General features: G+C 39.9%; 47 protein-coding genes, 7 tRNA genes and 3 pseudogenes (1 of these 57 running past the window's edge). 40 read left to right on the top strand and 17 right to left on the bottom strand.

Annotation, left to right across the window (positions count from 1 at the left end; genetic code table 11):
* Positions 1 to 796: 796 nt before the first annotated feature.
* A complete protein-coding gene (locus H7N69_RS04845; RefSeq protein ID WP_000468328.1) occupies positions 797 to 1,027 on the bottom strand; it encodes a YdcH family protein in 231 nt (76 codons plus the stop codon).
* 118 nt (positions 1,028 to 1,145) lie between these two features.
* Here H7N69_RS04845 and alaS point away from each other — a divergent pair, with 118 nt between their 5' ends.
* From alaS to H7N69_RS04825, 4 genes and pseudogenes are all read left to right on the top strand, one after another.
* The gene (gene alaS / locus H7N69_RS04840) at positions 1,146 to 3,689 is read left to right on the top strand and encodes an alanine--tRNA ligase (protein WP_187884963.1); all 2,544 of its coding nucleotides are present in this window, start codon (positions 1,146 to 1,148) and stop codon (positions 3,687 to 3,689) included.
* A gap of 1 nt (position 3,690) precedes the next feature.
* Positions 3,691 to 4,263: a septum formation inhibitor Maf gene (gene maf, locus H7N69_RS04835; protein WP_187884962.1), complete on the top strand. Its 573-nt coding sequence runs from the start codon at positions 3,691 to 3,693 to the stop codon at positions 4,261 to 4,263.
* Between the two features lie 108 nt (positions 4,264 to 4,371).
* Positions 4,372 to 4,849, top strand: a pseudogene (locus H7N69_RS04830) (hypothetical protein).
* Positions 4,850 to 4,994: 145 nt separating this feature from the next.
* Positions 4,995 to 5,253 (top strand): annotated as a pseudogene (locus H7N69_RS04825) (hypothetical protein).
* A 79-nt stretch (positions 5,254 to 5,332) separates the two neighbouring features.
* On the opposite strand, the gene H7N69_RS04820 reads toward H7N69_RS04825, so the two are convergent.
* The 6 genes and pseudogenes from H7N69_RS04820 to H7N69_RS08160 all read right to left on the bottom strand — a co-directional run bounded on the left by H7N69_RS04820 (position 5,333) and on the right by H7N69_RS08160 (position 10,633).
* Positions 5,333 to 6,337 (bottom strand): formamidase, encoded by a 1,005-nt coding sequence (locus H7N69_RS04820; protein ID WP_000534776.1) that lies wholly within the window; start codon positions 6,335 to 6,337, stop codon positions 5,333 to 5,335.
* Positions 6,338 to 6,478: 141 nt separating this feature from the next.
* Positions 6,479 to 7,606, bottom strand: coding sequence for a glutamine-hydrolyzing carbamoyl-phosphate synthase small subunit (gene carA, locus H7N69_RS04815; RefSeq protein ID WP_187884961.1), 1,128 nt, complete (start codon positions 7,604 to 7,606; stop codon positions 6,479 to 6,481).
* A complete protein-coding gene (locus tag H7N69_RS04810; protein WP_001237418.1) occupies positions 7,606 to 8,157 on the bottom strand; it encodes a DUF507 family protein in 552 nt (183 codons plus the stop codon). Before H7N69_RS04810 ends, carA begins: the two co-directional genes overlap by 1 nt.
* A gap of 78 nt (positions 8,158 to 8,235) precedes the next feature.
* Positions 8,236 to 9,483 (bottom strand): glycosyltransferase family 39 protein, encoded by a 1,248-nt coding sequence (locus H7N69_RS04805; RefSeq protein ID WP_187884960.1) that lies wholly within the window; start codon positions 9,481 to 9,483, stop codon positions 8,236 to 8,238.
* A 3-nt stretch (positions 9,484 to 9,486) separates the two neighbouring features.
* On the bottom strand, positions 9,487 to 10,383 hold the full coding sequence (locus tag H7N69_RS04800) for a DMT family transporter (RefSeq protein ID WP_187884959.1): 897 nt from the start codon (positions 10,381 to 10,383) through the stop codon (positions 9,487 to 9,489).
* Between the two features lie 53 nt (positions 10,384 to 10,436).
* A pseudogene (locus H7N69_RS08160) lies at positions 10,437 to 10,633 on the bottom strand (hypothetical protein).
* 94 nt (positions 10,634 to 10,727) lie between these two features.
* Here H7N69_RS08160 and H7N69_RS04790 point away from each other — a divergent pair.
* Positions 10,728 to 11,189: a hypothetical protein gene (locus H7N69_RS04790; RefSeq protein ID WP_187884958.1), complete on the top strand. Its 462-nt coding sequence runs from the start codon at positions 10,728 to 10,730 to the stop codon at positions 11,187 to 11,189.
* 92 nt (positions 11,190 to 11,281) lie between these two features.
* Here H7N69_RS04790 and folP read toward each other — a convergent pair whose 3' ends face one another.
* From folP to H7N69_RS04760, 6 genes are all read right to left on the bottom strand, one after another.
* A complete protein-coding gene (gene folP / locus H7N69_RS04785; RefSeq protein ID WP_187884957.1) occupies positions 11,282 to 12,424 on the bottom strand; it encodes a dihydropteroate synthase in 1,143 nt (380 codons plus the stop codon).
* Complete coding sequence (locus H7N69_RS04780; protein WP_187884956.1) at positions 12,421 to 13,077, bottom strand: DNA polymerase III subunit delta'; 657 nt, start codon at positions 13,075 to 13,077, stop codon at positions 12,421 to 12,423. Before H7N69_RS04780 ends, folP begins: the two co-directional genes overlap by 4 nt.
* Complete coding sequence (locus H7N69_RS04775; protein WP_000788293.1) at positions 13,074 to 13,616, bottom strand: HobA family DNA replication regulator; 543 nt, start codon at positions 13,614 to 13,616, stop codon at positions 13,074 to 13,076. Before H7N69_RS04775 ends, H7N69_RS04780 begins: the two co-directional genes overlap by 4 nt.
* Entirely contained in the window at positions 13,613 to 14,830 is a 1,218-nt protein-coding gene (locus tag H7N69_RS04770; protein WP_187884955.1) for an aspartate kinase, read from the bottom strand. Before H7N69_RS04770 ends, H7N69_RS04775 begins: the two co-directional genes overlap by 4 nt.
* Positions 14,824 to 15,297 carry an RNA pyrophosphohydrolase gene (locus H7N69_RS04765; protein ID WP_187884954.1) on the bottom strand — a complete coding sequence of 158 codons (474 nt, stop codon included), beginning with the start codon at positions 15,295 to 15,297 and terminating at the stop codon, positions 14,824 to 14,826. Before H7N69_RS04765 ends, H7N69_RS04770 begins: the two co-directional genes overlap by 7 nt.
* Positions 15,298 to 15,457: 160 nt before the next feature.
* Positions 15,458 to 15,748, bottom strand: a complete 291-nt coding sequence (locus tag H7N69_RS04760) for a c-type cytochrome (RefSeq protein ID WP_187884953.1) — start codon at positions 15,746 to 15,748, stop codon at positions 15,458 to 15,460.
* Between the two features lie 95 nt (positions 15,749 to 15,843).
* On the opposite strand from H7N69_RS04760, the gene hemW reads away from it, so the two are divergent.
* Positions 15,844 to 16,881, top strand: coding sequence for a radical SAM family heme chaperone HemW (gene hemW, locus H7N69_RS04755; protein ID WP_187884952.1), 1,038 nt, complete (start codon positions 15,844 to 15,846; stop codon positions 16,879 to 16,881).
* A 63-nt stretch (positions 16,882 to 16,944) separates the two neighbouring features.
* Here hemW and crcB read toward each other — a convergent pair whose 3' ends face one another.
* Genes crcB through H7N69_RS04740 form a run of 3 tightly spaced genes read right to left on the bottom strand, consistent with a single transcriptional unit; the run spans position 16,945 to position 18,406 of the window.
* Positions 16,945 to 17,337 (bottom strand): fluoride efflux transporter CrcB, encoded by a 393-nt coding sequence (gene crcB / locus H7N69_RS04750; protein ID WP_001054935.1) that lies wholly within the window; start codon positions 17,335 to 17,337, stop codon positions 16,945 to 16,947.
* A 56-nt stretch (positions 17,338 to 17,393) separates the two neighbouring features.
* Positions 17,394 to 18,065, bottom strand: a complete 672-nt coding sequence (locus H7N69_RS04745; protein WP_187884951.1) for a uroporphyrinogen-III synthase — start codon at positions 18,063 to 18,065, stop codon at positions 17,394 to 17,396.
* A 2-nt stretch (positions 18,066 to 18,067) separates the two neighbouring features.
* On the bottom strand, positions 18,068 to 18,406 hold the full coding sequence (locus H7N69_RS04740; protein ID WP_120921751.1) for a rhodanese-like domain-containing protein: 339 nt from the start codon (positions 18,404 to 18,406) through the stop codon (positions 18,068 to 18,070).
* Between the two features lie 71 nt (positions 18,407 to 18,477).
* Here H7N69_RS04740 and H7N69_RS04735 point away from each other — a divergent pair, with 71 nt between their 5' ends.
* From H7N69_RS04735 to H7N69_RS04655, 17 genes are all read left to right on the top strand, one after another.
* On the top strand, positions 18,478 to 21,318 hold the full coding sequence (locus H7N69_RS04735) for an FAD-binding and (Fe-S)-binding domain-containing protein (RefSeq protein WP_187884950.1): 2,841 nt from the start codon (positions 18,478 to 18,480) through the stop codon (positions 21,316 to 21,318).
* A 39-nt stretch (positions 21,319 to 21,357) separates the two neighbouring features.
* Positions 21,358 to 22,062: a di-trans,poly-cis-decaprenylcistransferase gene (locus H7N69_RS04730; protein WP_000370680.1), complete on the top strand. Its 705-nt coding sequence runs from the start codon at positions 21,358 to 21,360 to the stop codon at positions 22,060 to 22,062.
* A complete protein-coding gene (locus H7N69_RS04725) occupies positions 22,056 to 22,742 on the top strand; it encodes an ABC transporter ATP-binding protein (protein ID WP_000959650.1) in 687 nt (228 codons plus the stop codon). Before H7N69_RS04730 ends, H7N69_RS04725 begins: the two co-directional genes overlap by 7 nt.
* A gap of 449 nt (positions 22,743 to 23,191) precedes the next feature.
* Positions 23,192 to 23,635: a hypothetical protein gene (locus H7N69_RS04720; RefSeq protein WP_033583607.1), complete on the top strand. Its 444-nt coding sequence runs from the start codon at positions 23,192 to 23,194 to the stop codon at positions 23,633 to 23,635.
* A 1-nt stretch (position 23,636) separates the two neighbouring features.
* A complete protein-coding gene (locus H7N69_RS04715) occupies positions 23,637 to 23,981 on the top strand; it encodes a hypothetical protein (RefSeq protein ID WP_187884949.1) in 345 nt (114 codons plus the stop codon).
* Positions 23,982 to 24,364: 383 nt separating this feature from the next.
* A complete protein-coding gene (purD, locus tag H7N69_RS04710) occupies positions 24,365 to 25,639 on the top strand; it encodes a phosphoribosylamine--glycine ligase (RefSeq protein ID WP_097722061.1) in 1,275 nt (424 codons plus the stop codon).
* Positions 25,640 to 25,687: 48 nt separating this feature from the next.
* The gene (locus H7N69_RS04705; protein ID WP_187858971.1) at positions 25,688 to 26,167 is read left to right on the top strand and encodes an RDD family protein; all 480 of its coding nucleotides are present in this window, start codon (positions 25,688 to 25,690) and stop codon (positions 26,165 to 26,167) included.
* 1 nt (position 26,168) lies between these two features.
* Positions 26,169 to 28,430: an LPS-assembly protein LptD gene (locus tag H7N69_RS04700; RefSeq protein ID WP_187884965.1), complete on the top strand. Its 2,262-nt coding sequence runs from the start codon at positions 26,169 to 26,171 to the stop codon at positions 28,428 to 28,430.
* A 13-nt stretch (positions 28,431 to 28,443) separates the two neighbouring features.
* Positions 28,444 to 29,148, top strand: coding sequence for a phosphoribosyltransferase (locus tag H7N69_RS04695; RefSeq protein ID WP_001869148.1), 705 nt, complete (start codon positions 28,444 to 28,446; stop codon positions 29,146 to 29,148).
* Positions 29,149 to 29,150: 2 nt separating this feature from the next.
* Complete coding sequence (locus H7N69_RS04690; RefSeq protein WP_187884948.1) at positions 29,151 to 31,217, top strand: polyribonucleotide nucleotidyltransferase; 2,067 nt, start codon at positions 29,151 to 29,153, stop codon at positions 31,215 to 31,217.
* Between the two features lie 132 nt (positions 31,218 to 31,349).
* On the top strand, positions 31,350 to 31,667 hold the full coding sequence (locus tag H7N69_RS04685) for a F0F1 ATP synthase subunit C (RefSeq protein ID WP_000669961.1): 318 nt from the start codon (positions 31,350 to 31,352) through the stop codon (positions 31,665 to 31,667).
* Between the two features lie 73 nt (positions 31,668 to 31,740).
* A tRNA-Leu gene (locus H7N69_RS04680) sits at positions 31,741 to 31,827 on the top strand.
* A 53-nt stretch (positions 31,828 to 31,880) separates the two neighbouring features.
* A tRNA-Leu gene (locus H7N69_RS04675) sits at positions 31,881 to 31,967 on the top strand.
* 298 nt (positions 31,968 to 32,265) lie between these two features.
* On the top strand, positions 32,266 to 32,781 hold the full coding sequence (gene cysE, locus H7N69_RS04670) for a serine O-acetyltransferase (protein ID WP_000886353.1): 516 nt from the start codon (positions 32,266 to 32,268) through the stop codon (positions 32,779 to 32,781).
* Positions 32,782 to 33,000: 219 nt separating this feature from the next.
* A complete protein-coding gene (locus tag H7N69_RS04665) occupies positions 33,001 to 33,180 on the top strand; it encodes an IceA2 protein (protein ID WP_000301839.1) in 180 nt (59 codons plus the stop codon).
* A 326-nt stretch (positions 33,181 to 33,506) separates the two neighbouring features.
* A complete protein-coding gene (locus H7N69_RS04660) occupies positions 33,507 to 34,496 on the top strand; it encodes a DNA adenine methylase (RefSeq protein ID WP_187884947.1) in 990 nt (329 codons plus the stop codon).
* A gap of 187 nt (positions 34,497 to 34,683) precedes the next feature.
* The gene (locus H7N69_RS04655; RefSeq protein ID WP_187884946.1) at positions 34,684 to 35,352 is read left to right on the top strand and encodes an HAD family hydrolase; all 669 of its coding nucleotides are present in this window, start codon (positions 34,684 to 34,686) and stop codon (positions 35,350 to 35,352) included.
* A 10-nt stretch (positions 35,353 to 35,362) separates the two neighbouring features.
* Here the strand turns inward: H7N69_RS04655 and H7N69_RS04650 are convergent, their stop codons facing one another.
* Positions 35,363 to 37,099: an ABC transporter ATP-binding protein/permease gene (locus H7N69_RS04650; protein WP_187884945.1), complete on the bottom strand. Its 1,737-nt coding sequence runs from the start codon at positions 37,097 to 37,099 to the stop codon at positions 35,363 to 35,365.
* A gap of 186 nt (positions 37,100 to 37,285) precedes the next feature.
* On the opposite strand from H7N69_RS04650, the gene H7N69_RS04645 reads away from it, so the two are divergent.
* The 17 genes from H7N69_RS04645 to fusA all read left to right on the top strand — a co-directional run.
* A tRNA-Thr gene (locus H7N69_RS04645) sits at positions 37,286 to 37,361 on the top strand.
* 27 nt (positions 37,362 to 37,388) lie between these two features.
* A tRNA-Tyr gene (locus H7N69_RS04640) sits at positions 37,389 to 37,473 on the top strand.
* 16 nt (positions 37,474 to 37,489) lie between these two features.
* Positions 37,490 to 37,566 (top strand) — tRNA-Gly (locus H7N69_RS04635).
* A gap of 29 nt (positions 37,567 to 37,595) precedes the next feature.
* Positions 37,596 to 37,670 (top strand) — tRNA-Thr (locus H7N69_RS04630).
* A gap of 126 nt (positions 37,671 to 37,796) precedes the next feature.
* Positions 37,797 to 38,996 carry an elongation factor Tu gene (gene tuf / locus H7N69_RS04625; RefSeq protein WP_001040574.1) on the top strand — a complete coding sequence of 400 codons (1,200 nt, stop codon included), beginning with the start codon at positions 37,797 to 37,799 and terminating at the stop codon, positions 38,994 to 38,996.
* 33 nt (positions 38,997 to 39,029) lie between these two features.
* Positions 39,030 to 39,188 carry a 50S ribosomal protein L33 gene (gene rpmG / locus H7N69_RS04620; RefSeq protein ID WP_000865159.1) on the top strand — a complete coding sequence of 53 codons (159 nt, stop codon included), beginning with the start codon at positions 39,030 to 39,032 and terminating at the stop codon, positions 39,186 to 39,188.
* 39 nt (positions 39,189 to 39,227) lie between these two features.
* Positions 39,228 to 39,303 (top strand) — tRNA-Trp (locus tag H7N69_RS04615).
* 142 nt (positions 39,304 to 39,445) lie between these two features.
* Positions 39,446 to 39,625, top strand: coding sequence for a preprotein translocase subunit SecE (gene secE, locus H7N69_RS04610; protein ID WP_000362122.1), 180 nt, complete (start codon positions 39,446 to 39,448; stop codon positions 39,623 to 39,625).
* A 29-nt stretch (positions 39,626 to 39,654) separates the two neighbouring features.
* Positions 39,655 to 40,182: a transcription termination/antitermination protein NusG gene (gene nusG, locus H7N69_RS04605; RefSeq protein ID WP_001846772.1), complete on the top strand. Its 528-nt coding sequence runs from the start codon at positions 39,655 to 39,657 to the stop codon at positions 40,180 to 40,182.
* A gap of 17 nt (positions 40,183 to 40,199) precedes the next feature.
* A complete protein-coding gene (gene rplK, locus H7N69_RS04600) occupies positions 40,200 to 40,625 on the top strand; it encodes a 50S ribosomal protein L11 (RefSeq protein WP_001085997.1) in 426 nt (141 codons plus the stop codon).
* A gap of 44 nt (positions 40,626 to 40,669) precedes the next feature.
* Positions 40,670 to 41,374, top strand: coding sequence for a 50S ribosomal protein L1 (gene rplA / locus H7N69_RS04595; protein WP_001085847.1), 705 nt, complete (start codon positions 40,670 to 40,672; stop codon positions 41,372 to 41,374).
* A 110-nt stretch (positions 41,375 to 41,484) separates the two neighbouring features.
* Positions 41,485 to 41,979, top strand: a complete 495-nt coding sequence (gene rplJ / locus H7N69_RS04590; protein WP_001171718.1) for a 50S ribosomal protein L10 — start codon at positions 41,485 to 41,487, stop codon at positions 41,977 to 41,979.
* A gap of 45 nt (positions 41,980 to 42,024) precedes the next feature.
* Complete coding sequence (gene rplL, locus H7N69_RS04585; protein ID WP_187884944.1) at positions 42,025 to 42,402, top strand: 50S ribosomal protein L7/L12; 378 nt, start codon at positions 42,025 to 42,027, stop codon at positions 42,400 to 42,402.
* 222 nt (positions 42,403 to 42,624) lie between these two features.
* Entirely contained in the window at positions 42,625 to 51,297 is an 8,673-nt protein-coding gene (locus H7N69_RS04580; RefSeq protein WP_187884943.1) for a DNA-directed RNA polymerase subunit beta/beta', read from the top strand.
* Positions 51,298 to 51,385: 88 nt separating this feature from the next.
* A complete protein-coding gene (gene rpsL, locus H7N69_RS04575; RefSeq protein WP_001142321.1) occupies positions 51,386 to 51,793 on the top strand; it encodes a 30S ribosomal protein S12 in 408 nt (135 codons plus the stop codon).
* 15 nt (positions 51,794 to 51,808) lie between these two features.
* Entirely contained in the window at positions 51,809 to 52,276 is a 468-nt protein-coding gene (gene rpsG, locus H7N69_RS04570) for a 30S ribosomal protein S7 (protein WP_001254355.1), read from the top strand.
* A gap of 11 nt (positions 52,277 to 52,287) precedes the next feature.
* Positions 52,288 to 53,164, top strand: partial view of an elongation factor G gene (gene fusA, locus H7N69_RS04565; protein WP_187884942.1) — the beginning only. 1,202 nt of this gene lie beyond the right edge of the window; only the first 877 of its 2,079 coding nucleotides appear in the window; its start codon is at positions 52,288 to 52,290; its stop codon lies beyond the right edge, outside the window.

The following is a 53,164-nucleotide window of genomic DNA, read 5'->3' as shown; positions in this document are numbered from 1 at the left end:
CTCTTTTTTTAAACTCTCTTTTTTTAAACTCTCTTTTTTTAAACTCTCTTTGTTTTAGGGGGGCTTTCTTTTTTGAACCTTTTGTTTTGAACCCTTTTTGTTTTGAACCCTTTTTGTTTTGAACTTTCTTTTTTTGAACTCCCTTTTTAAGGGAGAACCCTTTGTTTTTAAACCTTTTTCTTTAAATTTTTGAACTCTTTTTTTTTTTGAACTTTCTTTTTTTTGAACTTTCTTTTTTTTGAACTTTCTTTTTTTTGAACCCTTTCTTTTTTTAGACTCTCTCTTTTTTTGGGGATTTTGATGAAAAATCTTTTTTCTTTTGAACCCCCTCTCTTAAATCCTCTCTTTTTTGGGGGATTTGATGAAAAATCCTTTTTAGCGTTTTTATATTAGTTAGTGGGAAACTTGACGCTAATTCAAGCGGTAATCTCTAAAAAAGCGCTTCTTTATAATAGGGGGTTTAAGTTGGAGGTTAAAAGGGGGAGAATGGTTTCAAATACTTCCTATCTTTTTAATAAAACAAAACTCCCTTTAATAAAATAAAACTTTAATAAAATGATTTTTACAACAAAATGAGAGTCAAAACGATAAAACTAAAGTTTTAAAAACCCATTTTTTAAAAATGTAAAGAACATTAAAATATTAATAAAGCTTATGGTGGGAGTAAAGTTGAAAGCAACCTAACGCTTTAACCTAAAATCAAGGCATCAAGTCTAACTAATAAGTCTAACCAAACGATAAGCCAAAACGCCCTTTAAAAAGCGTTTTAGCGTGTTTTCACAAAGATGACTAAATCTTAAACATGATCGGATTTTTGCTTTTCTCTATATTCTATAATCATGCTGTGGATTTCATCTTTTAATTTTAATTTTTGTTTTTTCATGTGGCTGACTTCAGCGTCGCTAGCGTTTTGTTGCTCGGCGGTTTTGATGTCGTCATCAAGCTGGTTGTGTTTCTCAAAAATCTTATCAAAATGCGGATTATTCGCTTTTAACACGCTGATTTCGTCTCTAAATTCATGGAACATGGTTTTCTCCTTTATTTTGGATATTTAAAGTATAATAAACTATCTTTTTAAAAAAACAACTTAAAAGAGCTATAAAATAGCTTTAAAGCGCGCGATAAAACGACAAAAAGGAATACCCATGGACATTCGCAACGAATTTTTACAATTTTTTCAAAATAAAGGGCATGAGATTTACCCTAGCATGCCTTTAGTGCCTAATGATGCCACCTTGCTTTTTACCAATGCCGGCATGGTGCAGTTTAAAGATATTTTTACCGGTATAGTGCCGCGCCCTAGCGTTCCTAGAGCGGCAAGTTCGCAATTGTGCATGCGCGCAGGCGGCAAGCATAACGATTTAGAAAATGTCGGTTATACCGCAAGACACCACACGCTTTTTGAAATGCTAGGGAATTTCTCTTTTGGGGATTATTTCAAAGAAGAAGCGATCTTGTTTGCGTGGGAATTTGTAACCAAAAATTTAGGGTTTAAGCCTAAAGATTTATACATCAGCGTGCATGAAAAAGACGATGAAGCCGTTAAATTATGGGAAAAGTTTGTGCCTTTTGATAGGATTAAAAAAATGGGCGATAAAGATAATTTTTGGCAAATGGGCGATAGCGGGCCTTGCGGGCCTTGCAGTGAAATCTACATTGATCAAGGCGAAAAGCACTTTAAGGGGAGCGAGGATTATTTTGGGGGCGAGGGCGATAGGTTTTTAGAAATTTGGAATCTGGTGTTCATGCAATACGAACGCTCTAATGATGGCGTTTTATCCCCCTTGCCAAAGCCTAGCATTGATACAGGCATGGGATTAGAGAGGGTGCAAGCGCTATTAGAACATAAGCTCAATAATTTTGATTCTTCATTATTTGCGCCCTTAATGGAAGAAATCAGCGAGCTTACAGGCTTAGATTATGCGAGCGAGTTTCAGCCAAGCTTTAGGGTGGTGGCCGATCACGCCAGAGCGGTAGCGTTCTTGCTCGCTCAAGGGGTGCATTTCAATAAAGAAGGTCGTGGCTATGTTTTAAGGCGTATTTTAAGGCGAGCCTTAAGGCATGGGTATTTAATGGGCTTGAAAGAAGCGTTTTTATACAAAGTCGTGGGCGTGGTGTGCGAGCAATTTTCTAGCACGCATGCGTATTTGAAAGAGTCTAAAGAAATGGTGATGAAAGAGTGCTTTGAAGAAGAAGAGCGCTTTTTAGAGACTTTGGAATCTGGCATGGAATTGTTTAACTTGTCTTTAACGCATTTGAATGAAAATAAAATCTTTGATGGCAAGATCGCTTTCAAGCTTTATGACACTTTTGGTTTTCCTTTGGATTTAACAAACGACATGCTAAGAAGTCATGGGGCGTGCGTGGACATGCAAGGCTTTGAAAATTGCATGCAAGAGCAAGTGAAACGCTCTAAAGCTTCATGGAAAGGCAAACAAAACAACGCTGATTTTAGCGCTATTTTAAACGCTTATGCACCCAATGTTTTTGTGGGGTATGAAACGACAGAATGTTCTGCTAAAGTTTTAGGGTTTTTTGATAGCGGTTTTAAAGAAATAACCGATGCAAACCCTAACCAAGAAGTCTGGGTGTTGCTAGAAAAAACCCCTTTTTACGCTGAGGGTGGGGGGGCTATAGGCGATAGGGGCACGCTTTTTAAAGACAACGAAGAAGCGGCTATAGTGTCAGACACAAAAAACTTTTTTGGGCTTAATTTTTCGCTTCTTGAAATCAAAAAAGCGCTAAAAAAAGGCGATCAAGTGATCGCGCAAGTGAGCGATGAACGCTTAGAAATCGCTAAACACCATAGCGCGACGCATTTATTGCAAAGCGCTTTAAGAGAAGTTTTAGGCTCGCATGTGAGTCAAGCGGGGAGTTTAGTGGAATCCAAACGATTGCGCTTTGACTTTTCGCATGCTAAAGCGCTCAATGATGAAGAGTTAGAAAAAGTGGAAGATTTGGTTAATGCTCAAATTTTTAAACATTTGACAAGCCAAGTGGAGCATATGCCCTTAAACCAAGCCAAAGATAAGGGAGCGTTAGCGTTATTCAGTGAAAAATACGCTGAAAATGTGCGGGTGGTGAGCTTTAAAGAAGTGTCCATTGAATTGTGTGGGGGCATTCATGTGGAAAATACCGGGCTGATTGGGGGGTTTAGGATTGTAAAAGAAAGTGGGGTGAGTAGTGGGGTCAGACGCATTGAAGCGGTGTGCGGGAAAGCCTTTTACCAACTGGCTAAAGAAGAAAATAAAGAGCTTAAAAACGCTAAGACTTTATTGAAAAATAGCGATGTCATAGCCGGCATCAACAAGCTTAAAGAGAGCGTGAAAAACAGCCAAAAAGCCCCCGTTTCTATGGATTTACCGGTTGAAAAAATCCATGGCGTGAATTTGGTGGTGGGCATAGTGGAACAAGGCGACATTAAAGAAATGATTGACCGATTGAAAAGTAAGCATGAAAGATTGCTCGCTATGGTGTTTAAAAAAGAAAACGAGCGAATCACTCTCGCATGCGGGGTGAAAAACGCGCCCATAAAAGCGAACGCATGGGCTAATGAAGTGGCGCAAATTTTAGGAGGCAAAGGGGGCGGAAGAGATGATTTTGCGAGCGCTGGGGGCAAGGATATTGAAAATTTGCAAGCGGCGCTCAATTTAGCGAAAAATACCGCTCTTAAAGCTTTAGAGGGATAGCATGGAGCTTATTTTAGGCTCTCAATCCAGCGCTAGGGCGAATCTTTTAAAAGAGCATGGGATTAAGTTTGAACAAAAAGCGCTCTATTTTGATGAAGAAAGCCTAAAAACCACAGACCCTAGGGAGTTTGTTTATTGGGCGTGCAAGGGGAAATTAAAAAAAGCTAAAGAGTTGCTCACAAACCATTGCGCTATCGTGGTGGCTGATAGCGTGGTGAGCGTGGATAACCGCATGCAACGAAAAGCTAAAAACAAGCGAGAAGCCCTTGAATTTTTAAAACGCCAAAATGGTAATGAAATAGAGGTTTTAACCTGCTCTGCATTGATTTCTCCCAAACTAGAATGGCTGGATCTATCGGTTTTTAGAGCGCGTTTAAAGGCGTTTGATTTCAGCGAAATAGAAAAATATTTAGAGAGTGGTTTGTGGCAAGAAAGCGCGGGCTGTGTGCGGTTAGAGGACTTTCATAAGCCTTATATTAAAAGCTCAAGCAAGAATTTGAGCGTGGGGTTGGGGCTGAATGTGGAAGGCTTGTTAGGGGCGCTAAAATTAGGGGCTGAAATTGCATCGTTATAAACGCTATTGTTTTATAAACATTAAAACACTATCCACTGACTGATAAACCCCCTTGACAAACAAAAAAAACGATACACTCCAGCATTTGATGTTTAAAGGGTTTCTCGCATGGTGCATTTTATTTTTTCTGTTGTTGTGGTGCTTTTATGGTTGGTTGCGTGGGGCATATATCTCGTGTTTGGGAAGAACTTAAAAAGAGAGATGGAAGAGATAGAAAATTCTGATCCCAACCAAAACAATCCTTTCATTACTGCTGTTATGGGTATTGGAGGAGTGGCTATCAGTATTTTTTTCCCAGATAAGAAACCAATCGTTGATGGCGTCAAGCCGTTGGCTGAGAAAGGTTTGCAAGAGGCGTTTAGAAAAGACAAGCTCACAGAGAGGCAAAAAATTTTAATCTCTTTCTTAAGATTCATTTCGTTATGTTCCATTGTTGCTGCAGCAATGATAGGCTTGTGTCTTATTTGGAGTTTTAATGGGTGGTCTTTTTGGAAAGTAACGGGTTATTTTCTTCTTTATGTGTTTTTTTGCTCCGCTCCAACATTTCCAAGTATACCTAATTAATGGTATATTAGATGACCGATAATTGGTTCATGATAAAAAGCAATGTTTTTAGGCTTATCCCTAAAAGATAAATATTAAAACACCATTCACTAACTGATAAACCCCCTTGACAAACAAAAAAAACGATATAATACAACATTTGGTGTTTAAGGAGCTGTCATGGGGTCTTGGTTTCGTATTCTTTTATCAATCTTGGTGGTGGTTTTGGGATTAGCGCTTACTACCATGCTCATAAATTGGCATGTTTAGCGGGAATGATCTATTGTGGCTATGGCATTATTACAGATTTTAGCGCTCTATCAGTCGCAATGTGGTGGTTGGTCTTTATCAAAAATAACATGGTTTTGCATAGGTTATATCGCTTTATGGGGGCTTACGCTTATTATGGGTTTTCTTACATGCTCTGTGATAGAAGACTATTCGTAAAAATTGATTGAAAAAATTAAAATAGGGGGGAAACTAGAACCTTTTAAGGTAGGTTCTAGCAAAAATATAAGGTTAGGGGTTATTTCCCAAAACGCCCACCGGTGGTAGGGTAGCCATAAATAGAGCCGTCTTTGATTTTCATGTGATCTTCCCAAGGCAGTTTGTATTTGCCGGCCGCTAAGTCTTTGATGTAGGTTAAGCCTGCGTCATGTTCTCCGCCCGGTTTAGCCACATACCCTCTATGGCCTAGGTTGTAAATGTTGTTTTCTAAGCCCCAGCTTAAGCGAGCGTTGTCTGCCATTTTAGGATAGATTTCCCCGGTTACAATCTCCCAAGGGTTGCGGTGCCCTTGAACGAGAGTCGTGCCGTCAAAGTTACAGATTTGCCCTTCGCCAAAGTAGTAAAAGACATTATCATAGCCGGCTAAATTCACGCTCACGGTATACATCAAATTGTGCCATGCGTTGGAGCGGTTGGTCAAAATCCATTGATCATTGACTTGAGTGCTATAGCCTGAAATGCGGATATACACATTGCACCCTTTATAGGCCGCTTCTCTAGCGAGCTCTGGAATCATGCCGTCATGGCAAATGCACACGGCTAATTTTGATCCGCCCGGCCCCTCGCACACAGGCATTCCTAAATCCCCAGGATACCATGGTTCAATGGGATTCCATGGGAATAGCTTGCGGTATTTTAGAATGATTTTACCTTGCGGATCAATGATAATGGCGGTGTTGTAGGGGTTTTTGTTAGAATCAGGATTGCGTTCCATGATTGAAAAAACACCATAAACTTTCGCCTCTTTACACGCCTTAGCGTATAGCTCTGTCTCTTTACCCGGGACGTCTAATAAAAACTCTTCACTAAGCCACTTAGCGGTATTCAAGCCTTGCGTGCTGTATTCGGGGAAAATGATAAGCTCCACTCCCGGATACCCCGCTTTAGTCGCATGCAAGGTTCTGATAATGCTTTCAATGTTGTGATCAATGTCCTTACGGCTGTTGACGATTGGCACAGGAAACTGAATGGCTGCCACTAAAAACCCTTCAATAGGTTTGCCCATACTGCCGATACTTCCCATAATAACTCCTTCTAAAAGTTTTGTCGCAATAACAATAATAATTATTGCGAGAGAATGCTATTGCAAGAGAACTAATTTAGAGTAAATGCGAGATTTTTTGATAAAAAGATTTAAATCTATTTTTAAAGCGCTTTTCAACCTTTAAAAGCCCTCCAACAATCCCACAAATTCCTTAAAAATATAGTAGCTCTCTTTAGGGCCGGGGCTGCTTTCTGGGTGGTGCTGGACAGAGATGATGGGAGCGTTTTTATAACGCACGCCCTCAATGGTGTTGTCAAAAAGATTGCGGTGCGTGATAGTAGCGATTTCTTCAATTGCTTCAGGGACGCAATAGTTGTGGTTTTGCGCGGTGATTTCAACGGCGTTTGTTTCTAGGTTTTTAACGGGGTGGTTGCTCCCATGATGGCCAAATTTGAGCTTGTAAGTAGGGTAGCCTTGCGCGATAGAGAGCAATTGATGCCCTAAGCAAATGCCAAACATGGGGATTTTAGCTTCAATGAGTTGTTTGATTTCGCCAATTTCTTGCTGCAAACTCAAAGGATCGCCTGGCCCGTTAGAGAGGAAAATCCCGCTAATTTCTTTTTTTTCATAGGCTTTAATCAGCTCGCTAGCTTTAGTGTGGTGCGGGTAAATAAGGGCTTTTAACCCCACATTTTGAAGCTCGTTTAAAATGTTGCCCTTAGCCCCAAAATCTAAAACAGCGATAATTTTATGAGAGATTTTTTCATCAAAAGGCTTGTAATCTAGGGTTTTGAAATCAAAAGTAGCGCGTTGGTGCGTGATGATTTTTGGCGTAGAAACGCTAGACACTAGGGGGGAATGAGAAATTTTAGGGGCGTTTTTTAAAATTTCTTCAAGCTTGTTTTTGTCATGCTCGATCGTGGAAGCTACCATCATCAAGCACCCATGATGGCGTAAGGTTTTAATCAAACTCCTAGTATCAACGCCACAAATCCCTAAAACGCCGCGCTCTTTCAAATAAGTGCTCAAGCTAAAATCTGCCCTTGAGTTAGAAAAAAATTCGTTGTAATGGCGCGCTAAAACCCCTGTGCATGAAAAAAAGGATTCATCATCTTTAGAATTAGCACCCACAACCCCAATTTCAGGCATGCTAAAAACCACGAATTGCCCCTTATAGCTAGGGTCGCTGATGACTTCTTGATAGCCGCTCATAGAAGTGTTAAAAACAAGCTCGCCCACTTGCGTGCCGCTAGCCCCAAAACTTTGTGCTTGCAAAAAAAGCCCGTTTTCTAAATAGAGAGAGACCATTATAAAAAGCCCTTGCGCCTTAATTCTTCTTCATAGAGCCTTTCAAACACCAACTCGTATTCATCGCTCCCTACGGGGAGTTTGCGTTTGTAATGCTTGATTTTTTCATGCACTTCATTTTCAATGCTTTCATACGCTTTGGAATAGGTGTCAATGGATTTGTAAATCAAGTTTCTTATCAAATTCTCTGACACGCTAAACATGATCAAATCTTCATCTAAGATTTTATTCAAAATCTGGTGCGACAAATCGTTACACCTTTCTTCCCAAAACAAATGAAAGCCCTCTTTTTGAGCGATCTGTCTTTTAATCATCCAAAAAAGCTGTCTTTCATCCATCCGCATGAATTCTATCTCATCGGTGTTTTCTTCTAAAAGCTCTCTGGCTTGCTCGTCTATGGCGTTTTCTTTTTTAACGCTTTTTTCCAAAATCCCCTCTATCAATTCACACAATAATTCTCTAGGGGCTTTTAATTCTAATAGTTTTGAATGGATAAAGTCATTGGCAATCTTATGGCTTATATGGTTTATATGGGTTAGTTTGAGTCTCATGGTTTTTCTCGCGTATTTTATTTATTTTTAGAGTGTATTTTATCGTTTTTTAGATAAAACGCTTTTTAAAGAATTAATTTAATGGCGCACCAAACTATAGGATTGTAGAATTTTATCAGCGTAGATGATTGTAATATCAGGGCGTTTTTTAGAAATTTTAGCGTTAATCAGTCTTAACCTCCCCCCCTCTTTAATGCCATAGAATTGGAGCCTTAAAGCGAGTTGTTTATCGTTAGTGCGGATTTGATGGATACCCCTTAATTGCAAGGCTGTAGCGACTTCTTTGGCTAAAAAATGCCGATTCAATAATTTTTCATTAGCGCCAGAAATTTTACTCCCCCATAAAAAGAGCGTTTCAGTGAGCATTAAAAGATACAAACTAAAAACGCGCAAATAATACTGCCCCCTAAATTCCTTTAAACGCACCCTAAGGCTATTCAAAACGCTTTTAATGAACAAGGGTAAGCCGATTAACGCTAAGGGGGCGAAAGTTCTTAAATCTATCTCTTGGCGCATGCTCAAAAGCAAAGGGAAAAGCCAACCGCTCGCGCTCATAAAGGCTAGTAACGATGGCTTTTTATCCAAAAGGGCTTTATAGAGCGTATAAGGGTAGTAGAGGAAGAATAAGGGCGAATATAAAAGCATGAGTTCTAAGCATGTGTCTATGAAATACCCACTAGGCAAGCCTTTGTTGAAACTCCCGCTAAAAAGAGCGGTATTCACAATTAAAACCACCAAAGCAAAGATCGCGCTTTTAAAATAGCGTTTTCTTAAAGCGTAGGCAAAAACCCCTAGTAAAAGCGGGATAAACGCGCCGTCTAAAAACGCGCAAGCGCTAAGGGTTAAATAAGGGATTTTTTGGGTTTTGATATACAAATAGCTGACCAAAAGCCCAAGGCTTAACACCAGCACGCTTTTAGCCAATAAAATCGCAAAGAGATTCACTCCAGGCAATAAAGCGTAAGTCAATACCACATAAAGAGCGTCTTTAGGCTTTTTTAAGATCTTTCGCCCTATCAAATAAAATAAAAACATGTTAATGATATGAGCGATCAAAAAAGGCAATCTTAAAGCCAAATCGTTTTGGCCTAAAATAGCGGTGCTTTTTTGAGCGATTTTGACAAACCACACATCGCTATAAAAAAAGTCTTTCGCTTCATTGTAGCTGATAGAAATTTCTTCGCTCATCAACAGCCCCAAAGTTAGGACTAAAAAAACCATGATAATAAAGACTAAATCGCTTAAATCAAAGCTTCTTGTTTTTTTTTCCGGATAAATAAAATAGCGGAAATATAACAGAGCGCTTTGTAAGGGGCTTAGTTGCATGATTTAAAATTTTTTTAATTCTTTTAAAAGAGCGGGTAAGGCAATGAGTAAGCCTGAACACAAGATCAAAGCCACCCCTAAAGAGCTTTTAAGATCCAAAAATGTATCGCCTAAATACAGCCCGAACAATAGCCCCCAAACAATGCGGGTGTATTCAATGGGGGCGATGATTCCAGCAGGAGCGTTCATGTAAGCATAGGTTAAGAAATACTGCCCTAAAGTCCCGCTAATCCCTATTAAAGAAATCCACAAAATGTCTTCTTTTCTAGGGATATGAACGCCTGTGGATAAAAAAGGAATATCAATGAACATGCCCGCTAACCCAAGAAGGCTCATGCCAAAGGCGAACGCTAAAATCACGGCCTGCTTGTCGTAATACTCCCTCAAATCCCTTAAAGTGATATACGCCAAAGACACAAAGATCCCGCTCAATATGCCCATAAAAATTTCAACCGGCCCCACATTTTCCACGCTAGGATCTGAAATCAGCACCACCCCCACTAGCCCGATGCATGCAGAAATTAACGCGCTTCTTTTGAGCTTTTCTTTCAAAAGCAAAGGGGAAAGAAGCACCGTATAAATCGGCGCGCATTGCGAGAAAGCCGTCGCTGTAGCGAGCGAAATTTTTTCAATATTATAAAAAAACGCTAACATGGCCAAGCCCCCTACAACTACCCTAAAAGCGAGCTTTTTAAAACCGCCCTGTTTGTAACTCTTCAAGCGGTAGGGTTTGAAAGGATAAATAAGTAAGAGTAAGAGCGTCATGGTAATGGAGCGGTAAAACACATTTTCCATAGGGGAAAAATAATCCGCTGTGATTTTAACAAACGCGCTCATGATTCCAAAGCATAAGTTCGCCAAGAGTATCATTGAAACGCCAAATAAAATGGTATTACGCATGCCTTTTACCCATCAATAAAGATTTTTAGGGTAGTTTAACCTAAAATCTCTAATTAAGGATTAAAGTTTTTAAGCTCTAAACGCATAAAAGTTGCATTGATTGATAAAATCATGGTATAACAACGCTCTAGGAGTTTTACCTTTTGTTTATCCATTTTAAGCTCCTTATAGAAATATGAAAACACAAAAACACGAATCCTTTTTGAAAATAAACTCCTAGACCCTTTTTAAAGGGTTTGAACGCCACTATTAGAAAACTCTTTTAAGCTTTTGAAATTTTTTCGTCTCATTATGGAATGAATTTTGCTTAATATTAGCGTAAAATTCAATTTTAGGAAATTCACATGGCTGTTTCTTCTATCAATCAGTTTGATTCTAACCTCTATGGGCTTTTAAACGCTAAGAGTGTTCCTAAAGAAGACCTAGCTCCTATTGAAGGCGCAGAAAAAATAGAGCGAGAAAAAAAGGACGCTCCAACAGAAAACCTCCCCTTTAACCCTGACAAGCGAGAGACTTACGGCTTTTTGGTTTTAGAATTGATGAGCGATAGAGAGTATGAGGCTTTTTTAAGGGCTACGGCAGGAATGGATGAGAGCCAAAAACGCCTTGCCGCCCAGTCGCTTTACAGCTTGACGGATTTTTATAACGGGAAATTCTCTAAAGAAGTGGAAAACGCCCCCAAGCAACCGGTGAATGGCTTGCACAAAAAAGCCCTACAAACCTTTAACGCCACCAACCATAACGCTTTTTTGCAACGCTACCAAAACGCTTACAACAACCCTTCGTCTATGGATGTGGTTCTTTGAATGCTAGGGCTAAATGGGGCATTAATCATCAAAAACGCTTTTGAGCGTTTTTTATCACCAACACTCAGCGGGATCAAAACCAAAAATTGGGTTCAATCCGCTTCTTCCAAACTCTTAAACACTTTGATTAAATCTATATGCTCATCAATATCATGCGCTCTTAAAATGCTCGCTCCATTTTGCAACGCCATTAAATGCAAACTCAAAGTGCCAGCGAGCCGGTTTTGAACCTCACGCCCGGTGATAAGCCCGATCGTGTTTTTACGACTCGCTCCCACCAATAAGGGTTTTTTGAACTTAAGAAAATGGCTTAAATGCTTGATTAAGGCCAAATTATGCTCTTTTAATTTAGCGAATCCAAACCCAATATCTAAAATAATATCTTGAAGCGCGTATTTTTCTAAAACCTCTAGTTTTTCTTTAAAGAAGCGATCCATTTCATCAAACAGGTTGTGGTAAAAAACATTTTCTTGCATGTCTTTGGGGGTTTTTTGAGCGTGCATTAAAACGCAAGTGGGCTTGTAATCTCTTGCAACTTCTAGCATTTCAATACTACTAAAACCGCTCACGTCATTAAGGATAGAAAAACAATGCTCCAAAGCCATTTGGGCGGTTTGGGCATGGTAGGTGTCTATGCTGAATTGAGCGCATTGGTAGAGTTTTTGGGATTTGATTTCTAATAAAATTTCTTTTAAGCGATCTTGCTCTATTCTTGGATCAATGATTTCACTCTCTGGCCTTGAACTGGCTGCGCCTATATCAATGAGCGTGATACCCTTTTCTAGTAATTGATAGATTTCTTCAAGCGCTTTTTTGCTACTAAATCGGCTCTTTTCATAGAAACTATCCGGAGTCAGGTTTAAAACCGCCATGATCTGTGGGGCGTTAGGCTTTTTAGCTTTGAGGTGGCTTTTTAATTCTTGCGCTAAATTTTTAAGCCCAAAGGGTTGGGAATGGCACTTCACAATCAGGCGTTCTAATTGGCTAGCGCTCGCAACCAACACCCCATCATAAAAAGGCTCTTTAGCTAAAATAGAATCTCTTGGCGTAGCGAAATCACCTCCAACGCTTATGGCCTCTTGTTTTAAAATCAGCGTTGCGCTTAAGGGCAGGTGTTGGATTTCAAAAACAAAGCTAACGCCTTTTTGATATATATGGTTTTGTGCGATCTTTTCTGGGCCTATTTTTTGCAGAGCGCTTTTGAGCGCATCAGGGTTAAGGCGTTTTACAATCATGGCGTTTTCTTTTTAGATAAAAGGCTTAAAAGCAGGGGTAAAAGATTGTAGCTGAGCTTGTAATAAGAGCTGTTAGCTTTGATCGCTAAATCAAAGGCTTGCAATTCTTGCTCGTTTAAGGGGATCTTATGCCTGTTAACGCTCTCCAACAGGCTTTCAATCCTTTCCCTCTGATTTTCTCTGGAATCAAAATTTTCTTTGTCTAAATTTTTTAAAAACGCATAAATATCTTTCAAATCCAGCCTTGATAAATCCAAATCTAAAGGTTTTAGGGGGATTTTCTGGCGTTTGTCTTCTTTGATCAGGCGGGATTTAATGGTGGCTAAAACATGGTTTGGGCTTTTGGCAAACATGATAAAACAAACGTTATTCGGGGGTTCTTCTAAGACTTTTAAAAGCGCGTTTTGGGCTTCTGTGCCATAACTGGGCGCGGCGATTAAAAAGGCGTTCAGTTCGCTGTGTTTTAAGTGCGCCTTTGAAATAACTTCTTTGGCATGCTCTATTTTAAAGTCCTTGTTGAAAGTTTTGATCACCTTTTTGTCTTTTTCAATAATCTCGGTGTAGAATTTAATGTGGTGCTCAAAAAGGCTTGCAGCCTCTTCTAAGCTCTCTTCAAGATTGTCCGTATAAATAAGGCGGTTGGAGTTTTTCACAGAGTAACCTTATTGTATAGCGCACTAAAAAGCGCGTTTTCAAAGAGTTTGAAGAGTTGCAATAATTTATAATCTAGCAAACTATCATGCTCTTTTAAAAGCAAGCAATCCTCTTTAAGCTCTTCAAAAAGCCATAAAAAACTAGGGATTTTACTCAGTAGTAAGGTTTTTAAGCCTTCATTTTCAATTTTCCCAACATGCCAAAACATGGGGTTTTGATAAGTCATCTCTATGGTGGCTAGAGAGAGATTCGCATCGTTTTTGGGGTAGAAAGAAGAAGCGTTAAAATCAATGACGGACAATAAGGGGCGCTCTTTTAAATCTTTAGGGTTTAAGTTAGAAAGAATGTAGTTTAAAAACCAGTGCCTAGAAGAATCAGTGCTCACCAACAGCGATCCGCCATTAAGCACATGCGAGATGGTTTGCGCGATGAGTTTTGCATAACTTGATCGCTCTAATTCCAGCCACCCGCTTTGTTGGGCGATAAATTCCCCTTGATCGCGCACAAATTCTTTGATCCAGTCGTAGAAATTTTTCATTGATCTAATTGATACACCGCATGCAAAGTTCTAACGGCTAATTCAGCGTATTTAATGTCAATCAAAACCGAAATTTTAATCTCGCTTGTAGAAATCATCATGATATTAATGTTGTCTTTGGCTAGGGCTTTAAAAGCGATGCTCGCTACCCCAGAATGCGACTTCATGCCCACGCCCACTATGGAAACTTTAGCGATATTTTCATCATAATCAATGGAATCCATTTGCGCTAAAAAAGGCTTTAAGGCTTGCTTGGTTTCTTCTATTTGGGTTTTAACGATCGTAAAATCCAAATCGGTTTTGCCGTCTCTGCCGATCGTTTGGACGATCATATCCACATTAATGCGATATTCCGCTAAAGCGCCAAAGATTTCAGCGGCAATGCCAGGCCGATCTTCCACGCCCTCCATGCTCACACGAGCCTGATTCTTATCCAATGCGATCCCACTCACTATAGGGGTTTCCATGCGTTCTCCTTTAAAGTCTTTTTCAGCCACAATGAGCGTGCCTTCGCTATGGTTAAACGAATTGCGAGTCACTAACTTCACGCTGAGTTTTTTAGCTAATTCTACTGATCGGTTTAACAACACTTTAGCCCCCATAGAAGCCAATTCAAGCATTTCATCATAGCTGATTTGCGTGATTTTTTGAGCCTTTTCTTCAATGCGTGGATCGGTGGTATAAACGCCATCCACATCCGTATAGATTTCGCACAAATGCGCTTTTAAAGCCCCGGCCAAAGCGACCGCACTCAAATCGCTCCCCCCACGCCCTAAAGTCGTTGTTTCGCCTTGAATATCAGCGCCTTGAAACCCAGCGATCACCACAATGTAGTTTTTTTCTAAAAGCCCTGTGATGCGTTGGGTGTCAATGGATTGGATCACGGCGTTTTGAAAATGCGAGCTGGTTAAAATGCCTGCCTCCCTCCCACTCAAGGAAATGGCTCTATGCCCATACCTTTCTAACGCCATGCTTAAAGCCGCGCTTGAAATCAATTCCCCCGCACTTACAATCCTATCCATTTCTCGCTTGTTAGGGTTATGGCTAAAATTCTTGCCAAATTCTAAAAGCCTATCGGTTTCGCCGCTCATCGCCGAAACCACCACCACCACCTGATGCCCTAATTTAACGCTTTCTAAAACCCTTTGAGCGACATTGTGGATCCTTTCTACGCTGCCCATGCTCGTGCCGCCGTATTTTTGAACGATTAACACCCTAAATACCCCTCTCTTCTGAAATAAGCAATGACTTGGCGGTACACTTGGCGTTTGAAGGGGACGATTTTTTTAAGCAAATCCTTAAGATGGATGAATCGATAAGCCCTAAATTCTGGCGTGTGTTTGTTCAAATCAATGTTGTTCGCATGCTTTAGGCGCACTAAAAAATAGAGTTGCTTTTGCCCGTCAAACGAATAGAATTTATGCTCCATGTTGCTTGGGAAATCATAGGCGATCCATCTGGGGTATTGCGCCAAAATCTCTATTTCATTCGTGCCAATTTCTTCTAGTAATTCTCTATAAAGCGCTTCTAAAGGGGTTTCACCCTCATCAATGCCTCCTTGGGGGAACTGCCAAGCCCCTTCAATATCTATGCGCTCGGCGATAAAAACTTCGCATGTGTTAGGGTAGTCTGGCGACATGATAATGGCCGCAACATTAGGACGATATTTTTTATGTAGCATAGGTCTTTATTCTAGCTCTTTCTTGTTTGATTAAGATGGTATTATAGTGTATGCTGGCTTTAAGTAGGGTTAAGAATGCCATTAAAATCAAAAATTAAGAAAAAAGGGTTTGAAACTAATTTTAATAGTGCCCAAATAACGCTACTAAAATTAAGGGAGTTTATTTGAGAGTGGGGATGTATTTGGCTAAAGCTTTGATGTCTTCATCGCTTAATTTCTTAGCCTGCGCGGCCATGACAGGATTCTTGTTAGCACCGCTTTTAAAAGCCATAAGATCCTCTTCAATCTCTTTTTCGCTCATCATGTTAACGATTTTGCTTTTACCTAAAGCTTTCTTTTCAAACTTAACCCCATGGCAAGCGGCACAACCTTTTACAAGAGCCTTAACATCGGTTGCCATTAAAACATTTGCGAACGCCAAAACGCCTAAAGCCACAATAACCTTTTTCATAGTCTGTCTCCTTACTTATCAAAATGATCCTAAAATGATACAATTACAAGTTTAAGCTTTGCTTAAAAAATGAAATGAAAATGGGAGAAATAAATATGATTTTATACATTCATATCCCCTTTTGCGAAAATAAATGCGGTTATTGCGCTTTCAATTCCTATGAAAACAAGCATGGGTTAAAAGAAGAATACACTCAAGCGTTATGCCTGGATTTAAAGCATGCCTTAAGCCAAACTGACGAACCAATTGAAAGTATTTTTATTGGTGGCGGCACGCCTAACACTTTGAGCGTGAAGGCTTTTGAAAGGATTTTTGAAAGCATTTACCAACATGCGAGCTTGAGCATGGATTGTGAGATCACCACTGAAGCTAACCCTGAATTGATTTCTAAAGCTTGGTGTCAAGGCTTAAAAGATTTAGGGATCAACCGCTTGAGTTTAGGGGTGCAAAGTTTTAGGGAGGATAAATTATTGTTTTTAGAGCGCCAGCATTCCAAAAATATCGCCCCCGTGATAGAAATTGTTTTAAAAAGCGGGATTGAAAATATCAGCATTGATTTGATTTATAACACCCCATTAGATAATGAAAACTCTTTAAAAGAAGAATTGAAACTCGCTAAAGAACTCCCTATCAACCACTTGAGCGCTTATGCTTTGAGCGTTGAAAAAAACACGAATTTAGAAAAAAACGCCAAAAAACCCTCATGCGTGGACTTTGACAATGTGGTGAGAGAGGCTTTAGAGGGCTTTTCTTTCAAGCAATACGAAGTGTCTAATTACGCTAGAAATTATCAAGTCAAACATAATTTGGCTTACTGGGGGGCTAAAGATTATTTAGGGTGTGGGGCTGGGGCTGTGGGCTGCGTGGCGAATGAGCGCTTTTTTGCAAAAAAACTCATAGAAAACTACATTAAAGATCCCCTAAAACGCCAAGTTGAGACGCTTAATAAACAAGACAAGCGCTTAGAAAAATTGTTTTTAGGCTTGAGGTGTGAGCTGGGGGTTGAGCTTAGCTTGTTAGATGAAAATAAAGTAAAGTTTTTGATTGAAGAAAACAAGGCTTTCATTAAAAATAACCAATTGATAGCGAGCGATTTTTTCATGGCCGATGAAATGGCTTTGTGGCTGCTGTGATTGTAGGCTCTGCTTCAATGGAACATTATGATAAGGATTAAAAAATGCTAAAAAAGCGTTTTTTTAATTAACGCCTATAAAATTCTTAGCCAAAAACCACCCGATAGCTACCCCAATAAGCCCTAAAAGGTTAGTGCCTAAGACATAAGAAATGGCTTCAAAGTATTGGGATTTTTGCAAGAGTTTTAAAGTGTCTAACCCATAAGAAGAAAAGGTCGTAAAACCCCCTAAAACCCCAGTTACAAAGAAAATCCCAAAATCATCGCCAAAAACTTTTTTAGCGGCCAAATGCCCCATAAAGCCGATGACAAAACACCCTATGAGGTTCACGCTAAAAGTCCCTAAAGGGAAACTTTCAAACATTAAAAATTTACTGGGCATCATTTTGCCCACAAAATACCTTAACGAACTCCCTATGGCCCCTCCTAAAGCGGCCCACAAAAAGACAAGATTCATGCATCATCCTTTAAAAAACCATGGAGAGCATTATAATAAGATATTTTTAACATTCCTTAACTTTTCAAATTTAAAGCCAGTTCTAAACACGCTTCTAAGGAAGGCTTTTGAGCAATATAGCTTTGAATGCCTTTCTCTTGTAAATAATGAGCGGTCGTGTTGCCAATGCTGATAGCGGTGTAATTTTCTAAAAATTCAAAATAGTGTAAAAAGGCTTTTGCATGGCTTATGGCGGTGAAAATAAGAACGCTCTTTTCTTGGGGTTTTAAGGCGTTTTGTTCGCTTAAAGTCAAATGTTTGAGCTTGTTTTCATAAACAACGGCTTGTTTAAGATTAATGCCATGCTCTAAAAGAATAGTATCTAAAGGAGAGGCAATTTCTTTTGCCCTGAGATACAAAACGCTTTTTTTTTCTAATAAAGGAAGGATTTCTTTGGCGAACTCCTTGCCATGGGCTTTTTCCCCTATAAAGGCGACTTTAAAATGGTGATCTTGTAGAGTTTTTGCGGTGGGTTCGCTCAAAGCGTAAGCAGGAATGTTTTGTAACATTTTGAGTTTGGGGCTGTTTTTTAGGGTTTCTAACAAGGAAAACACCGCATTTTTAGAAGTGAAAATCAGGGCGTTAAAAGGGGTTAGATCCAATTCTAAAGGATAGTAGCGCAATTCATTTAAGATGAGAGTCTTATAAGGGGCGATTTTTTGAGAATGCACCCATACAATCTCCCTCATGCCTAGTTTTTTTTGCCACTCAAAGAAGCGTCATCATAGACCATTCTAAAGCCGTATTTTTCAAAATCATAGACATTGCCCTCTAAATAATAGGGCGTATAGCCTAATTCATGCATGCTTTTAGCCGCATCTAAAGCCCTACGACCAGCCCTGCAATGGAGCAACACTTTTTGATCTTTGTGCTGGGCTAAAAAATCAGCGAGCTTTTCTTGGTCATTGACGCTAATGAGCGTGGCGTTAGGCAAATGCAATTCTTCATATTCGTCCAATTCGCGCACATCCACCACGATAAAATCATTGAAATTGACTTCTTCTAAACTGATCGCATAATCTTCAAGCATGTTTATCCTTAATTTTTAAAGTAATGTTATGTTACAATGATTTGATAAATAAGAATGTTTAAGGAGTGTGCGTGGAAGAAAATTATCACGCTTTTTTTACCGAAGCGAGCGGGTTTTTAAACGAGCGGATCTTTAAGGATTATTTACGCCGTTTGGCTTATGGCATTGATGCGTCATGTTATCGTTATATCCCCAAAATAGTCGCTTGGGTGAAGAATGAAGAAGAAGTCCAAAAGCTTTGTGTTTTAGCTAAAAAGCATGGCGTTACATTGACTTTTAGAGCGGCTGGGAGTTCCTTATCAGGGCAAGCGATCTGTGATGGGGTGCTAGTGGTGGTGGCACATTTTTTCAAAGACGCTCACATTTTAGACAACGCTCAAAGCATTCAGCTTTCATGCGGAGTCATAGGAAGCCATGCGAACGCTTTATTAAAACCTTACCATAAAAAAATAGGCCCGGATCCCGCTACGATAAACACCGCTATGATAGGGGGGATTGTCGCTAATAACGCTAGCGGGATGTGTTGTGGGGTGGAGCAAAACAGCTACAAAACCCTAAAATCCTTAAGAGTGATTTTAGCTGATGGCACTCTTTTAGACACGGCCAATCAAGAGAGCGTTGAGAATTTCAAAAACGCGCGTAAAGATTTGATTGAAGGGGTTTTAAACTTAAGAAAAGAAATATTAAAAGATAAAGAATTGCATGCTCTAATTAAGAAAAAATACGAGATCAAAAACACCACCGGCTACAGCTTAAACGCTCTCATTGATTTTGAAGATCCGATTGAAATCATCAGCCATTTATTCATAGGCTCTGAGGGGACTTTAGGCTTTATTTCAAGCGTGGAATTAGAATGCGTGAAAGACTACGCTTACAAAACTTGCGCGTTATTGTTTTATGAAAATTTGGAGCGATGTGCCAAAGCTGCTCAAATTTTAGCCGCCTTAAAAGCCAAACAACCCGAAATGATTTCTTCAGCAGAGCTTATGGATTATGCGTGCTTAAAAAGCGTGAAAGGCTTGGAGGGCATGCCTAGAGCGATTTTAGAAGTCAAAGAGCCTAACGCATGCATACTCATTCAAAGCGAAAGCGATGATCCTTTAATTTTAGAAAACAGCATGCAAACGATTTTAAACGCTTTGAATGCGATACCGGTCGTTTTAGATTCTCAAATCAGCAGTGATCCTAACATTTATCAATCGTGGTGGAAGATCAGAAAAGGCATTTTCCCTATCGCAGCGTCAAAAAGAAAAAGCCAAAGCTCTGTGATCATTGAAGACGTGTGTTTCAGTCAAGAGGATTTTGTAGAAGGGGCAAAAGCGATTGAAGGGCTTTTAAAAAAACATGGCTTTAAGGATAATGGCATTATTTTTGGGCATGCGTTAAGCGGGAATTTGCACTTTGTCGTTACGCCGATTTTAGAAAATGGAGCTGAAAGAAAAGCGTTTGAAAATTTAGTTTCTGAGATGTTTTTAATGGTGAGCAAAAGCTCTGGCTCTATTAAAGCCGAACATGGCACAGGCAGGATGGTAGCCCCTTTTGTGGAAATGGAGTGGGGAGAAAAAGCCTATAAGATCCACAAACAAATCAAAGAATTGTTTGATCCTAATGGCCTTTTAAACCCTGATGTGATCATCACAAACGATAAAGAAATCCACACTAAAAATTTAAAGAGCATTTACCCTATTGAAGAGCATTTGGACATGTGCATGGAATGTGGGTTTTGTGAAAGGATTTGCCCCAGTAAAGATTTGTCTTTAACGCCACGACAACGCATCGTTATCCACAGAGAGATAGAGCGTTTAAAAGAAAGGGTAAGTCATGGTCATGATGAAGATCAGGTTTTATTAGATGAGCTTTTAAAAGAGTCTGAATACTTAGCCCACGCCACTTGCGCGGTGTGCCATATGTGCTCCACCCTATGCCCTTTAAAAATTGATACCGGGAGCATCGCCTTAAATCATTATCAAAAAAACCCTAAAGGCGAAAAGATCGCTTCAAAGATCTTAAATCACATGCAAACGACCACAAGCGCGGCTCGTTTTTCTTTAAAAAGCGCTTTCGTGGTTCAAAAACTCATAGGCCCTCACAACTTGGTGAGCCTAACCAAAGGGATTAAAAAATTCATCAAACCTTTCCCTAAAGCCTTTCATTACATGCCCAAAAACAACGCCTATCCTTTAGAAAATAAAACGCTTAAGGGTGGAGAAAAAGTCATTTATTTCAGCACCTGCATCAACCGCTCGTTTGCCCCATCAACCAAAATGGCGGATAAAAGATGCATTCAAGAAGTGTTTGAATCCTTATGCCAAAAAGCCAAAGTTTCTGTGGTGTATTCTAACGGATTAAACGCACTTTGTTGCGGGAAAGCCTTTATCAATTACACCGAATTAACCAAGCAAAACAATGAAAAAAACCATGCGATTTTTTTACAATTAAGCGATAACGGCAAGATACCGATTGTTTTAGACCATAGCGCATGTTCGACGCATTTTATCAAGCAAATGAAAGCTTATAAGGATTTGAAAGTCTATGATTTGAGCGTCTATATTGAAGAAGTTCTAAGCCCAAAATTAAAATTCAACCCCATTAACGAAGACATAGGGTTATACACGATGTGCGCTTTAAGGTTAGAAAATAAAGAAGAGTTGTTGTTTAATTTGGCTAAAAAATGCACTTTGGGCGAGATTGTTATCCATAAAGAGACGGGTTGTTGTGGTTTTGCGGGGAATAAGGGCTTTTTCACTCCTGAATTGAACGAGAGCGCTTTAAACGGCTTTCAAGCGTTTTACCAATCCTATGATCTTAAAAGAGGCTTTTCCACTTCTAGCACTTGCGAGATCGGTTTGAGTGAAAAAACCCAATTCGCTTGGCAGCATATCGCTTATTTAGTGGATGCTTGCACGCTTTAATGGTGTATAATTAAGGACTTTCTTTAAAGGGTAAAGGCATTGGATAACACTCTCAAACATCTTGCCATTATTATGGATGGTAATGGCAGGTGGGCTAAATTAAAGAATAAAGCTAGGGCTTATGGGCATAAAAAGGGCGTAAAAACCCTAAAAGACATTACGATTTGGTGCGCTAATCATAAATTAGAATGCTTGACTTTATACGCTTTTTCTACGGAAAATTGGAAACGCCCCAAAAGTGAAGTGGATTTTTTAATGAAAATGCTTAAAAAATACCTTAAAGATGAGCGATCCACTTATTTAAATAATAACATACGCTTCAGGGCGATAGGGGATTTAGAGGGCTTTTCTAAAGAATTACGAGACACGATTTTACGGCTTGAAAGTGATACCAGGCATTTTAAGGATTTTACGCAAGTTTTAGCCCTTAATTACGGATCTAAAAACGAACTTTCAAGGGCGTTTAAAAGTTTATTAGAAAGCCCGCCTAACAATATGGACCCTTTAGAAAGCTTAGAAAATGAAATCTCTCATCGTTTAGACACGCATGATTTGCCGGAAGTGGATTTGTTGTTACGGACAGGGGGGGAAATGCGCTTGTCTAATTTTTTATTGTGGCAGTCTAGTTATGCGGAATTGTTTTTCACGCCGATTTTATGGCCTGATTTCACCCCTAAAGATTTAGAAAACATCATTAGCGATTTTTATAAAAGAGTGCGCAAATTTGGGGAATTAAAATGCTAGTAGAAATAGAGAATTTGACTAAAACCTATGGGAGTTTAAAAGCGTTAGACAATATCAGTTTAAAACTACCCAAACAGCAATTTATAGGGCTTTTAGGCCCTAATGGGGCGGGTAAAACCACTCTGTTAAAGATTTTAGCCGGATTGAATTTGAACTATCAAGGGGAAGTGAAAATTTTAAATCAAAAGATCGGCATAGAGACGAAAAAAAGCGTGGCGTTTTTAAGCGATGGCGATTTTTTAGATCCTAAATTAACGCCTTTAAAAGCGATCGCTTTTTACAAGGATTTTTTCAGCGATTTTGATTCATCAAAAGCCCTAAATTTGTTAAAACGCTTCAGCGTGCCTTTAAAAAGAGAGTTTAAAGCCCTTTCAAAAGGCATGAGGGAAAAATTACAGCTGATTTTAACCCTATCACGAAACGCTTCTTTGTATCTTTTTGATGAGCCGGTGGCTGGGATTGACCCTATTGCAAGAGAAGAGATTTTTGAGTTAATCGCTAAGGAATTTAGCCAAAACGCAAGCTTGTTAGTTTCTACGCATTTGGTGGTGGATGTGGAAAAGTATTTAGACAGCGCGATTTTTTTAAAAGAAGCTAAAGTGGTGGCTTTTGGGGGTGTGGGAGAATTGAAAAAAGGGTATAGCAGTTTGGAAGCGGCGTATAAAGAAAGGTTGAAATAAATCAGTAAAGGATTTCCTATTGAGTGATAATATTTTAAGAAATACTAAAAGCGTTTTTTATAATAATATAAAAGATTTTGACGCTAGTTAAATGATAACTTCTTAAAAAAGCGCTCTTTAGGGTTAGGGGGTTTAGTTTGGGGTTGTAGGGGGAATGAGTTTTACTATTAAAAATAAGATCTAAAGTCATGTCTAATCATAACAGATGGCTTGATTGCTAAAGATTGTATTGTTGCAGATGAAGCCTAAGATTGAATTGCGAGTTATCGCTTTGTTGGTGGTGAGATCTTTAGAAAAAATCTTTTTAGTAATATTTATGTTGGGTTTTGGTTTCGTTGAGTTTAGGTTTCATTAAGTTTAATGGGGTATTAAAATTAGAGATGGTTAGAATTTTTGTCTTATTCTATTTTTGGTAGAATAATAATTTTTTACAATGGTTTCAGTATAAAATTGGCAAGCAACTAGATGAATTAGAAATTGAAGATTCTTTATGTCTTTCTTTATTCAAATCTCTTGAAAATTGTATTAAGTTTAAAAAACTTAGCAATATTGGATTAAAAGAAGCAGAAGTTAAAAGAGATGCTGAAATCTCAAGATGGCATACAGAACTTTTAAGAGAAAAAAATCTTAAAGAACAGCGTAGGCAAAAAGAAGAGCAAGAAAAAAAATCTCAAGAGAATTTTCAAAAGTTTTTAGAATTTTGCAAACAACAAAATCGTGTTCTTAAAAAATTTGATAACACCAATTTTTCATTTGAATGCGATGAACCGGCTACAAAAAAGCCCTTAAAAAACCCTACAAACAACATTATCAACTCCAATCATCAAAATACACAGCCACAAAACAACACTAAAATGTTTGATTATTTTGATAATCCTATGTTTAGGTATTGAAGTGAAAAAAGCGTTATCTATAACTAGCAAAATAACTCTTTGGTTATTAGCGCTTTTAAGTGTTTATGCTTTAGTGATCTTTGTTACACTTAAAGCTTATCATCAAGATAAAGGCTATAGGATTTTAACATTTGGAATGATTATAATGACAAAAGAAACCTATGAAGCCTATCTTGATACGAATATTAAACAATTGGAAGAGATAAGAAATCAAAAGCTTAACAAAGCATTAGAATTATGCAAACAATCAGGTCTTGTTCTCAGAAAGTTTGACGGAAAAAATTTTTCATTTGAATGCGATGAACCAAATCGATCTAATAACCCTAACGAAAAGGTGAATCCTTAGAATTTTAATTTTTCTAAAAGATTAAGAGCAAAAAATTAGAAATTCGAACGCAATTGAAACCTTACCGCCCATAGCCACGACTATAACTCCTTTCGTCGTCTATTTTTTGATTGTGTTTTTTATGCTGTATAGTTTTACATGGAATTTCTTTAAAATTTAAGTATAATTGTAAGCATCGCCTGGGTGATTTGCGTTTCTTATTTGATGGCAAGTTCGTTGAAAAAATAAGTTAGGCTAAGGTAGTGGTTTTTGTGTGATGGCATTTTTTTAAATCTGCCCCTAAGAAGATTCTCCTAGCCTTATTAGTGTAGGTTTGTTGAACTTATGCACATGTAAAAGTAGCGGTCATCTGGGTTTAAAAACAACCACATTTTAGGGAAGACATGAAAGATAACAATAACTATAATGTTTTAATTGTGGGGAATAAGGGGCGAGAGTATGCTTTGGCTCAAAGGCTTCAGCAAGATGAGCGAGTGAATGCTTTGTATTTTTGTTTGGGTAATGGTGGCACTCAAGATTTAGGCGAGAATCTGGAATGCGAACATTACGAGCATATCGTGGAATTAGCCCTGAAAAAACAGATCCATTTAGCCATCATTTCAGAAGAAGAGCTTTTGGTTTTAGGGCTTACAGAGATGCTAGAAAAAGCGGGTATTTTAGTGTTTGGGGCTTCTAAAGAAGCGGCTAAGTTAGAGGCTTCTAAAAGCTATATGAAAGCTTTTGTTAAAGAATGCGGTATCAAAAGCGCGTCTTACTTTGAAACAAACGACTTAAAAGAAGCTTTGAGTTACATTCAAAACGCTTCTTTCCCCTTAGTCATTAAAGCGTTGAATAAAAACACAAGCATTGTCCATCAACAAGAAGAAGCGTTAAAAATCCTTGAAGACGCTTTCAAACAAAGCAATGAGCCTGTGATCATAGAGCCTTTTTTAGAGGGGTTTGAGCTTTCAGTTACAGCGCTCATAGCCAATGATGATTTTATTTTGTTGCCCTTTTGCCAAAACTACAAACGCTTATTAGAGGGGGATAATGGGGTCAATACAGGGGGTATGGGGGCTATCGCTCCTGCAAACTTTTTCTCTAATGAATTAGAAGAGAAAATAAAAAATCATATCTTTAAACCCACTTTAGAGAAACTTCAGGCTGACAACACGCCTTTTAAAGGGGTTTTACTCGCTGAAATTGTAATCATAGAAGAAAAAGGCGTTTTAGAGCCGTATTTATTGGATTTTAGCGTGCGTTTTAAAGACATTGAATGCCAGACGATTTTACCCCTTGTAGAAAATCCGCTATTAGATTTGTTTTTAGCCACAGCCAAAGGGGAATTGCATTCTCTTGAGTTGGTGTTTTCTAAAGAATTTGTGATGAGTGTCGCGCTTGTTTCTAGGAATTACCCCACTAGCTCTTCGCCCAAACAAACCCTTTATATTGATCCGGTTGATGAAAAAAAGGGTCATTTGATTTTAGGGGAGGTGGAGCAGGATAATGGCGTGTTTGAAAGCAGTGGGGGGAGGGTGATCTTTGCCATTGGCAGAGGAAAATCCTTATTAGAAGCCAGAAACCATGCTTATGAAATCGCTCAAAAGGTGCATTTTGAAGGCATGTTTTATCGCAAGGATATTGGTTTTAAGGTGTTAGATTTGAAAGAATATTCTTAAAGGTTAAAGTTTAAGACAAACCAAAGAGTTTGTCTTGTTTGTTTTTGAATGCGCTCTCCAAACTTAGAAAAAGAAGAAACTGAAATCATAGAAACACTCCTTATGCGTGAAAAAATGCGTTTATGCCCCTTGTATTGGCGCATCTTAGCGTTTTTAACCGATGGTTTGTTGGTGGCGTTTTTATTGAGCGATCTTTTAAGGGCATGCGATTTTTTGCATTCTTTATATTGGCTAGCTAACCCCATTTATTACAGCGTGTTTGTCATAGTGAGTTTTATCATCTTGTATGGCGTTTATGAAATCTTTTTTGTGTGTTTGTGCAAGATGAGTTTGGCTAAACTGGTTTTTAGGATTAAAATCATTGATATTTATTTAGCAGATTGCCCCAGTAGGGCTATTTTATTGAAGCGTTTAGGGTTAAAGATCGTGGTTTTTCTATGCCCCTTTTTATGGTTTGTAGTGTTTAAAAACCCCTATCATAGGGCATGGCATGAAGAAAAAAGCAAAAGTCTTTTGGTGTTGTTTTAAAATGATTCGTTGGTTTTATGTGGTGTTTTTTTTGTTATTGAGCGTATCAGACGCTAAAGAAATCGCTATGCAACGATTTGACAAACAAAACCATAAGATTTTTGAAATCCTTGCGGATAAAGTGAGCGCCAAAGACAATGTGATAACCGCCTCAGGGAATGCGATCTTATTGAATTATGACGTGTATATTCTAGCGGACAAGGTGCGTTATGACACCAAAACTAAAGAAGCGTTATTAGAAGGCAATATCAAGGTTTATAGGGGCGAGGGTTTGCTCGTTAAAACCGATTATGTGAAATTGAGTTTGAATGAAAAATATGAGATCATTTTCCCCTTTTATGTCCAAGACAGCGTGAGCGGGATTTGGGTGAGCGCGGATATTGCTAGCGGGAAGGATCAAAAATATAAGATTAAAAACATGAGCGCTTCAGGGTGCAGCATTGACAACCCCATTTGGCATGTCAATGCGACTTCAGGTTCATTTAATATGCAAAAATCGCATTTGTCAATGTGGAATCCTAAGATTTATGTCGGCGATATTCCTATATTGTATTTGCCTTATATTTTCATGTCCACGAGCAACAAGCGCACCACTGGGTTTTTATACCCTGAGTTTGGCACTTCCAACTTAGACGGCTTTATTTATTTGCAACCCTTTTATTTAGCCCCCAAAAACTCATGGGACATGACCTTTACCCCACAAATCCGCTATAAAAGGGGTTTTGGCTTGAATTTTGAAGCGCGCTACATCAACTCTAAAGACGACAGGTTTTTATTCAATGCGCGCTATTTTAGGAATTACACCCAATACGTCAAACGCTACGATTTGAGAAATCAAAATATCTACGGGTTTGAATTTTTAAGCTCTAGCAGGGACACTTTACAAAAATACTTTCATCTTAAGTCTAATATTGACAACGGGCATTACATTGACTTTTTATACATGAACGATTTGGACTATGTGCGTTTTGAAAAGGTTAATAAGCGCATCACAGACGCCACGCACATGTCTAGGGCGAATTACTATTTGCAAACAGAAAACAATTATTACGGCTTGAATATCAAGTATTTTTTAAACCTGAATAAAATCAACAATAACCGCACTTTCCAATCTGTCCCTAATTTGCAATACCATAAATATTTAAATTCTTTGTATTTCAGGAATTTATTGTATTCAGTGGATTATCAGTTTAGAAACACCGCAAGAGAGATTGGCTATGGCTATGTGCAAAACGCTTTGAATGTGCCGGTGGGCTTGCAATTTTCTTTGTTTAAAAAGTATTTGTCTTTAGGGCTTTGGAATGATCTCCAACTATCTAATGTGGCTTTAATGCAATCTAAAAATTCCTTCGTGCCTACGATCCCTAATGAATCAAGAGAATTTGGAAACTTTGTGTCTTCGAATTTTTCCATGTATGTGAATACGGATTTGGCTAGAGAATACAACAAGCTTTTCCACACGATCCAATTGGAAGCGATTTTCAACATCCCTTATTACACCTTTAAGAATGGCTTATTTTCTCAAAACATGTATGCTTTAAGCGCGCAAGCTTTAAACAGCTACACTTCGCCTTTATTGAGAGATTACGATTATCAAGGGCGCTTGTATGACTCCGTGTGGAATCCTAATAGCATTTTACCTAGCGATGCGAGCAATAAAACGGTGAATTTAACCCTAACGCAATACCTTTATGGCTTAGGAGGGCAAGAGTTGTTGTATTTTAAAATATCGCAACTCATCAATCTTGACGATAAAGTTTCGCCCTTTAAAATGCCCCTAGAAAGCAAGATCGGGTTTTCGCCCTTAACGGGATTGAACATCTTTGGGAATGTCTTTTATTCGTTTTATCAAAACCGCCTAGAAGAAATCTCTGTGAACGCCAATTACCAACGCAAATTTTTAAGCTTTAACCTCTCTTATTTTTTAAGGAACAATTTTAGCAGTGGGATTAATAGCATTGTAGAAAATCCTGCGGATTATTTAAAGGCGGGTTTTAGCAACGATTTTGGGTATTTTTCCATGAGCGCGGATGTGGGTTATGATATTAAAAATAATGTGGTTTTAAGCTGGAATGTAGGGCTTTATAAAAAGATCCGTTGTTTTGGGATTGGCTTTCAATTCGTCAACCAACGACGCCCTATCCTCACCGGCGATCCCAACCAACCTATAAGAGTGTTTGAAAATAACTATGTTAAGCTAGAATTAGACTTTTCACCGATCACTAAAACCAATGTAACTTACCGCTCTTTACAGCGTAAGTAAAAAAGGAATAGATTTGAATACGGATTTTAGCCATATCACCGATATTGAGGGCATGCGTTTTATCAATGAAGAAGACGCTTTAAACAAATTGATTAATGAAATCCACACGCGCCACATTGATTTAAAAGATTCCATCATGCTCGCTTTGAGTTTTAACGCCTTGTATTTAGCTAACGCTTTAGCGCAAAAATTTGGGGCGACTTATGATATACTTTTTTTAGAACCTATCCTAGCCCCTTTAAACTCAAAATGCGAGATCGCTTTAGTGAGTGAGAGCATGGATATAGTGATGAATGAAAGTTTGATCAATTCCTTTGACATCACTTTAGACTATGTTTATGGGGAAGCCAAGCGAGCTTATGAAGAAGACATTTTGTCTCACATCTATCAGTATCGCAAAGGCAATGCGATCAAAAGCTTAAAAGATAAAAATATTTTTATCGTAGATAGGGGGATTGAAACCGGGTTTAGAGCAGGGTTAGGCGTGCAAACTTGCTTGAAAAAAGAATGCCAAGACATTTATATTTTAACTCCCATTCTCGCGCAAAATGTCGCTCAAGGCTTAGAAAGTTTGTGCGATGGGGTGATTAGCGTGTACCGCCCTGAATGTTTTGTCTCTGTGGAGCATCATTATAAAGAACTCAAGCGATTAAGCAATGAAGAAATTGAAAAATACTTGGGCGCTAACAACGCGCCCAATTTAAAAAAGGAACATTAAATATGGATTTTATCACCATCAACTCTGGTAACAGAACCGAAGAATTCGCTCTCAAACAAGTGGCCAAACAAGCCACTAGCTCTTTAATGTATCGCTTAGGAAAAACCCTTATTTTAGCGAGCGTGTGCGTAGAAAGAGAGCCTGTGAGTGAAGATTTTCTGCCTTTAGTGGTGCAGTTTTTAGAAAAATCGTATGCTGCCGGTAAAATTCCTGGCGGTTTTGTTAAAAGAGAAGGCAGAGCGCAAGATTTTGAAATCTTAACCTCTAGGCTCATAGATAGGACCTTACGCCCTTTATTCCCTAAAGATTACCGCTACCCTACGCAAATCACTTTAATGGTTTTAAGCCATGATATTGAAAACGATTTGCAAGTTTCTGCTTTAAACGCCGCTTCAGTCGCCCTCTTTTTAGCCCATATCGCTCCTATTAAAAGCGTGAGCGCTTGCAGGATCGCTAGGATGGATAACGAATTTATCATTAACCCTAGCGCAAGCCTTTTGAATCAATCCAGTTTGGATCTGTTCGTGTCCGGCACCAAAGAGAGTTTGAACATGATAGAAATGCGCTCTTTGGGGCAAAAATTAAACGCTTTAGAAGAGCCTTTAATGCTAAAAGCTTTAGAATTGGCTCAAAAAAGTTTGGAAGAAACCTGCACGCTTTATGAAGAGGCTTTCACGCCCTATCAAAACGAGCTGCTTTTTAAAGAAAGCCAAGGAATAATTTTTAATGAAAGGCTGTTGGATTTATTAACAAATCAGTATTTTGATGAAATCATCAAAGGCATTGAAAGCTCTGCTTTGAGCGAGCGAGAAAATGTTTTCAAAGAAGTGGCTAGAAAAATCAGTGAAGCCCACTCAGAATTCAGTTTAGAAGAAATTGAATTGTCTTTAGAGAAGGTGAAAAAAACTGAGATCAGACGCATGATCATTAAGGATAAGATTCGCCCAGATAAGCGCGCGTTAGAAGAAGTGCGGCCCATTTCAATAGAGAGTGATTTGCTCCCTATGGCGCACAGCTCCATTTTATTCACTAGGGGGCAAACTCAAAGCTTAGTGGTAGGGGTTTTAGGCACGGATAATGACGCTCAAACCCATGAGAGTTTGGAGCATAAAGCCCCTATCAAAGAGCGCTTCATGTTCCATTATAATTTCCCTCCTTTTTGCGTGGGCGAAGCGAGCTCTATTGGCGCGACTTCAAGGCGCGAATTAGGGCATGGGAATTTAGCTAAAAGAGCCTTAGAAACGAGCATTAAAAATAAAGAGCAGGTGATACGATTGGTTTCTGAGATTTTAGAAAGCAATGGTTCAAGCTCAATGGCGAGCGTGTGTGCAGGGTCTTTAGCCCTTTATGCAAGCGGTGTGGAAATTCATGATTTAGTCGCTGGGGTGGCTATGGGCATGGTGAGCGAAGGGCAAGATCACGCCATTTTAAGCGATATTAGCGGTTTAGAAGACGCCGAAGGCGATATGGACTTTAAGATTGCCGGGAATTTAGAAGGCATTACGGCTATGCAAATGGATACCAAAATGAGCGGTATCCAATTAGAGGTTTTATACCAAGCCTTACTCCAAGCCAAAAGAGCACGGAAACATATTTTAAAAATCATGCATGAAGCGAAAGAAAAGATCGTGATCAATTTTTCCCATTTGCCCACAACTGAAATTTTTAATGTCGCTCCAGATAAAATTGTAGAAATTATCGGTCAAGGGGGGCGTGTGATTAAAGAGATAGTAGAAAGGTTTGAGGTTAAGATTGATTTGAATAAACCGAGCGGTGAAGTGAAAATCATGGGGAATAAAGAGCGCGTTTTAAAAACTAAAGAATTTATTTTAAACTATTTGCATTCTTTAGATCAAGAATTGGAGCAATACGCTATTGATGAGGTGCTAGAAGCTCAAGTGAAACGAATCGTGGATTTTGGGGCGTTTTTAAGCTTGCCTAAGGGGGGCGAAGGCTTGTTAAGAAAACAAAACATGGACAGGTGTCAAGTGGTTTTAAAAGAAGGCGATAGTATCAGGTGTAGGGTGATTAGTTTCAATAAGGGTAAAATCGCTTTGGATTTGGCTTAAAATTTTTAAAAAGCGTTTTTAAAAGAGATTTTAAGCAAATTTAGATTAAAATGAGTCCTTGCTTGTATTTTTGAAAGTAGAGGAACGATTCGAAATGAAAATCAAGCCCAATTTTTGAAACGGAGTGCGAAAATGAAATTTTTAGCGTTATTTTTTCTGGCTTTAGCAGGCGTTGCTTTCGCTCATGATGGTGGCATGGGTGGGATGGATATGATTAAATCCTATTCTATCTTAGGGGCGATGATCGGTCTAGGGATTGCCGCTTTTGGTGGGGCGATCGGTATGGGGAATGCAGCCGCAGCGACCATTACAGGCACAGCGAGAAACCCAGGAGTGGGCGGTAAATTGCTCACAACCATGTTCGTGGCCATGGCGATGATTGAAGCGCAAGTGATTTATACTTTAGTCTTTGCTATTATCGCTATTTATAGTAACCCATTCTTAAGTTAAGGGTTTTTGATGAGCTAAATTATTGCTTAAAAAGCATGATTTAGCTATAATATTTGCTTGTTTTGAATTTTTAGCACTGGTGGTGGAATTGGTAGACACGCCATCTTGAGGGGGTGGTGAGAGCAATCTCGTGCGAGTTCGAGTCTCGCCCAGTGCACCATTAAGTTTTTTTAAGGAATAAGTTGGTATAATCTCACTCTTTGCTCTATACACGCCGAAGTGGTGGAATTGGTAGACACGCTAGACTCAAAATCTGGTGGGAGCAATCCCGTGTCGGTTCGAGTCCGACCTTCGGCACCATTAATAGTAATCTTTTTCAATCTGCTTTTTATCTTTTTCGTTTAAAATAGTTTTATCCCAAATAAATGCCAAATCAATGTGGATTAGTGGGTTCTTTAAACCTTTTTTAAAGGGTTGTTAATAGAATTTGAAAAAATTAAAAAAGAGAGCGTTTTACTCTATTGATTTTACTCCATTAAAAGGAGCGTGAGTTTGGGTATAATAGCAAGAAAAATTTGTATCAAGTTTTATTGGAATAGATGAGAAAAATCTGCTTAAGTCATGTTGATCCAAATATATTTTAACCGGAGACTCTGTCATGCTAGATCTGTCTTATAGCCTGGAGCGTGTCTTGCAAGAAGACCCGGCAGCTAGGAATAAGTGGGAGGTTCTTTTGCTTTATCCGGGCATTCATGCGCTGCTTTGTTACCGCCTAGCGCATGCGTTGCACAAGCGGAGGTTTTACTTCATCGCTCGCGCGCTTTCTCAGTTAGCGCGTTTTATCACTGGGATAGAAATCCATCCGGGTGCTAAGATTGGGAGGGGGCTTTTTATCGATCATGGCATGGGTGTGGTGATTGGCGAGACCACAGAGATTGGAGATGATGTTACCATTTATCATGGCGTAACTTTGGGTGGCACGGGCAAGTTCAAGGGCAAGCGCCACCCTACTTTAGGCAATCGTGTGGTAGTGGGGGCAGGGGCTAAGGTCTTGGGTGCGATTTATGTGGGCGATGATGTGAGGATTGGGGCTAATGCGGTGGTGCTTTCAGATTTACCCACGGGTTCTACGGCTGTAGGCGCTAAAGCTAAAACCATCACAAAGGATCGTTAATTCTAGACAAGCGGTTGGAGTTTGTGCCATGTGGGTTATTTTGAGGTAAATTGATCAATGAGACTGATTTTATGAGAGTTAAGCGAGTTTGTTTTTAAGTTATTCTTTAGGGATTTTGCGATCAAATACTTAGGTTATGTTTATCTGTTAGTTAGACTATAGACTAGATTGGTAGTTTGGCGTTGGATATATCACAATTTATATTTTAGGAGGTTTATAATGGCGGTTGTAATTAAAGTCGTTAATGGCAAAATACAGGAATATGAGAATGGTAACTATAAGAGAACTTATGGTAGTAACGCTGTTAATGTGCAAGTTTCAGGTGGTGTAGTGGCTGTAACCACATCAAAGGGTAAAGTGGAAGAATATAAGAATGGTAGTTATAAAAGAACCTACTAGAAAATAGGGCAATAGCGGCAAAAGCTTTGATGCATTCAGCTAGTAGGGGGTGTCGCTGTTTTTCTAGTGGTGTTTTAATGAGCAGTTGCGATAGAAAAAGTCTTTGTTTATAATAGGGGGTTGTTTCGTTGTTTTAATGAAGCGATTGGTAGGGCGTGCGGTATTAAAAAACGATCATTGTTTCACATAGGATTGATTGGTTGGTTTTAGGATTATTTTAATCGTGGGGGTTAAGACTTATTCATAATCAAGTTATGTTACAATACATAAAATTTAACTTTAATAATAGCCATACCATTTTTAAAGAAGCATACAAACACAGATCAATGAACTACATCGGCTCTAAATACAAGCTCATTCCCTTTATTAAGGAAAATATCCATGCGGTTGTAGGGGACAACCTTTCTGGTGCGATTTTTTGTGATTTATTCGCTGGGACGGGCATTGTGGGGCGTGCGTTTAAAAAAGCTGTTAATAAGATCATCTCTAATGATTTGGAATATTATAGCTTTGTTTTGAATCAAAATTATATCGGCAACATTCAAGAAATCCCTAATCAAGAAGAGCTTATTAATGGGCTCAATAGCGTTGCTTTAAAAAAGGGTTTTATTTATTCGCATTATTCTTTAGGGGGGAGTTCAAGGCAGTATTTTAGCGAAACAAACGCTCAAAAAATTGATGCGATGCGTTTAAAAATTGAAGAGCTTAAGCTTTTTCAAAATATTGATAATTGCGCGTATTATTTTTTGCTCGCATCACTATTAGAGAGCGCGGACAAGGTGGCTAACACCGCTTCAGTTTATGGGGCTTTTTTAAAACGCCTTAAAAAAAGCGCTCAAAAAGAACTCATCTTAAAAGGCGCTCATTTTGATTTGAGTTTAAACGCTAATGAAGTGTATCAGCAGGATTCTAATGATTTGATTGGAAAGATTTCAGGGGATATTTTGTATTTAGACCCCCCTTACAATGCGAGACAATACGGGGCGAATTACCATTTATTAAACACGATTGCTATTTATACACCCTTTGATCCAAAAGGCAAAACCGGCTTGCCTAATTACCAGAAATCCTCTTTTTGCTCTCGTTCTCAAATCTTAAACGCTTTTGAAGACTTGATCAAAAAAGCGCGATTCAAATATATTTTTTTAAGCTATAACAATGAAGGGCTTATGAGCGAGACAGAGATTAAAAATATCTTAAAAAAATACGGCACTTACTCCTTAATGACCAAAACTTACATGCGTTTTAAAGCGGATAACAAACGCGCCCATAAAGCCACGCACACCAAAGAGTGTTTGCATGTTCTTATCAAATAAGAGTTAAAATAACCCAACCTTTAAAAACGAGCTTTAAGTTAAAAGTCTAAAGAGCGTTAGAGTTTTAAATAAGGCTTTAACGGGCAGTATTTGATTAAAACCAATCCAAACACTTCAATGATGGCAAAAATGATCGCTTAAATAAGGTAAAATGAAACCAAAATAAGCCTATAAAAAAGGGGAAATCATGGCGCTTGAAGTGGTTTTATGGGATTTTGATGGCGTGATTTTTGACAGCATGCATTTAAAATACGAAGGGTTTAAGGCGTTGTTTCAAAAGCATGGCAACGATAGTAAAGAGGGTTTGAAACAATTTGAAGTTTATCACTATCAAAGTGGGGGGATTTCAAGGAATGAAAAAATCCAATATTTTTATAATGAGATTTTAAAAACCCCTATCGCTCAAGAAGAAATAGATGCATTAGCCCTAGAGTTTGGCGCTATTATAGAACAAAAGCTTTTTGATAGGAGGCATTTGAACAGCGAAGTGATGGCGTTTATTGATAAGCATTATCAAAATTATATTTTTCATATCGCTTCAGCGGCCTTGCATAGCGAATTGCAAGTGTTGTGCGAGTTTTTAGGGATCATTAAGTATTTTAAGAGCGTTGAAGGGAGTCCGCCTAATAAACCCAAAATCATTGCTAATATCATTCAAAAATACGCCTATGACCCAAGCCGCATGCTAATGATAGGCGATAGCGTCAATGATTATGAAAGCGCTAAGGCTAATAAAGTGGCGTTTTTGGGTTACAACAGCAAGGTTTTGAAAAATTTAGTGGGGCAAGATGGCTATCAGGGGAAGTATTTAGAGAGCTTTAAGGGGTTTGATTTGCAAAACTTCAAGCAAGAGTAAAGCCAACTGATTAGCCGAGATTGTCTTTGTGTTGGCTCATGTCAATGATGACTTCACAGCGTTCAATCGTGCTTAAGCGGTGGGCGATAACGATTAGGGTTTTATTTTTAGCGATTTGATAGATTTCATCCATGATTTTACTCTCGGTTTCATTGTCTAAGGCTGAAGTGGCTTCATCTAAAACCAAAATTTCAGGGTTATCGTATAAGGCTCTTGCAATGCCTATGCGCTGTTTTTGACCGCCGCTAAGCTTAGCGCCCCCTTCGCCCACTTGGGTTTTAAGGCCCTCATGCTCGCATAAAAAATCATAAATATGAGCCATTTTGCACACCTTAATCAAGCGTTTTTCATCTATAGCGCTCCCAAAAGCGATATTATCCCCCACAGTGCCATCAAAAAGGTAAATATTTTGGGGGATATAGCCTATTTTTTTACGCCATGAGCGCCTGTTTTCGTTGGTTAAAAGGGTGTTATCAATAAAAATTTCCCCACTTTTAGGGTAGGTAAGCCCCATAATAATATCCGCCAGCGTGGATTTCCCGCACCCGCTATGGCCTATGAGAGCGACTTTTTGACCTTTTTGAATGGTGAGGTTAAAATTTTTTAAAACCGGGTGTTTTGACTTATAAGCGAATGAGATGTTTTGAAGAGTGATTTTTTCATTAAAGTCTAAAGGGACTAAATCCTCTTCAACGATGGTTTTAGAAAGGCTTTTAAAAACAATGTTAGTCGCAAGCTGGTTGTAAGCGATTTCATTATACTGATTCAAAACGCCAGTAACAGAAGGGAGCGTGCGATAAAGCGCTAGAGCATACATAGAAATGGTAGGAAGCACCATTTTAGCTTCGCCGTATTTGAATAAAATGTAAGCGACCGCTAAAATCAACAAACTAAAACCCACCGTTTCTAATGAATACCTGGGGACCACTTGTAAAGTGGCGTAAATGATCTCAGTGTCATGGGCTTTACGGCTATTTTCTCCAAAAAGCTTGTGGGCTTCTTCGTGGTTGTCTTTGAGTTTAGTGATTTTGAAATTGCTGAAAAATTTGGAAAAAACTTTAAGCGTTTGCGCCCTAGATTTTGCCGCTATCTCGCCCTTTTTTTGAATAAGAACGGTGATTTTTTTAGTGATAATAAAAATTTGTATAGAGATGATTAGAGTGAATACAAGCGTTAACTTCCAGTTAGTGATTAATAGCGTGGAATAGAAAAAAACGATCACGGTTAATTCGGTGAGTAGATTCAAAAAAGCGTTAAAGCTCATAAACATGCCATCCGCTTTATTATTGATAATATCTCTTAAAGAATCCAAGTTGTGGTTAAGGTGGGAGAGATAGTTGCTTTTAATGTGCTGTAAAAAAAGTTGTTGCTTGACTTGATAAGCTTTCTTATTGGAAAAACGCCCTTTCAAATAAGTGAAAGACACCCCATAAAACATCCTGAACAAATAAATCCCAACCAAGCAAAAACTAAAGAAATACATAAGACGAACGGGAGATGAAAAATGGAAAAAATCATAGACCATTTTCCAATCTTTATCGTCTAAAGCCCTATTAGGATCGGAAGCGAGAGTGATAAAAGGCATCAGGAGGGTTAGGGACATCACTTCCACAAAAGAAGAAAAAACAGCCATCAGCACAAGCAGGAAAAAAACCATTTTTTCCTTGAAAGTGATGAGCATGTAGATTTGCTTTAAAGAACGCAAAAAGTATTTTAAAGTAGAAATTTTATGTTTTTTTTTCGCCATAATTTAAGTGTCCATAAATTCTTTTATATGTAATAAGCTTTGAGCTGTGTTAAGCCAAATTGAGCTAGATTATAGCTAAATTTTAACCATGCTCTGTGCCATACGAATAATTTAGCTTTCTGTCATCATTTCTTGACAAGTCAAGTATAAAACTGCTATAATCCCAAGTCTTTGATTATTTTAGTTGCTGGCTTAGCTCAGTTGGTAGAGCAGCTGCCTTGTAAGCAGCAGGTCGGGGGTTCAAGTCCCTTAGCCAGCTCCAGTTAAAATGTTATTTTGTAAAGTTTTTGGTGAGATACTCAAGTGGCCAACGAGGGCAGACTGTAAATCTGCTGACTATGTCTTCCGTGGTTCGAATCCACGTCTCACCACCATTTTGTTTTTTTAGATGCGGGAATAGCTCAGTTGGCTAGAGCATCAGCCTTCCAAGCTGAGGGTCGCGGGTTCGAGTCCCGTTTCCCGCTCCATTTTAGGATAACATTTTAGTTTTTGAGACGCCTATATAGCTCAGAGGCAGAGCACTTCCTTGGTAAGGAAGAGGTCGGCGGTTCAATTCCGCTTATAGGCTCCAGTTTATAATCTCTTGAATGGCGATAAGACAAAAATGTCTTAAATTTTGTGGTAGCATTTAGGAATACTTAGGATTTTGTTTAGTATAATTCTAAAATCCATTTCAAAAAATTAAGGAGAAATACAAATGGCAAAAGAAAAGTTTAACAGAACTAAGCCGCATGTTAATATTGGAACCATTGGGCATGTAGACCATGGTAAAACGACTTTGAGTGCAGCGATTTCAGCGGTGCTTTCTTTGAAAGGTCTTGCAGAAATGAAAGACTATGATAATATTGATAACGCCCCTGAAGAAAAAGAAAGAGGGATCACTATCGCTACTTCTCACATTGAATATGAGACTGAAAACAGACACTATGCACATGTGGATTGCCCAGGACACGCTGACTATGTAAAAAACATGATCACCGGTGCGGCGCAAATGGACGGAGCGATTTTGGTTGTTTCTGCAGCTGATGGTCCTATGCCTCAAACCAGAGAGCATATCTTATTGTCTCGTCAAGTAGGCGTGCCTCACATCGTTGTTTTCTTAAACAAACAAGACATGGTAGATGACCAAGAATTGTTAGAGCTTGTAGAAATGGAAGTACGCGAATTGTTGAGCGCGTATGAATTCCCTGGCGATGACACTCCTATCATAGCGGGTTCAGCTTTAAGAGCTTTAGAAGAAGCAAAGGCTGGTAATGTGGGTGAATGGGGTGAAAAAGTGCTTAAGCTCATGGCTGAAGTGGATGCCTATATCCCTACTCCAGAAAGAGACACTGAAAAAACTTTCTTGATGCCGGTTGAAGATGTGTTCTCTATTGCGGGTAGAGGGACTGTAGTTACAGGTAGGATTGAAAGAGGCGTGGTGAAAGTAGGCGATGAAGTGGAAATCGTTGGTATCAGACCTACACAAAAAACGACTGTAACCGGTGTAGAAATGTTTAGGAAAGAGTTGGAAAAAGGTGAAGCCGGCGATAATGTGGGCGTGCTTTTGAGAGGAACTAAAAAAGAAGAAGTAGAACGCGGTATGGTTCTATGCAAACCAGGTTCTATCACTCCGCACAAGAAATTTGAGGGAGAAATTTATGTCCTTTCTAAAGAAGAAGGCGGGAGACACACTCCATTCTTCACCAATTACCGCCCGCAATTCTATGTGCGCACGACTGATGTGACTGGCTCTATCACCCTTCCTGAAGGCGTAGAAATGGTTATGCCTGGCGATAATGTTAAAATCACTGTAGAGTTGATTAGCCCTGTTGCGTTAGAGTTGGGAACTAAATTTGCGATTCGTGAAGGCGGTAGGACCGTTGGTGCTGGTGTTGTGAGCAATATTATTGAATAATATTAGCAAAGAGAGTTACCATAAAGGGTCATTATGAAAGTTAAAATAGGGTTGAAGTGTTCTGATTGTGAAGACATCAATTACAGCACAACCAAGAACGCTAAAACTAACACCGAAAAACTGGAGCTTAAGAAGTTCTGCCCAAGGGAAAACAAACACACTCTTCATAAAGAAATCAAATTGAAGAGCTAGTTCTTTCTTTTGTGTTGTGATTTAAAAGGAGGGGAGGTTAGGTCAGTAGCTCCAATGGTAGAGCGTCGGTCTCCAAAACCGGTTGTTGGGGGTTCGAGTCCCTCCTGGCCTGCCATCTACTAATTTATTCTATCAAATTTTTGTTTCAATTGGATTGTTTTTGAATTTTTTAATTTTAGTTTAAGCTATTTTGGATAAAATTGAAAATTCTTTTAATGTATAAATGTATGAAGTTTAAGTGAGGGCGAAAAGAAACTATGGATAAATGGCTCATGCAATATAAATTAGCTAGAGAAGAGCTTTCTAAAGTGATATTTCCTATTAAGGAGCAGATACGCAACGCGCTTGTTTCTGTTTTGGTGGTGGTGAGTGCTATCACGCTGTTTTTAGCTTTGTTGGATTTTTTTCTGGGGGCTTTTGTCTCTAGTGTTCTATAGGTTGGTGGCTTTAAATAAGGAGAATAATGATGGATTGGTATGCTATACAAACTTATTCAGGGAGCGAGCAGTCCGTTAAGAAAGCGATTGAGAATCTAGCGAATGACCATAATATAAGAGATAGGATACAAGAGATCATTGTACCTACTGAAGATATTATAGAGGTTTCTAAAAAAAGCAAGACGAAAGTAACGGAACGAAGCCTTTATCCTGGGTATGTTTTTATTAAGGTGGATTTAGATACGGTTTTGTGGCATAAGATACAATCTTTGCCAAGAGTGAGCCGTTTTATTGGAGAAAATAAAAAGCCAACCCCATTGAGTGAAGCGGATATTGGGCATATTCTAGAAAAAATGAATAACCGAGCAGCCCCCAAGCCAAAAATCTTTTTTGAGCAAGGCGAAGTGGTGCGCGTGGTGGAAGGCCCTTTTGCGAACTTTACCGCTACGGTGGAAGAGTATGATGTGGAGCACCGCAAACTCAAGCTCAATGTTTCTATTTTTGGTAGGAACACTCCAATAGAGATTTTGCATTCGCAAGTGGAAAAAATTATATAACTTTTTAAGGAGAAAACATGGCTAAAAAAGTAGTCGGAGAAATCAAACTTCAAATCCCTGCCGGTAAGGCAAACCCTTCACCTCCCGTAGGGCCAGCGTTGGGCCAAAGAGGGGTTAATATCATGGAATTTTGTAAGGCTTTTAATGAGAGAACTAAAGACATGGGGAGTTTTAATATCCCAGTGATTATCACGGTTTATCAAGACAAAAGTTTTACTTTCATCACTAAAAAGCCTCCGGTAACGGATTTGATCAAAAAAGCTTCTGGGGTTGAAAAAGGTTCTGACAACCCGCTCAAAAATAAGATCGCAAAGCTCACCCACAAGCAAGTGGAAGAGATTGCACAATTGAAAATGGAAGATTTAAACACAAGCACCATGGAAGCGGCCAAAAAAATCGTTATGGGTAGCGCTAGGAGCATGGGCGTAGAAGTTGTGGATTAATTGGGTTTTGTTGGAATTGAAAGAAATTTTTAAGGATTAGAATCGTGGCAAAAAAAGTATTTAAAAGATTGGAAAAACTTTTTTCTAAAATTCAAAACGATAAAGCGTATGGCGTAGAGCAAGGCGTAGAGGTGGTTAAATCCCTCGCTTCAGCCAAATTTGATGAAACCGTGGAAGTAGCGTTAAGGCTAGGGGTTGATCCAAGGCATGCGGATCAAATGGTGCGCGGTGCGGTGGTGCTTCCTCATGGAACAGGGAAAAAAGTAAGAGTGGCTGTTTTTGCAAAAGACATTAAACAAGATGAAGCCAAGAACGCTGGGGCTGATGTCGTTGGCGGAGACGATTTGGCTGAAGAAATCAAAAACGGCCGTATTGATTTTGACATGGTGATCGCAACGCCTGATATGATGGCGGTTGTCGGTAAAGTGGGTAGGATTTTAGGCCCTAAAGGTTTGATGCCAAACCCTAAAACCGGAACCGTTACGATGGATATTGCTAAAGCGGTTACTAACGCTAAAAGCGGTCAAGTGAATTTCAGGGTGGATAAAAAGGGCAATGTTCATGCCCCTATTGGTAAGGCGAGTTTTCCTGAAGAAAAAATCAAAGAAAACATGCTTGAGTTGGTTAAAACGATCAACCGCCTAAAACCCAGTAGTGCGAAAGGCAAGTATATTAGAAACGCCGCTCTTTCACTCACCATGTCGCCTTCAGTGAGTTTGGACGCACAGGAATTGATGGATATTAAATAGCGTTAGGGGAGTTTTTAATCTTAGGCTGAAGATCGTAAGAGCTAAAAAGCTTAAAATTTCTTTTTTAAAAAGATAATCTTGCAGAGGTCTAGTCTAGAAAGGAGGAAAAGATGCAAAAACAACATCAAAGGCAGCATAAAGTAGAGCTAGTCGCTAACTTAAAATCGCAATTTGCAGATGCCAAAGCCCTTTTAATTTGCGATTATAAGGGTCTTAGCGTGAAAAAGTTGGAAGCTTTAAGGAATAAGGCTCGCAATCAAGGCATTAAAGTGCAAGTGATTAAGAACACTCTCGCTCATATTGCCATGAAAGAGGCCGGCTATTCTGATTTGGATTTGAAAGAAACCAATGTGTTTTTGTGGGGCGGTGATCAAATCGCTCTCTCTAAACTCGTATTTGACTTCCAAAAAGAGCATAAAGATCACTTTGTGTTGAAAGCGGGCTTGTTTGATAAAGAAAGCGTTAGCGTAGCTCATGTGGAAGCGGTTTCAAAACTCCCAAGCAAAGAAGAGCTTATGGGAATGTTGCTTTCTGTTTGGACGGCTCCGGCGCGTTATTTTGTGACCGGTTTAGACAATTTGCGTAAAGCGAAAGAAGAAAACTAAGAGCCTATGATGGCTTTAATTTAAAAAAATTTGAAGGATTGGATTATGGCAATTTCAAAAGAAGAAGTGTTAGAGTATATTGGTTCATTGAGCGTTTTAGAGCTTTCTGAATTGGTTAAAATGTTTGAGGAAAAATTTAGCGTGAGCGCGACTCCAACGGTCGTAGCGGGTGCGGCTGTAGCTGGCGGTGCAGCGGCTGAGAGCGAAGAAAAAACCGAATTTAATGTGATTTTGGCTGATAGCGGTGCTGAAAAAATCAAGGTGATTAAAGTGGTTCGCGAAATCACTGGGCTTGGCCTGAAAGAAGCTAAAGACGCTACTGAAAAAACCCCTCATGTGCTTAAAGAGGGCGTGAATAAAGAAGAAGCTGAAACCATCAAGAAGAAACTTGAAGAAGTAGGCGCTAAGGTTGAAGTCAAGTAAGACTTAAAAACAGAAAGGCCTTTGCGCCTTTCTCTGCTCTAGTGTGGCAGATGATTTTGCTCCATGATTTTGTTTGTGAGCGTGTGGCCTAAAGTGGTTAGTATTGCAGGTGGGTTTTGGTATTTTTATCATGGATGGTTTTAAAGTTTAAAGATCCTTTTGCAATGCTTACTTGAATTAATGCATTAAATAACTCAAAATTTTTGATCAAAGGCTTGAAATATGTCAAAAAAAATTCCCCTAAAAAACCGCTTGAGAGCTGATTTTACAAAAACCCCGACAGATTTAGAAGTTCCTAATTTATTATTATTACAACGAGACAGCTATGATTCTTTCTTGTATTCTAAAGAGGGTAAAGAGAGTGGGATTGAAAAGGTTTTTAAATCCATTTTCCCTATCCAAGATGAGCATAACCGCATCACTTTAGAATACGCGGGTTGCGAATTTGGCAAGTCTAAATACACTGTTAGAGAAGCGATGGAGAGGGGCATTACCTACTCTATCCCTCTCAAAATTAAAGTGCGCTTGATCTTGTGGGAAAAAGATACCAAAAGTGGCAAAAAGAACGGTATCAAAGATATTAAAGAACAAAGCATTTTCATTCGTGAGATCCCTTTGATGACAGAACGCACTTCATTTATTATCAATGGGGTGGAGCGCGTGGTGGTCAATCAGCTCCACAGAAGCCCCGGTGTGATTTTCAAAGAAGAAGAATCTAGCACTTCTTTAAACAAGCTCATTTACACAGGGCAAATCATCCCTGATAGGGGTTCGTGGCTGTATTTTGAATACGATTCTAAAGATGTTTTGTATGCTCGTATCAACAAACGCCGTAAGGTGCCTGTTACCATTTTATTCAGGGCGATGGATTATCAAAAACAAGACATTATTAAAATGTTCTACCCGCTTGTGAAAGTGCGTTATGAAAACGATAAATATTTGATCCCATTTGCTTCATTAGACGCCAATCAAAGAATGGAATTTGACTTGAAAGATCCTCAAGGCAAGGTTATTCTTTTAGCAGGAAAAAAGCTCACTTCAAGAAAGATTAAAGAGCTTAAAGAAAACCATCTAGAATGGGTGGAATACCCTATGGATATTTTACTCAATCGTCATTTAGCTGAGCCTGTTATGGTGGGGAAAGAAGTCTTATTGGACATGCTCACTCAGCTAGATAAAAACAAATTAGAAAAAATCCACGATTTAGGCGTGCAAGAATTTGTGATCATCAACGATCTAGCGTTAGGGCATGACGCTTCCATTATCCATTCTTTTTTGGCCGATTATGAGTCTTTGAAATTGCTCAAGCAAACGGAAAAAATTGATGATGAAAACGCTCTAGCAGCGATTCGTATCCATAAGGTTATGAAACCAGGCGATCCTGTTACGACTGAAGTGGCTAAGCAATTTGTCAAAAAACTTTTCTTTGATCCTGAACGCTATGATTTGACCATGGTGGGGCGCATGAAAATGAATCACAAGTTAGGCTTGCATGTGCCTGATTACATCACGACTTTAACGCATGAAGATATTATCACCACCGTTAAATACCTCATGAAAATCAAAAACAATCAGGGCAAGATTGATGATAGGGATCACTTGGGCAATCGTAGGATCAGAGCGGTAGGGGAACTATTGGCCAATGAATTGCATTCAGGCTTAGTGAAAATGCAAAAGACCATTAAAGACAAGCTCACTACCATGAGCGGGGCTTTTGATTCGCTCATGCCCCATGACTTGGTTAATTCTAAAATGATCACCAGCACCATCATGGAATTTTTCATGGGTGGCCAGCTCTCGCAATTTATGGATCAGACTAACCCCTTGAGTGAGGTTACGCACAAACGACGCCTTTCAGCGCTCGGTGAAGGGGGATTGGTGAAAGACAGGGTAGGGTTTGAAGCTAGGGATGTGCACCCCACGCATTATGGCCGAATTTGTCCCATTGAGACCCCAGAAGGTCAAAATATCGGTCTGATCAACACCCTTTCCACTTTCACGAGAGTGAATGATTTAGGCTTTATTGAAGCCCCTTATAAAAAGGTTGTGGATGGCAAGGTAGTGGGCGAGACGATTTATTTGACCGCTATTCAAGAAGACAGCCACATCATCGCTCCCGCAAGCACCCCCATTGATGAAGAGGGTAATATTTTAGGCGATTTGATTGAAACGCGCGTGGAAGGCGAGATTGTTTTAAACGAAAAAAGCAAAGTTACCTTAATGGATTTAAGCTCTAGCATGCTAGTAGGGGTCGCCGCATCGCTCATTCCTTTCTTAGAGCATGATGACGCCAACCGTGCCTTAATGGGGACTAACATGCAGCGCCAAGCCGTGCCTTTGTTAAGAAGCGACGCTCCCATTGTAGGCACAGGGATTGAAAAAATTATCGCTAGGGATTCTTGGGGAGCGATCAAAGCCAATCGTGCAGGCGTTGTAGAAAAAATTGATTCTAAAAACATTTATATTTTAGGCGAAGGCAAAGAAGAAGCCTATATTGATGCGTATTCTTTGCAAAAAAACTTGCGCACCAACCAAAACACCAGTTTCAATCAAGTCCCTATCGTTAAAGTGGGCGATAAAGTGGGAGCCGGGCAAATCATCGCTGATGGCCCTAGCATGGATAGGGGCGAGTTAGCGTTAGGGAAAAATGTGCGCGTCGCGTTCATGCCTTGGAATGGCTACAATTTTGAAGACGCGATCGTGGTGAGTGAGTGCATCACTAAAGACGATGTTTTCACTTCCACCCACATTTATGAAAAAGAAGTGGACGCTAGGGAACTTAAGCATGGCGTGGAAGAATTTACCGCTGATATTCCTGATGTGAAAGAAGAAGCGCTCGCTCATCTTGATGAAAGCGGGATCGTTAAAGTCGGCACTTATGTGAGCGCTGGCATGATTTTAGTGGGCAAGACTTCCCCTAAAGGCGAGATTAAAAGCACGCCTGAAGAGCGGCTCTTAAGGGCGATTTTTGGAGATAAAGCCGGTCATGTGGTCAATAAGAGTTTGTATTGCCCCCCCAGTTTGGAGGGCACGGTGATTGATGTGAAAGTCTTCACTAAAAAAGGCTATGAGAAAGACGCGCGAGTTTTGAGCGCGTATGAAGAAGAAAAAGCCAAGCTTGATATGGAGCATTTTGACCGCTTGACCATGCTCAATAGAGAAGAATTGTTGCGCGTTAGTTCGCTCCTTTCTCAAGCGATTTTAGAAGAGCCTTTTAGCCATAATGGTAAGGATTATAAAGAAGGCGATCAAATCCCCAAAGAAGAAATCGCTTCAATCAACCGCTTCACTTTGGCTAGTTTAGTCAAAAAGTATTCTAAAGAAGTGCAAAACCACTATGAAATCACTAAAAACAATTTCTTAGAGCAAAAGAAAGTTTTGGGCGAAGAACATGAAGAAAAGCTTTCTATTTTAGAAAAAGATGATATTTTGCCTAATGGCGTGATCAAAAAAGTCAAGCTCTATATCGCTACAAAACGAAAGCTTAAAGTGGGCGATAAAATGGCAGGAAGGCATGGGAATAAAGGGATTGTGTCTAATATCGTGCCGGTTGCAGATATGCCTTATACCGCTGATGGCGAGCCTGTAGATATTGTCTTAAACCCTTTAGGCGTGCCAAGCCGCATGAACATCGGGCAGATTTTAGAAATGCATTTAGGCTTAGTGGGGAAAGAGTTTGGGAAACAAATCGCTCGCATGCTAGAGGATAAAACCAGAGATTTTGCCAAAGAATTGCGCGCTAAAATGCTAGAAATCGCTAACGCCATTAATGAAAAAGACCCCTTGACAATCCATGTTCTTGAGAATTGCTCTGATGAAGAGCTTTTGGAATACGCTAAAGATTGGAGCAAGGGCGTTAAGATGGCTATCCCTGTGTTTGAAGGTATCTCGCAAGAAAAATTTTATAAGCTATTTGAATTAGCCAAGATCGCTATGGATGGCAAAATGGATCTGTATGACGGGCGCACAGGCGAGAAAATGAGGGAACGCGTGAATGTGGGCTATATGTATATGATCAAACTCCACCACTTAGTGGATGAAAAAGTCCATGCCAGAAGCACAGGTCCTTATAGCCTAGTAACGCACCAGCCTGTTGGGGGTAAAGCGCTCTTTGGGGGTCAAAGGTTTGGGGAAATGGAAGTGTGGGCACTAGAAGCTTATGGCGCAGCGCACACTCTCAAAGAAATGCTTACCATTAAATCCGATGATATTAGAGGCAGAGAGAACGCTTATAGGGCTATCGCTAAAGGTGAGCAAGTGGGCGAGAGCGAAATCCCTGAGACTTTCTATGTCTTGACTAAAGAATTGCAATCGCTCGCTTTGGATATTAATATTTTTGGGGACGATGTGGATGAAGACGGAGCACCTAAACCCATTGTCATTAAAGAAGATGACAGGCCTAAAGACTTTAGCTCTTTCCAGCTCACTCTAGCCAGCCCTGAAAAAATCCATTCTTGGAGCTATGGGGAAGTTAAAAAGCCAGAAACGATCAATTATCGCACCTTAAAACCTGAACGAGACGGCTTGTTCTGCATGAAAATCTTTGGCCCTACTAAAGATTATGAATGCTTGTGTGGTAAATACAAAAAACCTCGCTTCAAAGACATTGGCACATGCGAAAAATGCGGCGTAGCGATCACGCACTCCAAAGTCAGGCGTTTCAGAATGGGGCATATTGAATTGGCCACTCCTGTAGCGCATATCTGGTATGTCAATTCCTTGCCTAGCCGTATCGGCACGCTTTTAGGCGTTAAGATGAAAGACTTAGAGCGCGTGTTGTATTATGAAGCTTATATCGTTAAAGAGCCAGGCGAAGCCGCTTATGACAATGAAGGCACTAAGCTTGTGATGAAATACGATATTTTGAATGAAGAGCAGTATCAAAATATCTCACGAAGATACGAAGATAGGGGTTTTGTAGCGCAAATGGGTGGCGAAGCGATCAAGGATTTGCTAGAAGAAATTGATTTGATCACCTTATTACAGAGTTTGAAAGAAGAAGTGAAAGACACCAATTCTGATGCGAAAAAGAAAAAACTCATTAAGCGTTTGAAAGTGGTAGAAAGCTTTTTAAATTCTGGTAACAGGCCTGAATGGATGATGCTCACGGTTTTACCGGTATTGCCGCCGGATTTAAGGCCTTTAGTCGCGCTAGATGGTGGGAAGTTTGCGGTCAGCGATGTGAATGAATTGTATCGTCGTGTCATCAATCGTAACCAACGCTTGAAACGCCTAATGGAGCTTGGGGCGCCAGAAATCATTGTTCGCAATGAAAAAAGGATGTTGCAAGAAGCCGTGGATGTGCTTTTTGATAACGGCCGCAGCACCAATGCGGTTAAAGGGGCTAACAAACGCCCTTTAAAATCACTCAGCGAGATCATTAAAGGCAAGCAAGGGCGTTTCAGGCAAAACCTTTTAGGTAAGCGCGTGGATTTTTCAGGCAGAAGCGTGATTGTGGTTGGGCCTAACCTTAAAATGGATGAATGCGGGTTGCCTAAAAACATGGCGTTAGAACTCTTCAAACCGCATTTGTTATCCAAGCTTGAAGAGAGAGGCTATGCCACCACGCTCAAACAGGCTAAACGCATGATTGAGCAAAAGAGCAATGAAGTGTGGGAGTGCTTGCAAGAAATCACAGAGGGGTATCCGGTGCTACTCAACCGCGCTCCTACCTTGCACAAGCAATCCATTCAAGCGTTCCATCCAAAGCTGATTGATGGCAAAGCGATCCAATTGCACCCGTTAGTGTGTTCAGCGTTCAACGCCGATTTTGACGGGGACCAAATGGCGGTGCATGTGCCTTTAAGCCAGGAAGCGATCGCTGAATGCAAGGTGCTGATGTTAAGCTCTATGAATATCCTTTTGCCCGCTAGCGGTAAAGCCGTAGCCATTCCTAGCCAGGATATGGTTTTAGGGCTATATTATCTTTCTTTAGAAAAGAGTGGGGTCAAGGGTGAACATAAGCTTTTTTCTAGCGTGAATGAAATCATCACCGCTATTGACACGAAAGAATTAGACATCCACGCAAAGATTAGGGTTTTAGATCAAGGGAATATTATCGCTACGAGCGCGGGGCGCATGATCATTAAGTCCATTTTGCCTGATTTTATCCCTACGGATTTGTGGAACAGACCCATGAAGAAAAAAGATATTGGCGTGCTTGTGGATTATGTGCATAAAGTCGGCGGTATCGGCATTACTGCAACCTTTTTGGATAATTTAAAAACGCTTGGCTTTAGGTATGCGACTAAGGCTGGTATTTCTATCTCTATGGAAGATATTATCACGCCAAAAGACAAGCAAAAAATGGTGGAAAAAGCCAAAGTAGAGGTTAAAAAAATCCAGCAACAATACGATCAAGGGTTGCTCACTGACCAAGAGCGTTACAATAAAATCATTGACACTTGGACTGAAGTCAATGACAGAATGAGTAAAGAAATGATGAGCGCTATCGCACAAGATAAAGAGGGCTTTAACTCTATTTATATGATGGCGGATAGCGGCGCAAGGGGGAGCGCGGCGCAAATCCGTCAGCTTTCAGCGATGAGGGGGCTTATGACAAAGCCGGATGGCAGTATCATTGAAACGCCCATTATTTCTAACTTTAAAGAGGGGTTGAATGTCTTAGAATACTTTAACTCCACCCATGGCGCTAGAAAGGGCTTAGCGGATACGGCACTAAAAACCGCCAATGCGGGGTATTTGACAAGAAAACTCATTGACGTTTCGCAAAATGTCAAGGTGGTGTCTGATGATTGCGGCACGCATGAAGGGATTGAAATCACGGATATTGCGGTGGGGAGCGAGCTGATTGAGCCTTTAGAAGAGCGTATTTTCGGGCGCGTTTTATTAGAAGATGTGATCGATCCCATTACCAATGAAATCTTGCTTTATGCGGACACTTTGATTGATGAAGAGGGCGCTAAAAAGGTGGTTGAAGCCGGGATTAAATCCATTACGATCCGCACCCCAGTAACTTGTAAAGCGCCAAAGGGCGTGTGCGCGAAATGCTATGGCTTGAATTTAGGCGAAGGCAAGATGAGTTATCCGGGTGAAGCGGTGGGCGTGGTAGCCGCGCAATCTATCGGGGAGCCTGGAACGCAGCTCACTTTAAGGACTTTCCATGTGGGCGGGACAGCGAGCAGGAGTCAGGATGAGCGCGAAATCGTGGCGAGCAAAGAAGGTTTTGTGCGCTTCTATAACCTTAGGACTTACACGAATAAAGAGGGTAAAAACATTATCGCCAACCGCCGTAACGCTTCTATTTTAGTGGTAGAGCCTAAGATTAAAGCGCCTTTTGATGGGGAATTACGCATTGAAACGGTCTATGAAGAAGTCGTTGTGAGCGTGAAAAATGGCGATCAAGAAGCTAAATTCGTTTTAAGAAGAAGCGATATTGTCAAGCCAAGCGAATTAGCCGGCGTTGGCGGTAAGATTGAGGGGAAAGTGTATTTGCCTTACGCTAACGGGCATAAGGTGCATAAAGGGGGAAGTATCGCTGATATTATCCAAGAGGGCTGGAATGTGCCTAATCGTATCCCTTATGCGAGCGAATTGCTAGTCAAGGATAACGACCCTATCGCGCAAGATGTGTATGCCAAAGAAAAAGGCGTGATCAAATACTATGTTTTAGAGGCCAATCATTTAGAGCGCACACATGGGATCAAAAAGGGCGATATTGTGAGCGAAAAAGGCTTGTTTGCGGTGGTAGCTGATGATAATGGCAGGGAAGCCGCTCGCCATTATATCGCTAGGGGTTCTGAGATTTTAATTGATGATAATAGTGAAGTGAGCGCTAATAGCCTTATTTCTAAACCCACGACTAACACTTTCAAAACGATTGCCACATGGGATCCTTACAACACCCCTATCATTGCGGACTTTAAGGGCAAGGTGAGTTTTGTGGATATTATCGCAGGGGTTACGGTCGCTGAAAAAGAAGACGAAAATACCGGTATCACAAGCCTAGTGGTGAATGATTACATTCCAAGCGGGTATAAACCAAGCTTGTTTTTAGAGGGGGCTAATGGCGAAGAAGTGCGTTATTTCCTAGAGCCAAAAACTTCTATCGCTATTAGCGATGGCTCTAGCGTGGAGCAGGCTGAAGTGTTAGCGAAAATCCCTAAAGCGACCGTTAAATCCAGGGATATTACCGGGGGTCTCCCAAGGGTTTCTGAACTCTTTGAAGCGAGAAAACCTAAACCTAAAGACGTGGCGATCCTTTCTGAGGTTGATGGGATTGTGAGTTTTGGTAAATCTATCCGCAATAAAGAACACATCATCGTAACTTCCAAAGATGGTCGTCTCACAGATTATTTTGTGGATAAGGGCAAGCAAATTTTAGTGCATGCCGATGAATTTGTGCATGCGGGAGAGGCGATGACGGATGGAGTAATTTCAAGCCATGATATTTTAAGGATCAGCGGCGAAAAAGAGCTTTATAAATACATTGTGAGCGAGGTCCAACAAGTGTATCGCAGGCAGGGGGTAAGCATTGCGGACAAACACATTGAAATCATTGTGTCTCAAATGTTAAGGCAAGTGCGCATCTTAGACAGTGGGGATAGCAAGTTTATTGAAGGGGATTTAGTCAGTAAAAAACTCTTCAAAGAAGAAAACGCTCGTGTGATCGCTTTAAAAGGTGAGCCAGCGATTGCTGAACCGGTGCTTTTAGGGATCACCAGAGCGGCTATCGGGAGCGATAGCATCATTTCAGCGGCCTCTTTCCAAGAAACGACTAAAGTTTTAACAGAAGCCAGTATCGCTATGAAAAAAGACTTTTTGGAAGACTTGAAAGAAAATGTGGTGTTAGGAAGGATGATTCCTGTGGGAACGGGCATGTATAAAAATAAAAAAATCGTGCTGAGAGCGCTTGAGGATAACTCTAAATTTTGATATAAAAAATCGGTTAAGATTTTTAAAAGAAAAATTAGGGTAAAATGGGGGAACTTTTAGTTTTAAATTTTTAGAATAAGGAAAAATAGTGCCTACTATCAATCAGTTGATTAGAAAAGAAAGGAAAAAGGTGGTTAAAAAAACGAAATCACCTGCATTAGTGGAATGCCCTCAAAGAAGAGGGGTTTGTACTAGGGTTTATACGACTACCCCTAAAAAGCCTAACTCGGCTTTAAGAAAGGTCGCTAAGGTCCGTTTGACCAGTAAATTTGAAGTGATCAGTTATATCCCTGGTGAAGGGCATAACTTGCAAGAACACTCCATTGTGTTAGTGCGCGGGGGTAGGGTTAAGGATTTACCCGGTGTGAAATACCACATCGTTCGTGGTGCTTTAGACACTGCAGGGGTCAATAAAAGAACGGTTTCACGCTCTAAATACGGGACTAAAAAAGCTAAAGCGACCGACAAGAAAGCAACAGACAACAAGAAAAAATAAGAGGAAAACAAAAACATGAGAAGAAGAAAAGCACCCGTTAGGGAGGTTTTGGGCGATCCTGTTTATGGGAACAAAGTGGTTACTAAGTTTATCAATAAGATGATGTTCGACGGTAAGAAAAGCGTAGCGGAAAAAATCATCTACAAAGCTTTTAATAAGATTGAAGAAAAAAGCGGTGAAAAAGGGATTGAAGTGTTTGAAAAAGCCCTAGAAAGAGTGCGTCCTTTAGTGGAAGTGCGCAGCAGAAGAGTGGGCGGAGCTACCTATCAAGTGCCGGTAGAAGTGAGGGCGAGCCGCCAGCAGTCGCTATCTATCCGTTGGATTTTAGAAGCGACCAGAAAACGCAATGAAAGAATGATGGTGGATAGACTGGCTAACGAACTTATGGATGCGGCTAACGATAAGGGTGCGGCTTTTAAGAAAAAAGAAGATGTGCATAAAATGGCAGAAGCGAATAAAGCGTTCGCACACTATCGTTGGTAATTGGAGTTAGAATGGCTAGAAAAACCCCATTAAACAGGATCAGAAATATCGGTATCGCCGCTCACATTGATGCCGGGAAAACCACCACTTCTGAAAGGATTTTATTCTATACAGGCGTGAGCCATAAGATTGGCGAAGTGCATGACGGTGCGGCGACAATGGATTGGATGGAGCAAGAAAAAGAAAGAGGGATCACGATCACTTCTGCGGCAACGACTTGCTTTTGGAAGGATCACCAAATCAATTTGATTGACACCCCAGGGCATGTGGATTTCACTATTGAAGTGGAGCGATCCATGCGCGTGCTAGATGGCACGGTTTCGGTGTTTTGCTCGGTGGGTGGCGTGCAGCCTCAAAGCGAGACCGTGTGGCGTCAAGCGAATAAATACGGCGTGCCTAGGATTGTTTTTGTCAATAAAATGGATAGGATTGGGGCGAATTTCTATAATGTAGAAAATCAGATCAAGCAACGCTTGAAAGCTAATCCTGTGCCTATTAATATCCCTATTGGGGCTGAAGACACTTTCATTGGCGTGATTGATTTAGTCCAAATGAAAGCGATTGTTTGGAATAATGAAACCATGGGGGCCAAATACGATGTGGAAGAAATCCCTAGCGATTTGTTAGAAAAGGCTAAACAATACCGAGAAAAGCTTGTAGAAGCCGTAGCCGAGCAAGATGAAGCCTTAATGGAAAAGTATTTGGGCGGTGAGGAATTAAGCGTTGAAGAAATCAAAAAAGGCATTAAAACAGGTTGTTTGAACATGAGCCTTGTCCCTATGCTTTGTGGTTCTTCTTTTAAAAATAAAGGCGTGCAGACTTTATTAGATGCGGTGATTGATTACTTGCCAGCACCCACAGAGGTTGTGGATATTAGGGGGATTGATC

This window comes from Helicobacter pylori, assembly GCF_014497725.1.
Lineage (GTDB): Bacteria > Campylobacterota > Campylobacteria > Campylobacterales > Helicobacteraceae > Helicobacter > Helicobacter pylori_DE.
The sequence above is the reverse complement of the archived record's forward strand: the minus strand, read 5'-3'. Positions and strand labels throughout refer to the sequence as shown.

What these genes read in the sequence shown, in the direction of transcription:
- H7N69_RS04810 (WP_001237418.1), bottom strand. Translation starts at nt 8,157, where the DNA reads ATGAGACTCAAACTAACCCATATAAACCATATAAGCCATAAGATTGCC.
- rplL (WP_187884944.1), top strand. Translation starts at nt 42,025, where the DNA reads ATGGCAATTTCAAAAGAAGAAGTGTTAGAGTATATTGGTTCATTGAGC.
- rpmG (WP_000865159.1), top strand. Translation starts at nt 39,030, where the DNA reads ATGAAAGTTAAAATAGGGTTGAAGTGTTCTGATTGTGAAGACATCAAT.
- secE (WP_000362122.1), top strand. Translation starts at nt 39,446, where the DNA reads ATGGATAAATGGCTCATGCAATATAAATTAGCTAGAGAAGAGCTTTCT.
- maf (WP_187884962.1), top strand. Translation starts at nt 3,691, where the DNA reads ATGGAGCTTATTTTAGGCTCTCAATCCAGCGCTAGGGCGAATCTTTTA.
- rpsG (WP_001254355.1), top strand. Translation starts at nt 51,809, where the DNA reads ATGAGAAGAAGAAAAGCACCCGTTAGGGAGGTTTTGGGCGATCCTGTT.
- H7N69_RS04790 (WP_187884958.1), top strand. Translation starts at nt 10,728, where the DNA reads ATGGCTGTTTCTTCTATCAATCAGTTTGATTCTAACCTCTATGGGCTT.
- H7N69_RS04580 (WP_187884943.1), top strand. Translation starts at nt 42,625, where the DNA reads ATGTCAAAAAAAATTCCCCTAAAAAACCGCTTGAGAGCTGATTTTACA.
- tuf (WP_001040574.1), top strand. Translation starts at nt 37,797, where the DNA reads ATGGCAAAAGAAAAGTTTAACAGAACTAAGCCGCATGTTAATATTGGA.
- H7N69_RS04765 (WP_187884954.1), bottom strand. Translation starts at nt 15,297, where the DNA reads ATGCTACATAAAAAATATCGTCCTAATGTTGCGGCCATTATCATGTCG.
- H7N69_RS04740 (WP_120921751.1), bottom strand. Translation starts at nt 18,406, where the DNA reads ATGCTTGAAGATTATGCGATCAGTTTAGAAGAAGTCAATTTCAATGAT.
- H7N69_RS04760 (WP_187884953.1), bottom strand. Translation starts at nt 15,748, where the DNA reads ATGAAAAAGGTTATTGTGGCTTTAGGCGTTTTGGCGTTCGCAAATGTT.
- hemW (WP_187884952.1), top strand. Translation starts at nt 15,844, where the DNA reads ATGATTTTATACATTCATATCCCCTTTTGCGAAAATAAATGCGGTTAT.
- H7N69_RS04775 (WP_000788293.1), bottom strand. Translation starts at nt 13,616, where the DNA reads ATGAAAAATTTCTACGACTGGATCAAAGAATTTGTGCGCGATCAAGGG.
- H7N69_RS04745 (WP_187884951.1), bottom strand. Translation starts at nt 18,065, where the DNA reads ATGAGGGAGATTGTATGGGTGCATTCTCAAAAAATCGCCCCTTATAAG.
- H7N69_RS04685 (WP_000669961.1), top strand. Translation starts at nt 31,350, where the DNA reads ATGAAATTTTTAGCGTTATTTTTTCTGGCTTTAGCAGGCGTTGCTTTC.
- folP (WP_187884957.1), bottom strand. Translation starts at nt 12,424, where the DNA reads ATGATTGTAAAACGCCTTAACCCTGATGCGCTCAAAAGCGCTCTGCAA.
- H7N69_RS04820 (WP_000534776.1), bottom strand. Translation starts at nt 6,337, where the DNA reads ATGGGAAGTATCGGCAGTATGGGCAAACCTATTGAAGGGTTTTTAGTG.
- H7N69_RS04705 (WP_187858971.1), top strand. Translation starts at nt 25,688, where the DNA reads ATGCGCTCTCCAAACTTAGAAAAAGAAGAAACTGAAATCATAGAAACA.
- H7N69_RS04805 (WP_187884960.1), bottom strand. Translation starts at nt 9,483, where the DNA reads ATGCAACTAAGCCCCTTACAAAGCGCTCTGTTATATTTCCGCTATTTT.
- carA (WP_187884961.1), bottom strand. Translation starts at nt 7,606, where the DNA reads ATGGTCTCTCTCTATTTAGAAAACGGGCTTTTTTTGCAAGCACAAAGT.
- H7N69_RS04650 (WP_187884945.1), bottom strand. Translation starts at nt 37,099, where the DNA reads ATGGCGAAAAAAAAACATAAAATTTCTACTTTAAAATACTTTTTGCGT.
- H7N69_RS04690 (WP_187884948.1), top strand. Translation starts at nt 29,151, where the DNA reads ATGGATTTTATCACCATCAACTCTGGTAACAGAACCGAAGAATTCGCT.
- H7N69_RS04725 (WP_000959650.1), top strand. Translation starts at nt 22,056, where the DNA reads ATGCTAGTAGAAATAGAGAATTTGACTAAAACCTATGGGAGTTTAAAA.
- H7N69_RS04800 (WP_187884959.1), bottom strand. Translation starts at nt 10,383, where the DNA reads ATGCGTAATACCATTTTATTTGGCGTTTCAATGATACTCTTGGCGAAC.
- H7N69_RS04700 (WP_187884965.1), top strand. Translation starts at nt 26,169, where the DNA reads ATGATTCGTTGGTTTTATGTGGTGTTTTTTTTGTTATTGAGCGTATCA.
- alaS (WP_187884963.1), top strand. Translation starts at nt 1,146, where the DNA reads ATGGACATTCGCAACGAATTTTTACAATTTTTTCAAAATAAAGGGCAT.
- H7N69_RS04665 (WP_000301839.1), top strand. Translation starts at nt 33,001, where the DNA reads ATGGCGGTTGTAATTAAAGTCGTTAATGGCAAAATACAGGAATATGAG.
- H7N69_RS04655 (WP_187884946.1), top strand. Translation starts at nt 34,684, where the DNA reads ATGGCGCTTGAAGTGGTTTTATGGGATTTTGATGGCGTGATTTTTGAC.
- crcB (WP_001054935.1), bottom strand. Translation starts at nt 17,337, where the DNA reads ATGAATCTTGTCTTTTTGTGGGCCGCTTTAGGAGGGGCCATAGGGAGT.
- cysE (WP_000886353.1), top strand. Translation starts at nt 32,266, where the DNA reads ATGCTAGATCTGTCTTATAGCCTGGAGCGTGTCTTGCAAGAAGACCCG.
- nusG (WP_001846772.1), top strand. Translation starts at nt 39,655, where the DNA reads ATGGATTGGTATGCTATACAAACTTATTCAGGGAGCGAGCAGTCCGTT.
- H7N69_RS04660 (WP_187884947.1), top strand. Translation starts at nt 33,507, where the DNA reads ATGAACTACATCGGCTCTAAATACAAGCTCATTCCCTTTATTAAGGAA.
- H7N69_RS04845 (WP_000468328.1), bottom strand. Translation starts at nt 1,027, where the DNA reads ATGTTCCATGAATTTAGAGACGAAATCAGCGTGTTAAAAGCGAATAAT.
- purD (WP_097722061.1), top strand. Translation starts at nt 24,365, where the DNA reads ATGAAAGATAACAATAACTATAATGTTTTAATTGTGGGGAATAAGGGG.
- rplJ (WP_001171718.1), top strand. Translation starts at nt 41,485, where the DNA reads ATGCAAAAACAACATCAAAGGCAGCATAAAGTAGAGCTAGTCGCTAAC.
- rplK (WP_001085997.1), top strand. Translation starts at nt 40,200, where the DNA reads ATGGCTAAAAAAGTAGTCGGAGAAATCAAACTTCAAATCCCTGCCGGT.